Below are 42,531 nucleotides of genomic sequence, written 5' to 3'. Positions count from 1 at the left end.
CCTGAAAACAGGCGGGCAATGGCCCACAGACCTGTTCTGGTATGCAGGCGGGGTGCCGGCGCTGATGCGGGAATTGAGGGATATGCTGTATCTTGACGCGATGACGGTTACCGGCAAGACGGTGGGTGAAAACCTGGACGAGCTGGAAGCGACAGGCTGGTTTGCTGAAGTGAACAGCTACCTGAGCAACTATAAGCTGCAGGCGGGCGATATTGTTAAAACCCGGAAAAGTCCGGTGAAGCCCCAGGGAAATATCAAAATTCTCAAAGGCAATCTGGCACCGGAAGGAGCTGTCATTAAGTTATCCGGTGTGGATGAAGCTATCCATAATTTTACCGGAACCGCGCGGGTATTTGATTCAGAGGAAGAAGCGGTGGAGCAGCTTCTGGCAGGAAAGATCGGGCCCAATACCGCTATCTTTATCCGCTTTGAAGGTCCGAAAGGCTCAGGCATGCCTGAAATGCTGCGAACGACAGAAGCCCTCTGGAATATGCCGGAGCTGTCAAGCAGTGTGGCTCTGTTTACCGACGGGCGCTTCTCCGGTGCGACCCGGGGACCGGCTGTCGGCCACATAGCCCCGGAAGCTGTGGAAGGCGGGCCGATTGCTTACCTCGAGGACGGCGACATAATTCATATGGATGTTGCTGCCCGCACCCTGGATATTGTCGGAATTAACGGCAGGGAAGCCGTACCGCAGGAAGTGGCGGCCGTGCTGGCGGAACGCAAAAAGACTAAGGTATTTCCGGTAAAAGATACGACACCGCTGCTACGAATGTACAAAAAACTGGCCCGTACCTGTACCGAGGGCGCAGGCCTGGATATCTAAGCAGCCATTTACTTACGCAGGCGGAGGGTGCCTTGACAATGCTCCATAGTTAGCACCCTAGTCAGATAAAAAAAGAGGAAAGCAGGCGATAGCATGGCAAAGAAAACAATTAATGATTTTGCGCAAATGGTGGAAAATGGAGAAAAGATTGTATATTTGACGGCATATGATTATCTTACGGCTAAAATGCAGGAAAAAGCCGGAGTTGATATGATCCTGGTGGGTGATTCGCTGGGGATGGTGTGCCTGGGTTATGATACCACCTTCCCGGTAACAATGGATGATATGGTCCGTCATTGTCAGGCAGTACGCCGTGGCGCCCCCAATACCTTTATTGTCGGCGATATGCCGTATATGTCCTACCAGAAATCCGACGAAGACGCTGTAGCCAATGCCGGTCGTTTGGTGAAAGAAGCGCTGGTGGATTGCATCAAATTAGAGGGCGGCGGCCCGCTCATTGCCAGCCGGATTAGAGCTATCCAGCAAGCCGGTATCCTGGTTATGGGTCATATTGGCCTGACCCCGCAGCTCATGGGCCAAATCGGTGGTTACAAAGCCCAGGGCCGCAGTGCGTCGGCTGCGATGAAAATTGTAAATGAGGCCAAAGCCGTTGAAGCAGCCGGTGCCTTCAGCATCCTGGTGGAAGGTGTGCCGACGGCGGTAGGCAAAGCCATTGCCGACAGGGCCGGTATTCCGATTCTGGGTATTGGCGCCGGTTCCGGCACCCATGGTCAGCTGCTGATCTATGCCGACATGGTTGGCATGTATGATAACTTTACGCCGAAATTTGTGAAGAAATACGCCAATGTTGGCGAACATCTGACCAATGCCTTTAAAGCATATACCGAGGAAGTCCGGCAGGGGCAATTCCCGGATGATGCGGAGCATACTTACAAAATGAGCGCCGCCGAAGAAGCAGAATTCTTAGCAGCGTTGGAAAAGTAAGCTGCCGGCAGGGGAGTCCATCACCGGTCAAGGTGATGGACTGGCCCTCATAAATTTGTAGCTTAGCTAGAGTAACATACAGTATCATGGCTGGCTAAATTTTAAAAAATGCAATAAGGGAGGCTGATATATACAAGCTAAATACCGCTTTAAAAGACAGAATGTTCAAAAACGTACAAAGTGGTACTGGTCACACGAAAAAATTATGCAATTATATTTGGAGGTGTGTTGATTGGCAAATGTAGTCTTTACCGAAGAACGCGAAAACCAGCTTATGAGTAAAATACGCTGGAAGATTGTGCCGTATGTTATGCTGTTGTATATTGTGGCTATGCTGGACCGGGTAAATATCGGTTTTGCTGCGCTGCAGATGAACAAGGATTTGGGAATCAGTGCCAGCATGTTTGGCATGCTGGCCGGTGTCTTCTTCATAACTTATTTCTTTTTTGAGGTTCCCAGTAATGTTATCATGCATAAAGTGGGCGCCCGCAAGTGGATTGCCAGGATTCTTGTCAGTTGGGGCTTGGTAACGGTTTTCCTGGCTTTTGCCCAAAATGTTACCCATGTTGCCATCCTGCGGGGTCTGCTTGGTGCCGCGGAAGCCGGTTTTTATCCCTGCATCGTTTTGTACTTTACTTTCTGGTTTCCGACAAAGCACTTTGCGAAAACCATGTCACTGTTTATGTGCGGCATGGCGCTGGCTAATATTATCGTCGGCCCGATATCGTCCTGGATCATGGAGAACGTGACCTGGATGGGACTGGCCGGCTGGCGCTGGATGTTCATTTTGGAAGGACTGCCTGCTGTCATCCTGGGTTTTGTTACTTTGTTTGTTCTGGTTGACAGACCTGACCAGGCTAAGTTTCTTACCGCTGAGGAGAAGCAATGGCTGCTCGCCGAATTAGAGCGCGAGCATGTGGCCAAACAATTAAAGGTTAAGGTTGCCAATAAATGGGAAGTATTTAAAAACTCCCGCGTGTGGCATCTGGCGTTTTGCTACCTTTGCTATGTTCTTGCTCTCTATGGCCTTGGCATGTGGATGCCGCAGATATTGAAAAATCTGGCAAAGGCTATGAGCTTGTCCAATATCGGCCTGATCTCCACAATTCCTTATATGTGCGCTATCATTGCCATGGTTTATGTTGCCAGACGTTCTGACGCTCTGCAGGAACGCCGGTATCACACCGCCTTGCCGATCGGGATAGCCTTCTTTGGCTTGATTGGTCTAACCATGACCGATAATCTCATAACTTCCATGCTGCTGCTCTGTGTAAGCCAGGCTGCCATCTACTCGTTTGTCGGCACCTTCTGGTCCCTGCCAAATCTATACCTGTCGGAAGCCACCGCTGCCGTCGGCATTGCCATCATTAACTCGGTTGGCAACCTGGGCGGCTTCTTCGGACCTTATATGGTCGGCTTCCTGAAAGATGCGACAGGCTCAACCAACGCAGGTATGTATTTCTTGGCGACCTTCGCTATCCTCGGTACAATTTCAGTGCTTGCCATCCCCAAAAAGGAAGCGGCTGCTGAATCATTAAGGCAACCCGGAATAAAGGCATAACTGGCAGAAGGCTGTGAGAAAAATATCTCATAGCCTTCTGTTGTCCTAACGGCAAGCATAAGTTTGCATGCCACAACAAGACCCTGGTGCGGGCGGACGTCATCCAACGCTGCGCCGCTGGCGCTTAGGCATAGTGGCCACCCACACCCCGGTGGTTTTTCTTATTCTAAGGAGGTATTGAGCATGGATGTAAACTTAGCGGGAAAAGTAGCGGTTATTACCGGCGGTACGGCAGGCATCGGTGAAGCCTGCGTACAGGCTTTTCTTCAGGAAGGCTGCAAGGTGGCGGTATGCGGCCGCAGCCAGGACAAGCTTGAACGGCTTAAAGCTGCGATGAAAGCGCAGGGCTGGGAAATTCTAACCTGCCAGGCTGACGCTGCCAACCAGCAGGAAATCAGTGCATTTGCCCGAACGGTTTTTGACAGCTATGGAAAACTGGACATATGGGTAAATAACGCGGGAATTTCTCTTAAGGCAAAGTTAATGGATATGACTGAAGCCGATTGGGATACTATCCTGGCTGTTAATCTCAAGTCGGTGTTCCTGGGGGCGCAGGCAGCAGCCCGGTATATGCGGCAAGGCAAGGGTGGCGTTATTTTAAATGCCTCTTCGTATGCTGCCGTTATTCCCTCGGCAGGCGGCGGGGCTTATGCTGCCTCCAAGGCGGCTATTTCCAGTTTGACGCGGACGCTGGCTGCCGAACTGGCTCCTTATAACATTCGCGTAAACGGCTATATCCCCGGTGTTATTGATACTCAGATGAATAGCCGGCGCCTTGCTGAACAGCCGGCAGAAACACTGGGACAGATTGCGCTCAACCGGGCCGGTGCCGCTAATGAAGTGGCGGCAGGAATTGTCTTTCTTGCCTCCGATGCCGCCAGTTATATTACCGGCACCGATTTAGAAATAAGCGGCGGTAAGTTCGCCGTGCAAATCCCCGGGGACCCTTGGCAGTGGTGAGGGGCTGAGACAAGTTGACGATATCATCGGATAAAATCTCCATTACCAGCCAAAATTTGCAAATTAGCTGTCGATTGTATATAATATAAGCACTAGTTAGTGATCGGCGTTAATTTTAATCATATTGTGCGGATGATAATGTAACGTTGAGTAAAAACTAGGACCTGCCGGGGGTCCTAGTTTCTCATTTTATCCTAACAGAAAAAATACTTTCTTAAACACAGGATAAGGACAACACCGGTTTCCACCGTCGCCGCCAAAGGCTGGCGCAAGCCGTGTTTTCTTTCCTAGAATAAAAAATTACAGGAGGTTCTCTTGAACAAGAACGAAAAACTTTTAATTATTCCGCTCGGGGGTCTTGGCGAAATTGGCAAGAATATGACAGTATTCCGCTACGGTGATGATATTATTATTGTTGACTCAGGTTTGGCATTCCCCGAAGAAGACATGCTGGGCATTGATTTGGTGATACCGGATATGAGTTATCTTTTTGATAACAAGGATAAGATTAAGGCAGTCGTCTTAACCCACGGGCATGAAGACCATATTGGCTCCCTGTTTTATCTGCTGCGTCAGGTCGATGTGCCTGTATATGGCTCCAGGCTTACCTTAGGCTTAGTGGAAGGCCGGCTAAAGGAGTATGCTGTATCTGACCGTAATCTGATTCCGGTGGGCCCTGGCGATGCTATTACTCTTGGCCAATTCGAGGTTGGCTTTATCCGGGTCAATCATTCCATTGCCGATGCACTGGCGGTTTACATAAAGACTCCGCTGGGAACGGTTGTTCATACCGGGGACTTTAAGCTTGATCAGACTCCGGTTGACGGCCAGATTATCGACATTCACAAATTTGCCGAACTGGGCAATCAGGGAGTACTGGTGCTGCTGTCTGACAGCACCAATGCCGAGCGCGAAGGCTACACCAAATCAGAGCGCACTGTCAGTGAAGCGCTTGATGAACATTTCAGTTCAGCCAAGGGACGCATTATTCTGACTACCTTTGCTTCCAATGTATCCCGGCTGCAGCAAGCCATTAATTCGGCGTGTGAGTATGGACGCAAAGTAGCCCTGCTGGGCCGGAGCATGGTAACTGTCATAACCAAGGCTACTGAGCTGGGGTATATGACCATACCGGAAGGGGTGCTGATTGGTGTCGATGAAATCGGCCGCTATCCGGAAAACCAAATTTTGATTTTAACTACCGGCAGCCAGGGAGAACCTATGGCGGCACTTAGCCGTTTGGCTTCCAGGAGCCATCGCAGCTTGGAATTGGCGCCAGGCGATACGGTGCTGATTGCTGCTAATCCCATACCCGGCAATGAGCGGTCTGTGGGCAGGACTATTGATGCGCTGTTGCGCCTGGGTATTCATGTGGTGTATGAAAGATCGTCAGGTATTCATGTTTCCGGTCATGGCAGCCAGGAGGAGCTCAAGCTTATCCTGAATTTGGTGCGGCCGAAGTTCCTCATTCCTGTTCACGGTGAACACCGGATGCTCAAACAACATGGAAAACTGGCAACTGAAATAGGAATACCCAAGGAAAATGTATTTATTGGCGAGAACGGCCATGTTTTTGAGTTTACTGCCGAGACAGGACGCTTTGCCGGTAAAGTGACAGCCGGGAAAATTTTCGTAGACGGGTTAGGTGTTGGTGATGTCGGCAATATTGTCATCCGGGACCGGCGGCAATTATCCAAAGACGGCGTATTGATTGTCGTTGTTACCCTGGACAAAGCCAGAGGTTGTATTTTAGACGGTCCGGATATTGTTTCCCGCGGCTTTGTCTATGTTCGTGATTCCGATGCTTTGATTGACGAATCGCGCAAAATCGTGAAAAGTGTTTTAGAACGTTTTGAAAACCAGCCGATAACCGAATGGGCGCCTCTTAAGGCCGGTATTCGGGAAGCTTTGGGCAAATATTTGTTTGCAAAAACAGGACGCAGGCCCATGATACTACCGATTATCATGGATTTGTAGGCTGTTGCGGCATTAACGGCCGGAAATAAGTTAAAGGGAGCACTTGCTTAGCGGCAGGTGCTCCCTTGGTTTTACCTGACAGCATACATAAGTTTTGCGCGCCGGCCCAGGGCCCGGCGCGGAATAGTCAGCTTGAGCTTCCAGCTTTTTCAAACAAAAAAATACAGGCAATTAGGCGTACAGGTTATTTTTCAAAAAGAATACAAAAAAATTTACGCTATACTACAAACATCGAAGTAAACCGTTGGGGGTGGGGAAGATGGAAAAAATGCTAAAACGCTTACTCAGCAATGCGCTGAGTCTGGTTTCCACCTGTTTAATCATGGCTATGCCGGTAGCCGCCATGATTTATGCATCAGAGCCTGCGGCAGCTATAGAAGAGGTCTTCAGCATCCAGGAAACAACTTCGCCAGCCGTTGCAGCCAAACCACAAGCCGAGGCGGAGCCGCCTGTTATTTTGCTGGAACCGTGGCCGCTTGACAGTACCGGAGAGCTTTCCGACTTGACAGGGAAAGAATAATGCCCTACGCTTTCAGTAGGTGCAGACTAATACCTTGCGCCACTTAAAATTTGAGATTAGACAGCAAGGATTTTTTCTCCCTGTTAAGTGGAGGAGCTGCGCATCCCGGACATATGTAAGGAGACGGCAATGATGCAGGACGGAAAAAGACTGCTATATAATTCAAATAGTTAGGTGACGTAAGGTACTACATACATACAGTAAAGTTTTTTGCTTTACGCCGGCATATTGGGAAATACTACAGGCAGGAGTGGTTTGATGAGAATTTTGGTTGTCGAAGATGATCATGCCTTACGGGAAGCGATAATTTCTCTTCTGGCCGAGGAAAATTACGTTACCGATGAGGCGGCTGCCGGGGATGAGGGGTTATATTTAGCCCAGCAGGCAATTTATGATTTATTAATACTGGATATTATGCTGCCTGAGATTAGCGGTCTGGAAATTGTTAAGGCGGTTCGGGCTGTTGACAATACAGTCCCTATTTTGCTGCTGACAGCACGCGACAGTGTGGCAGACAAGGTGTATGGCCTGGAAGCCGGGGCCGATGATTATTTGGTTAAGCCTTTTGCTATTCAGGAGCTGCTGGCCAGAATAAAAGCCTTGCTCAGGCGCGGGGGTGCGCTGGCCAGTGATGGAACTATCAGCTATGGCGGAGTTACGATCGACAGTAAGATGCGTGACGGGTTTATCGAGGGGCAGGCCTTGGGGTTAACTACCAAAGAGTATGATTTGCTGGAATTTCTGGTATTAAATAAAGAACAGATTTTAACCAGAGAGCAAATATTTGACCGTGTCTGGGGCTTTGAGTCGGAAACTACCATTAGTGTTGTCGACTTATATATTCACTATCTTCGTAAAAAGCTGGCTCAATCCGGACATGATAACCTGCTGCGTACCGTACGCGGCGCCGGTTTTATGTTTAAGGAGAAGTAGTCATGTTTAATCGCACGCTGCGCCGGCTATCGGCCATGAATTCTATAGTGTTTTTGCTGATTTTCGTGATTTTCGGGACAGTCATTTATGGCTATGTTTCCTATCGTCTGTTTGACAAAGTGGATGAAGCCATGCGGTTCAGGGCCTATAATTTTAAAATAGCCGGCGGCAGACTGGCGCCTCCCGTCCGGAATCGCGCTTTATTTGATCCGCGTATCTTTACCCTGCTGCAGGATGACCAGGGAAGGCTGGTCAGAGTATTCCGCAACGAGGAGGTAGATGTCGAGCACCTGGCAGATCTGGTCTCCCATTTACCGCCAGGGCAAATTCAGACCCGGGAACTGGAAAACCATGCTTACCGGGTGATTAGTATTCCGTACCGGTATGATGAGACTGTCCTTGAGACCGAGCAAGGTTCCATTGATGTACGGAATGTCATTGCCGTAAGCGTCGTGGATTCCGAATATGATTCTCTGCGGAACTTGCTTATTATTATTGTCGGCGGACTGGTAATCGGGATGCTGAGTATCATTCTTGCCGGATATTCGCTGGCAAGGCGGGCTATGGTTCCCATCCAGGAGTCCTGGGAAAGGCAGCAGCAGTTTGTTGCCGACGCTTCACACGAATTGCGTACACCGCTGGCTGTAATTAATAGCAATGCCGAGCTTATGCTGCGCCATCCAAGCCATACGGTGGAAGAAGAAAGTATCCGGGTAACCAACATTGTCCGGGAAGTCAGACGTATGACCAAATTGGTTGCCGATTTGTTAACCCTGGCAAGATCGGATGCCAATCAGTCTGAAATCAAATTAGGCCTGGTAAATTTGAATGAATTAATTGAGATGATTGCCGGACAGTTTATGCCGTTGGCAGAGATGGAGGGACTTACCCTGCGGGCAGCAACCGGTGACCGGCTGGAGTTGACGGCAGACCGGGAGCGATTGCACCAATTGCTGGTCATCCTGCTGGATAATGCGATAAAGTATACGCCGCCGCCTGGCGAGATTGTAATTACCGGCAATAAACAGGGGAATAGTCTGATCGTGACTGTGGAAGATTCCGGACAGGGAATAGCGGCCGAGGATTTACCCCGCGTATTTGACCGGTTTTACCGGGGAGATAAAGTTCGTTCACGGGAAAAAGGCGGCAGCGGTCTGGGGCTTTCGATTGCCAAATGGATTGTAGAGCAGCATGACGGAAAAATCGGAGTAGAGAGCAGGCCTGGTGGTGGTACCAAGTTTAGTATTGTCCTGCCGGTTAAAAAGCTGTCTTAAGGCTGTAACCGTTTCAGTGGACCCATATTTGCATCGCGCTGACTGCCGCTTCGGGAAGGGGGAGTCAGTGCGATTTATTTTTATGAAGAGAAGTCAGTCCCCTTAGATTTGAATGAAATTTTTTCAAAAGACGCTTTTTGCAAGGAATTGTCGAAAAAACAGAGAAAGGTACATATAATTTAATTGATACGAAAATATAGTAGTCCGCTAAGCCCAAATCCATAGTGTGCTTTCATCCTCTGGCTTTAGACTTGGCGGACTGCTGGTACGGAAGAGTGATTCTGTATGTTTTTCTCAATTCGCTGGCAATTGACATTAATTATATGTTCGTTGATTTTGTTAGCCATGGTTTCCACTCTGGCAATTAGTTACTCTTTAGTCTCAGAAGATTATGAAAGGAAAATGCATCATAATAACTCGGTTATGGCGGAAAGCCTGGCAGCCAACATTGCTCAGTTTATGCAAAATGCTTACAATGTGAATCAGATGCTGGCTGAATATTCCGGGTTAGAAAAATTAGATATTGCCAAACAACGGGAATTATTAGTGGATATTACCTGGGAGCAGCCATTTTTTCAAGTTTTGGCTGTGACGCAACTGAATGGAGATCAGTTAGCCCGCTCAAAGGGGCCGCCAACCAACCGGTTTGAACGCTGGTGGTTTAAAAAATTTATGGCCGAGAGAAAGCCATACATCTCCCAAACTTATTATTCCATATCCTCCGAGTCTCCTATCACCACCATTGTGCATGGCATATATAATGAAGGCAAATTAACCGGCCTGCTTATGGCCGATATTGAAGTCAGGAAAATCCAGCAGATGGTTGAGAACTACAATTCAGGGGAAGGCAGCTACGCCTATCTGTTAGATGGCGACGGGGCGGTGATTGCCCATCCTGACCGGAGACAGGTTGCTGAACTGTATAATTACAGAACCATGAAGAAAAAGGTATTATTGCGGGATGCCGACGGTAAAGTGCTAAGAGATGACAAGAATAATGAAATCACCGAAGAGATTAGTTTTGAAGGCACAGCTTCTTTGCAGGCGATTGTTGCCGAAGTTATGGCAGGTAAGGTGGGAGTGGGGGAATACACTGCGCTTGACGGTAAAGAGTATATATGTGCTTACAGAACCATTTCCCTGCCGGGAGCATCTGACCCCTGGAGTCTGATTGTTGTACAAAAGAAAAGCGCCGTTATGGCTTTTATGAGTTATGTGACCGTAAAGACTACCCTTGTCGGCATCCTGGTCATTGCTCTTTCAGCATTGTTGACCATCTGGTTTTCGCGGAAAATAACCGATCCCTTGCTGGATATTGTAAATGCCACTAACCGAATCAAGGAGGGTGATCTGGCAGTACGGCTTACAACCAATTCGTCCAATGAAATTGCTATATTGGCGGCAAACTTTAATCAGATGGTAGCTGAACTGCGTCAGCATCGTGAGCGTTTGGAAGAATTGGTTGAGGCGCGAACGGCACAGCTGGGGGCTGCTAACCAGGAAATGACAGCCATGAATGAGGAATTGACAGCTGTGAATGAAACGCTCGAAGATACCAATTACCGCTTACTTGATGAAAACGAAGCCAGGCGTAAGACCGAAAACAAGCTGTTATTGCGGGAACGGCAATACCAGGCGATCACTGGTCTCTTAACACAGCCTGTTGAGGAAGATGAAACAGAAGATATTCTTCGGGTTATTTTACATAATGCCGTTCAGTTGCTTGGCGGGATGGTCGGTTATATCGGTTTGTTCGATGCTGAGGGCAAGCATTTTTATATTCATCATATCATTGGGATTGATACCCCCCTTATCCGTGAGCCCAAGCCGGCGCAAACCGGAATGAAAGGGCATGTTTACAATACCGGTGAAATTTTCTATATTGAGGATTACCGTAAATATCCTGAACGGGTTGAACACTGCTGCTTGAGTGATTTGATAAGCAGTGTGATTATGGTTCCCCTGAAGCAGGCCGGTAAAGTGAAAGGCGTCCTGACAATAAGCTGGCAGCAGGTAATACAGCCTATCAGTGAGGAGGATTTAGCAGGGCTGCGTCAGTTTGGCGACCTGGCCTCGATAGCACTGGAACGATACCTTGTCCAGAAGGATATCAGGCAGCTTGCCTATCACGATATATTGACAGGGCTGCCGAACCGTGCCAGTTTAACCCATTACCTTGAAGCAGAGCTGGAGAAGGCTCGTGCCGGTGAATCGGCCGGTGTCATTTTGTTTATTGATATTGATGATCTTAAATCAGTCAATGATAATTTTGGCCATTCCTTTGGTGATACTGTCATTGTTTCCGCCAGCCGGCATATTGTTGCCGCTGTTGGCGAAAAGGCTTTTGTATCCCGCATTAGCGGTGACGAGTTTTTTGTTGTTGTACCGGGAATAAACAGCCGGGACAGAGCGGCGCAAATTGCCGACAAGACGGTTGGCGAACTTTGCAAGGAGTACGAGGTAGCGCTTGAGAAGCTGCACCTGTCGGCAAGTGTGGGGCTGGTTGTATATCCGGAGGATGGTGTTATGGCCGAGGAACTGATGAAAAAGGCCGACAGTGCCATGTATGCCGCCAAGCAGGCAGGAAGGAACTGCTGGCGTTTTTATAAGTCCAGTATGCTGAAAGCGGCCTATGAAAAAATGATGTTAACCAATAGACTCCGCCGGGGCTTGGAGCGGGGGGAGTTTTATCTGTATTATCAGCCGCAGTTTGCGGCAGCAGACCGGCGTATTGTCGGCTTTGAGGCCCTGCTGCGGTGGAATAGTTCTGACTACGGTTTCGTTTCGCCGGCCCGCTTTATTCCCCTTGCTGAGCAAAGCGGACTGATTCTGCCTATCGGTCAATGGGTATTGCAGGAAGCCTGCCGCTTTGCCCGGCGACTGGCCGACAGCGGCCAGGAGCATATTCAGGTGGCGATGAACATATCACCACGGCAGCTTATGTCTGAGGACTTTGTTGCTTGTGTCCGCACCAGTATTGAGGCTGCCGGCATCAAGCCGGGACAAATCGAAATTGAGATTACGGAAAGTGTTTTCATTGAATCCATGGAAGACAGTGTTCACAAGCTTTGTCAATTGCGGGATATTGGCGTGAACCTGGCGCTGGATGATTTTGGCATAGGATACTCTTCGTTAACCTATTTAAGAAGTTTGCCTGTAGGGATATTAAAGATAGATAAATCCTTTATTGACAAGATTAGCAGTGATGAAGTACAGTTGCAGGTAGTAGGTTCAATTATTGATTTAGGGCATACTTTGGGGATGAGTGTAGTGGCTGAAGGCGTGGAAACAGAAGAACAGCTGGCAATACTGACAAAGGCCGGCTGTGACCATATTCAAGGTTATGTTTTCAGTAAACCGCTTGCAGAAGAAGCGGCCATGTCTTTGCTTAAACAGTAAAATATGTGCGAAACAGGCTCAAGCGGCAAGCGAATGATTGCTGCTTGAGCCTGTTCGCATAAATCTAAGGAAATTCAAAGAAAGCTTTACTACAATAACACTACTGAGTAAGATAGAATTTTAAGGTAGGAGGCTGCTAGCCCATGTTTAAATTAAAGAATAAGGCTGCGTACATTACTGCGGGTCTGATTTTTTTACAACATACGCTGTCCTTTGCCGCACCTGTTGAACTGTCGCTGCAAGACAGTATTACTTATGCGCTGAAGAATAACCCGTCTATTCATATTGCCGGTGAGGATAAAAAGAGATCAGAGTTTAGTGTCGATGAAACCAAAGCCGGCAAAAAGCCGACTGTTTCTCTTGGCAGCAGTTATGATTACCAGGGCAGTTCGGACAAGGATAAAGACAGTTTTAATAACAGTTTGCGAATGAACTGGCAACTGTACAGCGGTGGAAAAACCGAAGCCAGGATTGAACAGGCTCAAATCGGTGTGCGCAGTGCCGATTTGCAGGTGGAGAAAACCAGGCAGCAGCTCATTTTAGACGCTACGACAAATTACTATAGCGTGCTTGAGGCTAAAAATATGCAGGCAGTGAATGAGGAGAGTGTCGCCAATCTTAAGGCCCATCTGGACATAGTGCAGGCAAAATACCAGGAAGGTGTCGCCGCTAAAGCCGAGGTTCTGCGTTCTGAGGTAGAAGTCGCCAATGCGGAGCAGAACCTGATTAAGGCGCAAAACCAGTATGAACTGGCGGTAGCTGACCTGCTTACTACCATGAACATGGACGCAGGCACTGAGGTTCAATTACAGGGTGAACTTAACTATCAGGCCGATACCCGCAGTCTGCAGGAAGCCATGGCCTTTGCCCGGCAAAACCGTCCGGAAGCCGTTCAGGCCCAGTTAAGCATTGATAGTGCCGAGAAAGATATCAAGATTGCGGAAAGCAATAAACGTCCGTCGGTGTCGCTGTCGGCTTCCACCGGCTGGGATGACCGGCTGCTGCCTGACAATGACGCCAACTGGTCGGTGGGCGCTTCGGCAAGCTGGAATATTTTCGATGCCGGTGTAACCAAGTCCCAAATCAATCAGGCCGAGTCTTCGTTCAACAAAGCCCGGCTGGAGGCTGAGCAGACGGCCAATACCATTGAGCAGGAAGTACGCCAAAGCTACCTTAACATGAAAGAAGCGGAAAAACGTCTGCAAACCACCGAAGTGACGGTAAACAAAGCCAACGAAGACCTGTATATTGCGCAGGAAACCTATAAAGCCGGTGCTGCAACCAATCTTGACGTTTTTGACGCGCAGCTGGCGCTGACGCAGGCCAAGACCAACCATGTGCAGGCGCTTTATGATTATAATGTCAATAAAGCCAAACTGGATAAAGCGATGGGCGCGGGAGCGGGTACTCTATGATGGCGGAGGTAACAACAATGTGGCAAAAAATCGCAAACCATAAAAAAACAATCAGCATGGTGGTCATTGCTGTGGCTGCTATGGCCGGCGGCGGGTACTATTATCAAAGCAAGAGCCAGCCTGTCGCCGCACCGCAGCAGACTATACAGGTCGAGCGCCGGGACCTTACCTCAGAGGTGGAAGCAACAGGCACCATCAAGGCGGTTGACAGTGTTGACATCAGTTCCAAGATAACGGCACATATCAAAGAGGTTAAGGTCAAAGAGAATGAAGTGGTAGAGGCCGGGCAGGTGCTTGTTATTCTGGAAGATACCCAAATGCAGGCCCAGGTAACCCAGGCCAAAGAACGGCTGGACAACGCTGCGCTGAAATATCAGCGGACCTCCAGGCTGACCCGCATTGGCGGTGCTTCGCAAGAGACGCTGGATAATGCCAGCATGGAATATAATATTGCCCAGGCCAACTATGACGAGGTTATGTCTAAGCTTGATGATACCGTGATTGTCTCACCCATGACAGGCAGCGTCATCGGCAAACCGTTGTCGGCCGGCGAACTGGTAGCCCAGGGGGTTAACAATCCCACTGTCATCCTGACAGTGGCCGATATGTCAAAAATGCAGATTGAAGCCAACGTAGACCAGACCGATATTGGCAAAATCGAGCTGGGGCAAAAAGTCAGCTTTACGGTGGATGCTTATCCTGACAAAGAATTTAAAGGTATAGTCACTACTATTTCCCGTAAAGCCACGGTTTCCCAGAATGTTACTTATTATCCGGTAACCATTGATGTAGCCGACGCCGAAAATCTCTTAAATCCCGGCATGGTTGCCAGAGTGTCGGTTACTGTCAGTGAAAATAAAGGCGTGCTGACTCTGCCGCTGGCGGCAATACGCTCAGATAAAACAGGAAAATACGTTATTGTTGCCGGACCGGACGGCAAGACGCAGAATGTTCCGGTCAAGACCGGCAATACCGGGGATGACCGGGTGGAAATTATCAGCGGCGTAAATGAAGGCGATAAAGTGGTTTTATCGCAAGTCAGCACAAAGGCACAGACCGCTGGTCAGCAGGGAGGACGCGGCGGACGCCCGATGTTCTAGTACCGGGCCACTGTGTATAAGGGGGTCATAGCATGACAATTGCATTAACCGAGATTATCAAAACCTATCAAATGGGCGACACCGTGGTGGCGGCCCTGGCCGGTGTCAGCCTGGATATCCGTGCAGGCGAATTTACCGCCATCATGGGACCGTCAGGCTCCGGCAAATCCACTTTGATGAATATACTGGGCTGCCTGGACCGCCCGACCAGCGGGTCATATTTGCTGGACGGGCAGGAAGTATCATCACTCAATGACGACCAGCTGGCGTTGACCCGGAATAAAAAAATCGGTTTTGTTTTCCAAAACTTTAATTTACTGCCCCGGATTTCGGCGCTGGATAATGTTGCTTTACCGCTGGTGTATGCCGGGGTGAATGCCAAAGCACGGAAGGAACGGGCAGCCGCTGCTCTGGCGTCTGTCGGCTTGGAAAACAGGATGGATCATCTGCCTAACGAACTGTCAGGCGGTCAGCGCCAGCGGGTGGCCATTGCCCGGGCGCTGGTCAATGAACCCTCCATCCTGATGGCCGACGAACCTACCGGCGCGCTGGATACTAAATCCGGTGATGAGGTTATGGGTATTTTTAAGAGCCTTCATGCCGCCGGCCGTACCATTATCCTGGTAACCCATGAGCCTGATATTGCCGCCCATGCCAAACGGGTAATTCATGTCCGGGACGGGCTTATTGTCCGGGATACAGAAAGGGAGGAGTAATGTGTTTTGGGAAAGTGTAAAAATAGCCTTGGATGCACTGGTCTCCAATAAGCTGCGCTCCATCCTTACCATGCTTGGCATTATCATTGGAGTTGGCGCGGTTATTGCCATGGTGTCCATTGGCATGGGAGTAAGAGATAAAATTTCAACTTCGATTGCCAGCTTAGGCAGCAATCTCATCATCGTTATGCCTGGCGCTTCTTCTTCCTCCGGCGTACGGGGGGCAGCCGGCACCAAGACAACCCTGACACTCAAGGACGCGCAGGCAATAGCCCGTGATGTAGACGGCATTGCCGCCATTGCCCCCGCTGTCAGCAGCCAGTATCAAATGGTTGCCGGTAATATGAACTGGACAACCAGCGTCCAGGGGACTACGCCGGAATATATGGAAGTGCGCAATGTAAGTGTTGAAGCCGGCAGTTTTATTACCAACGACGATTTAAATGCCCGCAACCGGGTGGCGGTAATTGGTGCTACTGTTGCCGCCAACCTGTTTGAAAATGTAAATCCGGTAGGGAAAAGCATCCGGATTAATAATGCGCCGTTTACGATTATTGGTGTACTGGCAAGCAAAGGCCAGTCAGCCGGGGGGCAGGATCAGGACGATACGGTTATTATTCCGCTGACTACCGCCCAGGAGCGGATGATGGGCATTACCCATGTTCAGTCCATTAGTGTGCAGGCCGCCGACTCTGAGGCTGTAGATCAGGTGCAGGAGGGTATTACCAGCCTGCTGCGAGCCCGGCACGGTATTATCGGTGACCAGGAGAACGACTTTACCGTACGTAATCTGGCCAGTGTCATGGAAACAGCCCAGGAAACCACAGCCACCATTACTATGCTGCTGGGCAGCATTGCCGGGATTTCCCTGCTGGTAGGCGGCATCGGCATTATGAACATTATGCTGGTATCTGTTACCGAACGGACAAGGGAAATTGGTATTCGCAAAGCCCTGGGAGCCAGATATTCCAATATCCTCATGCAGTTTCTGATTGAGGCTGTGGTAATCGGCGTTGTTGGCGGCGCTATCGGTATCGCCGTCGGTATCGGCGCTTCCTATGGCATTTCCTCTGTCGCCGGCTGGAATACTGTTATCACCCCACTGCCGATTATCATTTCCTTTGCTTTCTCTGTAGGCATCGGGCTCTTCTTCGGCCTGTACCCTGCGCGGAAAGCAGCTCTCCTAAACCCCATTGACGCCTTACGCTACGAATAGTCAAAAGCCGTCCAGTTACTGGACGGCTTTGTCATATTGGCTGCAAAGGTTTAATTTTTCATCTGGAAGGTACGACAGTTGGTTTGCTCACTTTGCCGAGCGCTTGAACCGCCGCCGTCCACATTGACTTCAATAGCGGACGCATCACAGTGTTCACCGGATTTCCAGTATTTGCAGCTGGAGACTTTGCATTTTACACCTGGTAAGGTCATATAGATTCACCTCCGTTTCTTTTGGCAGTGCAAAATTAGTATGGCACTAATAAAAAAATATATGTGCAATACTTGTCCGGCTTAACCTTGGATAATCTTTATTTTCGCTTCATCCGGCGTATCAGATCCTTGGTTTCCTGGTTTACACGATAGGATTCCAGAATTTTCTGCAGGGCTTTATTGTAAGTAAAATTGTCCAGCGTACTTTGCTGTAAATAGGCCATGGTTTTCTCCTGATATTTGACAAAACAAACAGACAGGGCCCAGGCTACTGCCATTTTGACGTAATACCCCTCATGCCTGGCATTGTCTAAATGGGCTATAACCTGATCGATGTATTTGTCTTCAATATAATAATTCAGCAGCATTACAACGCCAAACCGTAATTCAAACTCTTTGGGGGACACCAGATAGGGTTGTAGAAATTCCCAGACCTGTTCCTGATACTTTTTTGTGATTTTCAAGCTGCTGCAAAAGCTGTCACACACTGCCCAATTGTTGATTTTGGGAACAAAGGCTGCGATATAGTGCAGTGTTGCCGCAATATCTGTTTTGATGTGACCGATTACCAGTGCCTGGAGCATGGTTTCTTCGTAATAGTCATCTTTTGCTGTCAATAAATAGTCCTGCCAATCGCCTTTGGCCTGTTCTTTGGCCAGTTCGCGCAAGCGCGGCAGACGCACACCCAGCACATTATCCGTACCGGGAATCAATTTGCTGTGAAACTGCCGGTATTCCTCATCGGCCAACTCAGTGAGGCGTTCTTTTATCGTTTTTTTCATTACATGCTCCTTATAGTTTGATTAAGCCTGCTTTGCTTTATTATGGCTGGTAAGTTAATAGTATTTCTGGCATGACCAGGTGAAATACTGAAAGACATGGGCGAAAAGCTCTGTTACAATAGAAATAATAAGCTATCCACCTTGAACAAATACACAAACTAAAGATGAATGGTGATGAGAATTGATTATAAGTGCCAGCAGGCGCACAGATATTCCGGCCTTTTATGCCGATTGGTTCATTAACCGGCTGCACCAGGGGTTCGTTTATGTTAAAAATCCGAGAAATCCCAGGCGCATCGCCAAGGTTGTCCTGAACCCGGAGGTTGTTGACTGCATTGTGTTCTGGACAAAAAATCCCCGGCCAATGCTGGACCGGCTGAATATCATTGATGCGCTGGGCTACCGGTATTATTTTCAGTTTACCCTGACGCCCTATGACCGGCAGGTAGAAACAGGGCTGCCGGCAAAAGCGGAAATCATGGAAACCTTCCGGCACGTAAGCGATAAGATTGGTAGCCACCGCGTAGTCTGGCGCTATGATCCGGTAATAATCAGCAGCGATTTTTCCGTGCAGTATCATTTGGCGGAATTTGACCGGCTGTGTGGTAAGCTGGCTGCTTATACCCAAAAATGCGTTTTCAGCTTTATCGACCTGTACGCGAAAATCCGGGAGCGGCTGAAGCCGTTTGCCGTCTGCGAGATAAACACCCTGCACATGAACCAGCTGGCGCAGGGCTTCGCCCAAATTGCCAAACGGCACAAGCTGACGCTGGCGACCTGTTCTGAGACCATCGACTTTGCCTCCTATGGCATTGCTCATGCTGCCTGTATTGACCAGGGCTTGCTTGAGCATATTCTCGGCTGCTCCTTATGCGCGAAAAAAGACCCCAACCAGCGTCCGGCTTGTCAATGTATTGAAAGCATTGATATTGGCGCTTATAACTGCTGCTCTCACGGCTGCGTTTATTGCTATGCTACGACAAGTGAAAACATGGTCTGTCAGGCTATGCGGGGGCATGATCCTCACTCGCCGCTGCTGGGCCAGCTTCGCGGAGACGAAATTATAACAGACAGAAGGGCCAACTCGCTTAAAGTCCCGCACATTTCATTGTTTTAGCAGCAACGGCCAGCGTAAATGACAACAATAACAGGGCTGGGTAGAAACGGGATGTTTCTGCTCAGCCCTGCTATTTGTCCTAACAGAAAGTATAACTTTCTTAAAGCAGGATAAGGGCAACAGCGGCAGTACTAGCTTGACGGGCCATATACTTTTTTTAATAATGTCGGTTTGCGCAAATCGGCGCAACCGCAGGTTTGCTTATCGTCCAGCCGGCTGATGACATCCAATAAAATTTGTCCGATCTTATCGGCATCATCATAAAAGATTTGGCTTAATTCACTATGGTCCCAATCTTTTACCACACCTTCGCCGTAATTGACAACAGTATACAACCCGGCATAACAAGCGCCGATTTCCCGGGCCAGGTACACTTCCGGGCAGAGACTTTGACCGATAATATCGGCGTGTCCTTTTAACATAGCCACTTCGGCAGGGCTTTCAAAATGCCGCCCGTCGGTTACGGCATACACTCCCCGGCGAAAAACCCGGTGCAGGGGCCTGGCTTCGGCGGCTGTAATTAATTCCTGCCGCAGCTGCGGGCAAAGGGCCTGCCGCATAATGAGCAGATAATGTCCCTCCAGACCTACATCCTTGCGCATGGATTGATCAATATAATCGGAGGCAATCACCATATCCCGGGGGTCAAGCAAATGATTGACTGTGCCCACGCCGCCTTCTGCCAGTATCTTTTTCACGCCGGCTTCACGAAACAGCCAAAAAATCTGCCGGGAGGCGTCAGCCCGGTTAATTCCCGAGCGCCAGCCGTGCATCCGGCAGGTCAGCACCTGTTTATCACCCTGGCGAAATAAGAGCAAGGGCGGTGTTGCCCCATAGGGGGTGTCAAAAACCATTTCCCGTCCCAGTATTTCTACCTCCGGGCGGTTTAGCGCTGCCGGGAAATCCATGGATAAGGTGCCGGAACCGCCGATAATGGCAATACTTGCCCGGGGAATCCTATTTCTGGTATCTTCTCGCAATCCTCTGTCCTCACTTTAAAAAGTTTTCAAAATTTCATATTCCGTATTCCGCTGGGCTGGAATTTTGCCGGTGGCGCGGATGAGCGCCACCATTTTGTCCACCGACATTTGATAGGCGGTGCCGGCTGCCCGGACGACATTCTCTTCCAGCATGATACTGCCTAAGTCGTCGGCGCCAAAGGCCAGGGTTAACTGGCCGACAGATTGTCCCTGGGTTACCCAGGAACCCTGTAAATGGGGGATATTGTCAAGGTATAACCGGGCCACCGCTAATGTCCGCAGGTAGTCCCAGGCACTGGCCTTGGTGCCGCCCAGCTCGGTATTTCCTGGTTGAAAGGTCCACATGATAAAGGCCCGGAAACCGCCGGTACGGTCTTGCAGCTCACGAATGACCCGGAAGTGATTGATGCGCTGCCGGTAAGTTTCCTGCATACCGATCACCATGGTGGCTGTTGTGCCCATTCCCAGCTGTTGGGCTGTTTCCATGACTGCCAGCCATTGCTTGACGGAAATTTTTAAGGGGCTGACCCGCTGCCGTACGGTGTCATCCAATATCTCGGCGCCGCCGCCAGGCAGGGAGTCCAGGCCGGCGGCGCGCAGGCGGCTCAGTGTCTCCCGGATGGTGATGCCGGCTTGACCGGCCAGATGAACAATTTCCGCCGGGGAAAAGGAATGAATGGTAATGGAAAACTTTTCCTTAATACCGCGCAGCATATTCTCAAAATAGTCAAGCCGCAGTTCCGGGTGCAATCCGCCTTGCAGCATGATCTGAGTGCCGCCGGCAGCAATAGTGTCGGCAATTTTTTGATGAAGTTCTGCTGTGTCCAATACATACGCGTCGGCAGCGCCGGCAAGCCGGTAGAAGGCGCAGAACTTGCATTGGCTTTTGCAAACATTGGTATAATTAATATTCCGGTCCACAATAAACGTGGTATAGGGCTGGGGATGCTTTCGCTGTCTGATGGTATTGGCGGCCTGTCCCAAGGCCGGCAAATCACCCCGGGTTAACAGTTCCAAGGCTTCTTCATCCTGTAACCGGCGGCCTTGCAGTGTCTGTTCGATAATTGTCTGCCAGCTGTTCACCACAACTATACCTCCAGAAACGTCAGCTGCGGCATTTCGGCAATATGGCCTAATGCTTGCGCCCGACGGTAATATTCCAGCAGTCCCTGCTGATGGTCTGTATCGAAGGAGAATTGCAGTGTGGTGAAATAGGATTGCAGAAAAGCGGCATCAAAGGCTTCCCAGCGGGCGGCATCTCTGGCCACTTGCTCAACATGGGTCAGGCTGTAGGACATGGAATGGGCAAAAGAGCGCTGTACTTCCCGGACAAGCTCCGGATTTTCCTCAGCAAAACTCCGGCGGGCTGCCCAGACGGCGAACACCATCCGGCAACCGGTCAGTTCCTTCCACTCGCTGCCTAAATCATAGGCATATAACCCCTGCGGCACCTGATAGTGAATTTGGAGTGCTTCATCGCCGATTAACAGGGCGGCATCGGCTTCCAGCAGCATGGAACCCAAATTAGGCGGACACTCAAAATAAGCAGGTTTCACCCGGTATTTATCTTCAAGAATAATTTTTAACAGTACCTGTGATGTGCGGGACGTATTAGTCAGCGCGATTTTCCGGTTATGCAGTTCCTGGATGGGAAGCTTGCTGACTAAATATATGCTTGTTACCGGACCGTCGCAGCTTACCGACAGGTTCGGCAATAAAGTAAGCTCACGCCAGTTCCGGGAATATTCAATGGAGGGAACTGGGGAAATATCCAGCCTGCCTTCCAGCAAATGGCGGCTTAGCTCTCGGGCGGTGTCTTTGGTTAATTCCACATCCCACAGCACGCCGTTTTTTACTAACCCGTAATACAGCGGTAAACAATTAATAAACTGAATGTGTCCAACCCGGGGGCGCATTAGGCTTCGCTCCCCTCATATACCCGCACTTCGCGATATAGAGTATCCCGTTCAACGGGAATATTGCCTGTTTCGCGAATAAAAGCAATAATCTCCTGCTTGCTGATGCCTATCGCCGTTTTGGCGCCTGCTGCATGCAGAATTTTTTCCTCCACTACCGTTCCGTCTAAATCATCAATGCCAAAGCCCATGGAAATCTGGGCAATGGGGACTGTCAGCATAATCCAAAAGGCTTTAACATGATCAAAATTGTCCAGCATCAGGCGGCTGACAGCCAGCATCTTCAAATCTTCCCAGGCTGTTGTCCGCTTAAGGTCACTAAGCCCGGTGTTTTCCGGATGGAAGGGGAAGGGAATAAAAGCCTGGAAGCCGCCGGTTTCATCCTGCAACTGACGCAAGGTGAGTAAATGGTCAATTCGTTCTTCCGGGGTTTCCACATGCCCGTATAACATGGTAGCATTGCTGCGGATACCCAGCTGATGCGCCGTACGTGCCACTTCCAGCCATTCGGCGGCAGTAGCCTTATCCGGGCAGAGGATGTGCCGCACCCGGTCATTTAATATTTCCGCACCGCCCCCCGGCATGGAGTTTAAGCCGGCTTCCTTGAGAACGGTAAGCACTTCCCGGACAGACAGTTTGGCAATTTTGGCAAAATGGGCAATTTCCACCGCGGTAAAGGCTTTTATATGCAAAGCGGGAAACTCCCGGTGAATAACGCGGATAATATCGGCGTAATAGGCAAACGGCTTGTCCGGATGCAACCCGCTGACAATATGCAGTTCGGTCATTTCCGGAGCATCGGCGACTGCCTGGCGGGCAATGGCCAGAGCCTGTTCCGGCTCCATTACATAGGCCTGTGACGCATCGGCATCACAGCCAAAGGCGCATAGCTTGCAGCGGGCCTTGCAGACATTGGTGAGATTAATGTGCCTGTTGACATTAAAATATACCTTATTGCCGGATTTGCGCTGTTTTACCAAACGAGCCAGCGCGCCGATCCGCAGTAACTCATTGCTGTTTAACAGCAATAAGCCGTCGTCGCGCGTCAGCCGTTCTCCACCGGCCAGCTTCTGTTCAATGGATAGCAATTGATCTTCCAAGTAGCTCATCTCCTGATTCTGCTTCAGGTACAATATCCTGACAAATTTCCGAATTTTGAAAAATACCTATACCTCTTCTGTGATGGAGTGGCGGATTCCTGCCATTACAGAATTTTTTCTAAGTTGCAGCAAACTGCAGGTGCCGGCTGGCAAGGCGGCGCTTACTTATTTTTCTGCTGGCGGCAAAATCCCACAGTTCCCGACTGTTGGGATTTTGTCGTTATTTGGGGCAACTAATATTTTCTTAATAGATTATCAAACAAATAGTAAACACGCGAATGCGAAACTATTCATGGAGTATATCTCTCTACAATAAGGAGGAATAGCAACATGAGTATTAATTCTGTTTCCGGTTCAACAGCCTATTGGGCAGCCCCTACCTCAACTTCCACCAGCTCAACCGATAATTCCACCTTTGGCGATTTCCAGTCATTCCTGCAGCTGCTGGCAACCGAATTGCAGTACCAGGACCCGGAAGACCCTGTTGACAGCACGGAATATGTGTCACAAATGGCTCAGTTTACTTCATTAAATCAATTGCAGACCATTGCTAACAGTGTGGACGCCGCTCAGGCATATGATCTGATTGGCAAAACCGTCACTTATACGGCGCTCAATGCTTCCGGCAATACTGTCAGCACTACCGGCAAGGTGGACTCGGTAACTATCAGCGGCGGGACGCCGTATTTGAATATCGGCGGCACGAAGGTTGCGATTAGCGCGGTTACCGAAGTCGCAGCCGGCGGCAGCACCGACAGCACGGCCGAGGTGTAAGACCTGTTTTCACAGGTATGAAAAAGTCAGCTGGACTCTGGGAAGAGGGGCTGGCGCCTATTTCTGAACGACTGAGGAAATAGCAATTTAGGAGGAAAACCTGCAATGATGACTTCTATTTATTCCGGTGTCTCCGGCCTTAAAGCCCAACAAACCAAGCTAAATGTAATCGGTAATAATATTGCCAATGTCAATACCGCCGGCTACAAAGCGCAAACCGTGAGTTTTGCCGATCTGTTAAGTCAGACACTCAGTGGCGCCACAGCGGCTAATACGACAACCGGCCAAGGCGGTACCAATGCCAAACAGGTTGGTACCGGGGTGGGTGTGGCGGCTACCACCACGATCACTACTGTCGGCAGCACCCAGTCCACAGGTAATGCCAATGATGTATCCATCAGTGGTAACGGTTACTTTATTGTGCAGGGGGGCGGCAGCAGCAACTATCAGTTTACCAGGGCGGGCAACTTTGGCGTGGATGCTGCCGGCAACTTAACGGTAAACGGTTATAATATCTGCGGTTGGTCGGATTTTACCATCGCGGCCGACGGCTCCTATGTGTTTAATACCGACAAAGCGGTATCACCTTTGAATCTATTTTCTAACGGCAAGCAGGTACTGGCCGCCTCGGCTACGACAAAATCGACCTTAACCGGTGCTATCGATGCCTCGGCCGAAGCCCAGGGAGTGACTCCTGCGACGGCGGCAACACTGGGCAGTGCGGACAATGCGACGGCTAACGCCACCGGTTTAACAGCGGCAAGTGATGATCTGACTTCCCTGGCAGGAGCGACAATTACGGTTAACGGTACTGCCATTACGATTCAGAGCGGTGATACCATTCAGACGGTTCTTGACAGCCTGAATGCCATTAGCGGTGTAACGGCAAGCTTTGCCGCCGGCGACGGCACAAACGGCTATATTCAGTTAAGCACAAGTGCTGCCGGCAGTACGGCTGCACTCACGGTGAGCGGTGATAATTCAGTATTAACAGGCCTGCTGGGCGCAACCACCGGCGCCGATACCACACTTACCGCCACCGGCACTGACGCCGTTAATCCTACCGGTTTGATTGACACCTCTAATCTGGAGGCAGACGGAACCACAACCCTGACGGTGTATGATTCGCTGGGCAACGCTTACAATGTTCAGGTAAGTTTATATAAAAGCTATGTTGACAGTTCTGATCCTGACAATCCGGTAACTTACTGGCAGTGGGAGGCTGATACCGCGGACAGCAATTTGTCTGTTAACGGCAGCGGTTTGCTGGCTTTTGATAAAAACGGCAAGATCATCACAACCAACGATACCTATGATGCTACGCCATCCATTACGCTGACCCCAACCAACTCCAATGCCAGTGCGGCTGCTTTTTCAGTTGCGCTGGATATGACGCAGGTGAGCACATCTGCCAATACTGCCAGCCTGACCAATACTTCGGACGGCTACCCGGCCGGGACGCTTGACGATTTCAGCATCGGCTCAGACGGGGTAATCACCGGAGTTTACAGTAACGGTTATACCCAGCCGCTGGGGATTATTGCTCTGGCCAACTTCACCAATCCGGCAGGTCTCTTAAAAATCGGCGATAACCTGTACACCACTACCGTAAACTCAGGCGCATTCACCGGCGGTGTTATCGCCGGCAGTGCGGGTACCGGCAGTTTGAGCGCCGGTACGCTGGAAATGTCCAATGTGGATTTGTCCGAACAATTTGCTGAAATGATGATTACCCAACGTGCCTATCAGGCCAACAGTAAGATTATTTCTGCGTCTGACGAATGCCTCCAGGCCGTCATTAATATGGTGCGATAATTTGCCTTAGTTAGGAGAGAATGCGATTATGGGCTCAACCTTCGGCGGCTACAGTATAGCGTATTCCGGGATGTATGCCAATCAAAGCGCCTTGACGGTGACAAGCCAGAATTTGTCCAATGTCAATACCAGCGGCTATTCCCGCCAGCAAATCAACAGTGCAGAAAAGATAGTTCCCATCTCCAGCCAGACATCAATAGGGGCGGGAGTTGCTGTTGTCGAAGTTTGCCGGGCGCGTAATCAATTGCTGGACAGCACCTATCATGACAAAAATGCCTCAGCCTCCTATTGGAGCACCAAAAGCGGCATGCTTACTTATGCGCAGGAAATTCTTGACGAGTTTTCGGCAACTGACGGTTCAGGCAGCGATGGTTTGCAGCAAACCATTCAGAACTTTTTCGACAGCTGGGAAGAATTAGCGGGAGATGCCGGCAATATCGCCAATCGTCAGGCGGTGGTCGAGTACGCCGCTACCTTGCTGGATACGCTGAGTTCCATTGATGAGCAACTGGCTGCGCTGCAACAGGATGCCTGCAATTCGGCTGCAGATATTGTGGACGATATCAATAGTATTGCCACCCAGGTGGCGGCACTCAACCTGCAAATTGTCAGGGCCGAAGCCGCCGATGCCGAGGCCAGTGATTTGCGGGACCAGCGGGATTATTTATTGGATCAATTATCCGATTATGTAAATTTTAGCACACAAGAACAGGCCAATGGCTCGGTTACTGTCTTTATTGGCGGCGTGGCTTTGGTAAGTCTTAATAAAAGCTATGAACTGAGTCTGGCGGGAGACGGATCGATGGCCGACCCGCTCGTAGTGCGCTGGGCAGACACGGGCACCAGAGCCAGTATTACCAACGGTACTTTAAAGGCTTGTCTGGAAGATGCCGATCAAACAGGGATTGGGGCGATTGACCCGGAGTTGATCCTGGATACGGATCAGGACGGCAAGGTTTATACTTATACGGCCAGCGCTACCAGTTCTCTTAGTAATCTGCGGCAGGGCTTGAATACTCTCATCACCACCCTGGCGGTTAAACTCAATTCCCTGCACAGTGCCGGCACAGGCTTAGATGGCAGTACCGGCACCGATTTCTTTGTCGCTATTGATTCGAGTCAGCCTTTAAGCAGCACCAACATCCAGGTAAATCCCGCTATTGTCAGCGATCTTAACAAGCTGGCGGCCGGCGCCAGCGGGGCTGCGGGAGATAACACGGTGGCGGCAGCCATCTGTGACTTAAGTAGTGCCAACATCTATACCTTTGGTGGTTTATCCCAGGATAGCACCGGTTTTTATCAATCCTTAATTTCCTGGTTGTCGACAGCAGGCAGTGATGCTGCGGATTACTACGATACCCAGTCAGCTTTGGCTACACAGGTTGATAATCAGCGGCAGTCCATTTCGACGGTATCCTTGGACGAAGAAATGTCAAATATGATTACCTTTCAAAATGCTTACGCCGCATCAGCCCGGGTTTTGAGTGTGATGGACGGGCTGCTGGCCGATCTGATTGCAGAGCTTGGTTAAATCTGAGCAGCTTATTTTTTAAAAAAGGGGGGGATTAGGTGAATTCAACATGGACCGGGCTTAGCATTTCTTCCCGCGGACTATCTGCCAGCAGCGCCGCCTTGCTGGTGACAAGCAATAACATCAGTAATGTGAATACCGCGGGGTATTCACGCCAGGAGGTAAAACAGGTAGCGGTTACACCTGCCGCTATTTATAACGGCAAGTATATTATCGGTGCCGGCGCGGAAGTGGAAGCCGTTATGCGTGTCCGGAGTTTCCGGCTTGATCAGAAATACTGGCAGAATAACAGCAGTCTGGGTGAGATCCAAGCCAAAGCCGACCGGTTGACAGAGGTGGAGACAGCTTTTGGCGAAACTGAGGATATCAGTGCCTTTACTACGGCCATTAACAGTTTTTCTTCTGCCTTGGAGGATCTATCCACCGATCCCAGCAGTTCTTCCGGCAGAGTAGCCTTGCAGCAAGCCGGTGTAGCGCTTTGTGAGTATCTCAATACTACATCTGCGAGTTTAACCCAGCTGCGGCAAGATAGCAATAATGAAGTGAAGATCACGGTTGAACAGATTAATTCCTATGCCAAGCAGATTGCCGCCCTGAATGAACAGATTCGGGTGTCTGCTGCCGGCGGCGCTTCTGCCAACGACCTGGAGGATCAGCGTACCCTGCTGATTGACAAGCTTTCCGGACTGATTGATGTGAATGTAACGCAAACGGCCGTGGGGAAGCTGGCTGACGGCAGTGACGATCTGGTGCTGTCCATCACTGTCAATGGCGAAACGCTGGTCAATAATGGTATGGCGCGAAATCTGGAATGCTATGAAATTACCGATGGCAGCAATCAGGACGGCATGTACGGCATCCGCTGGCAGGACACCGGCACTTCCTTTACCCCGGACAGCGGCGAGCTGAAGGCGTATCTTGACCTGCGGGACGGTACCGGCGAGGGTTCGGCCTATAAGGGTATCCCGTATTATATCAATCAACTGAATCAATTTGCTCAGACACTGGCTAAGGCCTTTAACGAAGGTATTTTTGCCGACGGCACTTCCTATTATTCCGGTCATGCCGGCGGGGTGGGGCTGGATGGCTCGACAGGTACCCGCTTCTTTTCCTATGATGGTCTGTCAACTGCCGACCTGTTGGCCGGCGGTACCGATACAACCGGCATTTATGCCAATATCACGGCCGCCAATATTTCGCTGTCGGCCGAGGTGCTGGCCGATGTCGATACCATTGCCGCCGCTTCTGCTGCCGGCGGTGCGGAAAATAGCGAAAACCTCAGGGATTTGATTGATTTGCTGGCAGACAGCAAAATGTTCAACACCGGCACACCGTTGGAATTTATGAACTCAATTATTGCCACCGTGGGTACCGGTAGTGAATATATGCAGACAATGGCCAGCAAGCAAAGCTCGCTTGTCAACACTATTGATACACGCCGCGCGTCAATATCCGGCGTTTCTACCAATGAAGAAACCGCTAATCTGACAAAATATCAGGAAGCCTATAATGCATCGGCGATCATGGTATCCACCTGGAGTGAAATCTATGCCACAACCATTAATATGGTCTCATCTGACTAGGCAGGAGGGATAGTATGCGTGTTACCAACAATATGATGGTGGCCAACACTGTCTGGAATATCAATAAGAACATGGAGCGGCTGAATAAAGCCTCGCAGGTATCGTCAACGCAATCTAAGATTCAACTGCCGTCCGATGATCCCATTATCGCTACGCGGGCTGTCAAATACCGCAGCTATGTTGCTAATGTTGAGCAATACCAGAAAAACGTCGAGAGTGCTGTATCCTGGCAGGAGGTGACTAACTCCGCGCTGGATGGTCTGACAGATGTGGTACAGCGGTTGCAGGAGTTGGTTACCCAGGCCTCCAGCGATGTATTAAACGACAGTAATTTGGCAGATATCAAGAGTGAAGTGCTGCAATTGCAGCAAACAGCCATAGACTATCTCAATACCTCGTACGCCGGGCGTTATGTATTTGCCGGTTATGACACCGATGAGCCCCCGTACTCGCTGGAAACGGTTACTATCGGCAGTACTGAGGTCAGTATGGTAAATTTCAAAGGAAATACGCTTACTGCCACGGTCGACGCTTCAGTGGATGATGCCGATATTACCGATTATTACACTAATAATGCAGCCTATACAGATACCGGCAGCGATCAGAAAATCTTTTATAATGTAGGGTTTGGTACAAGTCTGGCAGTGAATGTGGAGGGGCAGGATGTAACAGGCAGCGGTGCCGGCAATTTGTTTGACACCATCAGTAAAATTCTAATCGGTTTGGATGGCGGTGACAGCTATAAAACCGCTGCGACCGATCCGGCGACAGGTGCTGTTACCATCGCAACCACTGGATTTGCCATGGATGATTTTCTTACCGATTTATCAGGGAATTTGAATACCATCCTCACGGCACAAACTGATTTGGGAGCCAGGATGAAGTATGCCGAAATGGCACAGTCACGCCTTGCTTCCAATTTGGAAACCTACACTGCACTGATGAGCAACAACGAGGATGCCGATATCGCGCTGGCGTCAACCGATCTGACTACCGCCCAGTCGGTGTATAATGCGTCGCTGTCGGTCGGCTCCGTTGTCATGAGTAAATCACTGGTGGATTTTCTGAGATAATCTAAAGAAATAGAGGAGGTGGTATAGATGGCAAGTTCAAGCGGCAGCGTCACGGCTACCACTGTCAATGGCACGAGCCGGATTACCGGTTTGTCCTCAGGTATTGATGTTGACTCCATTGTGGAGCAGCTGATGGCAGCCAATAAAAGCAAATTGAACCGGCTGAAGCAAAAGGAGCAGCTGGCCACATGGCGGCAAGAGTCTTACCGGGAGATTATCAGCAATATTCAACAGTTTCAGAGTAAGTATTTTGATCTTACCTCTTCCAGCAGTATTATCAGCAAAAAAACTTTTCAGGCTTTTGCTGTTACCAGCAGCAGTGCGGCGGTTACTGCATCCTCTACCGGCAGCGCCGCTGCCGGCACACACAGCGTATCTGTCAGTCAACTGGCCACCGCGGCCAGTATGACAACAAGCGGCAGGTTCTCCGGCGATATTACGGGAACGTCGGCTGCCGATTATACGGCAGCCGCAGGCAAAAGCTTTGCGATTACTCTTGACGGTACCAAATATACTGTTACTTTGGACTCAGATAGTACTGATATTGCCGATGTGCAGGCGGCCGTTGATGCTGCCGTCGGGACAGGCAAGGTAACTGTTACGGAAGATGGCGGCTATCTGACAATGGCGGCAGTCGAGGGCAGCGGTGTGCAGAAGCTTACGCTCAGCGCGCCGGCGACCGGCGCAAGTGCTTTAGGCTCACTGGGACTTACGGCCGGGCAATCTAACCGGATCAGTACTGCTTTGACGCTGGCAGAATTGGCAGAAAGTATGGCCACGGCATTTACGTTTGATGATGATCAGGTAGAATTTTCCATCAATGGTGTCAGCTTTTCTTTTGACAAAGATACCACGCTTTCCAATATGATCAGCACCATCAATCAAAGTGATGCCGGTGTTACCATGGCCTATGATGAGCTTACCGATCAATTGACCCTGACAGCCAACTCGACAGGTGCAGGCAATATGCTAAACGTGTCTGAGAACGGCAGCACCTTCCTGGCGGCGGCACTGGGCACAACGACGGCAGGGACTGACGCCAGGCTGACCATTGACGGTGTCAGTCTGACCCGCAGTTCCAATACCGTGACGGTTGAGGGTGTTACCTATACGCTAAATCAGGTTACCAGTGGTTCCGATACTGCCACAGTCACCTTAACGCAGGATGTTGACGCAATTTACAACAATATTTCCAGCTTTGTTACCGCCTATAATGAGTTAATTGCCACAATTAATACTGCGCTGTCTGAGAAATATGATTCCGATTATCCGCCGCTGACAGAAGACCAGGAAGCCGAAATGTCGGAAAGCGAAATTGAGAAATGGAATACCAAGGCTAAAACCGGGCTGCTGGCCAGTGATTCCACCTTAAAATCCATGCTGACAAGCATCCGTTCGGCACTCATGAGTTCGGTAGCTGATTTGAATCTAAGCCGCATTGGCATTACTACCGGCACTTATGACGAACAGGGAAAGCTGTATATTAACGAAGATACGCTGAAAGAGGCCATCCAAAGCGAGCCGGAGGCTATTGCCAATCTGTTTGCCCAGTCATCCACCACACATTCCGGCACAAGTACCGTCCGCTCGCTCAATGCCGGTCAGCGGTCGGTGCGGTATAGTGAAGAGGGGCTTGGCTACCGGATTTATGATATCTTGTCAGACTATGTTTCCACCCTGCGGGATAGCTCCGGTAACAAAGGCAAGCTGCTGGAAAAGGCCGGGATTGAAAATGATACCACCGAGAGTGACAACAGCCTGAGCGATCAGCTGACAGAACTGAAAAAACGAATTGAAAAAGAAGAGGATCGCCTCGAAGCGTTGTCAGAACGTCTTTATTCTCAATACACAAGCCTGGAGACCTATATTAGCACCATGAATTCCCAGTTGTCGGCACTGGCATCCTATGTGTCGGATTCCTAAGGAGTTGGACAAAGTGAAGTCATTACACGCTGAACGGCATTTGGCCCGGAAGTTGGAACTTCTGGGCCAAATGACTGCCAATACAGAAAAGCTGCAGCGTTTTATCCCCAAACGCAATATGCTGGGACTGAAGCGGGTGCTGCAGGAAATGGACAGGCTGATTGAGGAACTGTCGGCCATCAATATCCTGCTGGCAAGCCAGGTCAATGGCTGGCAGCAGCCTGCCGGATTCCAGGCTGTTGCCAAAGACCTGGCGTTACAGCAAACCGCCCTGGTAACTGCCTATCGGCAGACCTTGCAGGCTGCGGCCGCCGAACAGCAGCAGATTGCCGGTGAATTGCGCGAACTCCGGGCAGCGCAGCGCCTGCAAACCGGCTATGCCGGCTCCTGGGCGCCGCATCCGGGGGGACGGCTAAGCGTCAAGGGCTGAAGCAATAATAACCCCCTCCCGGTGAAGGAGGGGGTTATTATTGCTTATTAGCCTTGCAGCAGCGTCAGTACCTGCTGGGGCTGGGCATTGGCTTTGGCCAGCATGGCGGTTGCCGCCTGGTTGAGAACACTTAATTTAGTGTAATTGGCCATTTCTGAGGCCATATCAACATCACGGATGCGGGATTCGGCTGCAGTCAGGTTTTCGCTGGAAGTAGTCAGGTTATTAATAGTATGCTCCAGACGGTTCTGAATGGCGCCAAGCTTGGAGCGCATGGAGGAAACCGTTCCCGTGGCGGTGTCAATAACACTGATGGCAATATCGGCCGCCTTCTGTGAGCTTACATCAAGGCCGTTCACACCGAGGGATTGCGCGTTCATGTTGTCAATGGAGATGTTGATGCTTTGGCCGGTATTGGCCCCGATAAGGACCGTGGCGGTGCCTTCAACACTGTCGTCTTTGGCTGACTGTGTCTGGGTAAAAGCTGACAGGGCGTTGGTGGCTTTGGTATTGACGGTGACATTGCCCTCCGTATCGGTAGAACTGACGGTAATGGTGAGGCCGTAAACGGCAGCTGCCGTGCCGTCGGCTGAGGCTGTTGCCAGCAGATTTCCGTCCGTATCGACAGATAAGCCAAAATCAGCGCCGGCAAGAGCGGCCAGGTCGGTGGTGGCTGTTACCGTAACGTCGGTTGATACCAATTCACCATTTTTCATATAACTGACAGTAACGGTATCGTCCTCTTTGATTCCAAGCGAGTTGCCTGCCGTATCGGTCAGGTCGGTGAGCACCGACGATGTGGCGCTAAGGGCGCTGCCGCCATCGGTGATGGCCGCATTCGACTGAATGTTGGCTCTGGCAGCAATTTTGGTGCTCATAGAACCGTCAAGCAGCTTTTTGGTGTTAAATTCGGTAGTGCTGGCAATCCGGTTGATTTCCGTTACCAGGGCATTCATCTCGTCCTGAATATTGGTGCGGTCATCATCGGTGTTGGTGTCGCTGGCCGACTGGACGGCAAGCTCCCGCATGCGCTGCAGAATATCGGTGGTTTCGTTAAGTGCGCCTTCGGCGGTTTGCACCATGGAGATGCTGTCCTGGGCATTGGCACTGGCCTGGTCAAGACCGCGGATCTGGCCGCGCATTTTTTCGGAGATGGCCAGGCCGGCCGCATCGTCGGCCGCGCTGTTAATCCGGTAACCGGAAGACAGCTTCTCCAGCGAATTATTCATCAGCGTGTTGTTGGTATTGAGTTTGTTAAAAGTATTCAAAGCTGACAGATTGTGATTAATAACCATTCCCATTTGTTATTCCTCCTTGATTTTGAAAAAGTAAGCTTCCGTGCCGACAGAGCACTATAATGGAACAAAAATCAGCTGTTGGTTTGGGCTACCCTCCTTTTGGATTTTCTACTATAAAATTCGGACGGCAATATTATGAATTTGTTCAGAAAACTATTAAGAAAATATTTTAGTATAAAAGATTTGTGCAACAGGAGAAAAAAATAGACCCACCGGCCTTGAAAGGCCAATGGGTCTACATGAATGTATTAATTTGAAGCATGTAATTTCTTGGGTGTTTGGTGCAAATAATAGCCTACGCCCCATACTGTCTTCAGGTTGGAAAGGTTCAGCTTTTTGCGCAGGTAGTGAATATAGAGGTTAACGGTGGTAAACTCGGCTTCGGAAAAATAGCCCCACACCTTTTGGATGATTTGCTCTTTGGTGACGACCTGGCCGTAGTTGCGGATAAGGAGCTCCAGCAGTTGTGACTCCTTCAGGGTCAGCTGAATGACTTCATTGCCTTTGGTTACCTGGCAGCGCAGCGGATTTAATACAAAATCGCCGGCGTCCAGGAGATCTTCTGACAGCTCTTTGGTGCGCCGGCGGGTTAAGGCTTTGAGCCTTGCCACCAATTCGACAGAGAAGAAGGGTTTGATGAGATAGTCGTCCGCACCGGCATCCAAACCCTCGGCCCGGTCCTCGGGAGAGTCCTTGGCCGTTAAAAACAGGACAGGGGTCTCATGGCCGAGACTGCGAAACTCCTTGAGTAAAGAAATACCGTCTTGGCAAGGCAGCATTCGGTCCAGCACAATAATATCATAGGTACCGGTGCAGGCCATTTCCATGCCTGTTTGGCCGTCAAGAGCGGCATCAACGACAAAACCATTTCGCCGCAGCAGATGGGAGAGGGAATCGGCCAGCTTGACTTCGTCTTCTACCAGTAATAATTTCATGGAACGACATCCTTTGGCGTCACAACCTTGTGGAAAATTTACCGTCCTTGGTTTTTGTTTGCTATAGATATTCTCGCAGAAAAATGTTAAAAATATATTTAGTTTATACAATTATTAGAAAAAAGTTAGCTGGATAAAATGCTGTACGGATTCTAGCGGTCAGGGTGAGCAGGCAGCCGGACAGTAAAGGTGGTTCCTTCTCCCGGTGTGCTGGTTACAGCAATCGTCCCGCCATGGTTTTCGATGATCCATTTGGCGATAGACAGCCCTAACCCGGAGCCGCCTTTATTGCGTGATTTATCTACCTGGTAGAACCGGTCGAAAATTTTCTCCCAATGCTCAGGCGCAATGCCTTCACCTGAATCGGTAATGGTGAGAACGGCTTTTCCTTCCGACTGAGACAAAGCTGCCAGGAGCTTACCGCCAGGGGGAGTGTGACGCAGGCCGTTGTCCAATAAGATGGCAATGACCTGTTTGATACGGGCTTCGTCACCCACAATCACAGGTGCGGCAAGGGAGCTTACATCAAGGAATAGTTTCTTTCGGATAGCAACTGCCTCAAACGGAGCGGCTGCCTGCAAGAGAGTCATACTGAGAGCTAAGGGTTCTTTATGCAAGGGTTGTTGTGCCGAATCGGCCCGGGCCAGGAACAACAACGAATTAATCAGGTTCATCATACAGATGGATTCTTCCTGGATGTTATCCAGCCATTTGCTTTGACTGGCCACCGTTTCATCAGGACTTTCCCGGACAATCTCCAGGTTGGTTTGAATGACAGTCAGGGGTGTCCGCAGTTCATGCGAGGCATCGGAGAGAAAATCATTCTGCTGCTGCCAGGCTTGTTTTATCGGTGTCATGGCCCGGTTGGCCATATAAAAGCTGGCGCCAAACGAAAGAATCGCGCAGACTGCGCCGACAGCCAGCAACGCGGTCAGGACCGTTCGCAGCATGCCGGTTTCCTGAGCCAGGTCATGAAACAGAATGATTTGTCCCGGCTGATGGAGCAGTGGTGCTTGCAGATAAAAATAATCGGTTTGTGCTATGGTAATAGTACCCTGGGGTGAGGCTGTCTGCAGAACCTGGTCGGTTAGCACCTTCAATTGTTCTGCATCATGAGGCTGGCCGGAAGACTGGAAAATAACCTCACCGGTTGCAGTGGTTTTCACAAAGAAGAAATTAGGCCCGGGAGGCATACCCGGCGGAGGGGCAGGCCGGCTGCCTGGCGGCGTACTTTGCGGCTCCCCGGCGGGGCTTCTGCCGGGTGAGATGCCTGGCGGCAGGCGACGCAGCGGCAGGTCGGTTATGATATCTGCCTGAATGTCTGCCATGATTTTATTTGCTATTGACTCAATACGATTACTGATGTTGATGTTCGCGAAGCCATAGGTGCTGACAATGAGCAGCAGGAACAGGACCAGGATGATGGAAACATTGATTAAGGTAAGTTTAAGGCGCAGTTTTTGAAACATGCTGGGTTCTCCTTAGATGAACTTCGGCTTTGAAAGTGGTGGCACTTGGTAGATTATACTACATTTTGAGAAGTTTTTCCTGCTTGGGATAGTGGCTGTGTTCTGTGCCCTGCTATCATAACGGGAAAGCGGAAGCCGCGCGTTCAGTTGGTTGTGGGAGGAATTTGCCGTCGATAAGCGTATTAGTTACATATACATAGTAAATAGCAATTAGGAGTGTAGGCAGATGATATTAGGTTATATCAAAAACGCGGATAAAGAAGCCGGGTTGAATATGCCCTTGCTGCAAAAGGGGCTGCAGTATTTAAGAGATACCGATTTTTCAACAATTGCTTTGGGGAAACATGTTATTGATGGCGATGCCCTGTACGCCATTGTTGCGGAGTATGTACCTGACGTAAAAGAGAATTGTAAAGCCGAAACCCATAGTAAATATATCGACATTCAATATATCGTTTCCGGCGAAGAAATCATGGGTTTTGGCGACATCGCCAGCGGAACAGCGGAACCGGAAGGGTATCTGGCGGAAAGAGACGCTACCTTTTATTCGGCGGTAAAAGACGAAATAGCGATAAAAGTTTCCAGCGGCATGTTTGCCGTATTCTTTCCATGGGATATCCATCGCCCTTCCTGTGTAAGCAAACCTGGCCTTACTGTCCGGAAAGTGGTAGTGAAAATTAAAGCAGATCAATATCTTAAATAAGCAAAAAAATATTGATAAGATTCAGCCACCGGCCAATTTTATAAGCATGGGCAGCAACTGCCGCTAATATGATAGTAATAACAAATGCCGAAGGGGGCAGTGCTGATGCCTTTTTTTTGTTGGAATGCCAAAAGGGCTAAAAACTGCTTTGGTATCATTATTGCAACCTTGTTTATCATGTTTGGCGGGATTTGGTTGTTCGAATATATGGATGCTGCCGCTCTGAATTACTCGGTCAGTACACCGGCCAAAGCACCGGAAGGTGAGATGCGCCTGGTAATACGGATCTATGACCGCGTGCTTGAACTGTATGATAATGATAAGCTGTTCAAACGCTACCGGGTTGCTGTCGGTAAACAAGCGACACCTACGCCGGTTGGAGAATGGAACATCGTGTACAAAGGCTGGAGCCCCAGTGAAATCATGGGGACCCGCTGGATGGGTTTGGATATTTCGTGGGGAAGCTACGGTATCCACGGCACAAGTGCGCCCTGGTCAATCGGCAGTTTTGCCAGCCATGGCTGCATTCGCATGCGCAATGCCGATTCGGAGGAATTGTACGGCTGGGTGCCTATCGGTACGCCGGTTGACATTATTGGCCCCAAGCCTAAAATCGCAAGGGTGCTGCGGCGGGGGACCGCCGGTCCGGATGTTGTTGTCTTACAGCTTAAGCTGGTGGCCCTGGGCTATTACCAGGAGCGGGCCAAAGGCGTATTCGGCAAAGATACCGAAGCTGCTCTCAGGGCCTTTCAGCGGGATAACCGGCTGCCGGAAAGCGGCATTACTGATGAAAAAACCATGAATTTGCTTAAACTATGAAGCAGAAACGCTCCTGCGGCATTTGCCGCCAGGAGCGTGCCTGGTAATGATTCGGGAACTGAAAAGTTGCAGAGAGCGGCTGTTTGCTTTACGATAAGCGCATAGCCTTTTCGATACGTTCCAAGCCTTCTGCGATCGTATCACAGGAGGTTGCATAAGAGAAGCGGAGATATTCCTGTGTTTCGCCGCTGTTTCGCTTGCCAAACGCCGAGCGTGGCAGTACCGCGACATTGGCGTTATAGAGCAGGTGCTGCTGCAGGGCTTTGCTGTCAGGCAGCCCCAATCGCCTGCATGCCTCTGTTACGTTAGGGAAGACATAGAAGGCGCCGTTGGGAATTTTACAGGAGAACCCGGGAATACTGTTCAGACCGGCGGCAATTAAATCGCGCCTGGCCTTGAACTCGTCAACCATGCCGTTAACAAAGTCCTGCGGACCGGTTAAAGCTTCAAGACCGCCCAGCTGCACGAAGGTATTAGTGCAGGATTCGCAGTTGGTAATCAAGCGGGCAATATGGACAGCCAGCTCTTTGTTCATGACGCCATAACCCAGCCGCCAACCGGTCATGGCGTAGGTTTTGGAAAAGCCGTCAAGAATGATGGTTCTTTCCTGCATGCCAGGCAGTGAACTTATGCTGCCAAAGGTTCCGCCATAGGTAATCCGGCTATAGATTTCATCAGACAATACCCATAAGTCATGGCGGCGAGCCAGGTCGGCAATATGCGCTAAATCCTTGGCCGTAAGCATGCCACCGGTAGGGTTATGCGGACTGTTTAAAATAATCAGCTTGGTCTTGGGGGTGATCAGCTTTTCTAATTCGGCAGTATCGATACTGAAATCCTTTTCCTCGAGAATGGGGACCGGAACAGGTATGCCGCCGGTAAACCGGATAACGGATTCGTAAATGGGAAAACCAGGGTTAGGATAGATAACCTCGTCACCCGGGTCCACCAGTGCATGCAGGACATAGTAGATAATCGGTTTGCCGCCGGGGGTTACCACCACTTCATCATGGCTTACACATAGGCTGCGGGTTTTGGCAATATAGCCGGCAATAGCTTCTCTAAGCGGTAAGATACCGGCTGAAGGACTGTAATGGGTAAAATTATCTTGAATGGCTGTAATGCCTGCTTGTTTGATATGTTCCGGAGTATCAAAGTCAGGTTCACCGATGGCGAAGCTGATAATATCACGGCCTGCCGTTTTTAAACGGTTAACTTCATTGAGTACTTCAAAAGCATTTTCGGTGCCAAGCTGAGTTAGACGATGCGCTAGTTTCATATTTGTAGTTACCCTTCTAAACTTGATGTAAATAATATTCGCGAGGTTATACTAAATTCCTCCAGGGCTAGTCTGTTTCTGATTTATTTTAGTTCGCAGGGAGGAAACTATTGCTTTACAGATATTGCGATTTTATTAAAAAACGATTCTGCTGCCGATACGAATGTTTCCGGGAGACAAAACCGGTACATTCCCGGGAAGCAGGAATTGCCGGAATATTTATTGAATAATACAATTATATGAATTTTTTTATTAAACTATATTTTGCGTTTGACGTAAGATATCAATAAGGAGTAGAGTCACATGTCAAGAGAAATTTTCATCACAGAGGCCGATAAACAGAAGCTGGATAAACTTATTAACACCGAAAGGGAATTTGGTATTGGCGGTAAGGAATATCTTATCCATCTGCAGCAGGAGCTTAACCGTGCCTGTGTAGTGCTGCCGCAAGAAATTCCCGGTAATGTAATTACTATGAATTCTAAGGTTTTACTGAAAAACTTGGATACCGAGGAAGAAATGACATATGTATTGGTTTATCCGGCCGATGCCGATCTGGAGGAGGACAAGATTTCTATTTTGGCTCCTATTGGTACCGCTATCTTAGGGTATCGCGAAAATGACATCCTGGATTGGCAGGTTCCTGGCGGAATAGTGCGGCTGAAAGTAGAAAAGCTTCTTTATCAACCTGAGGCTGCAGGAAATTTTGAATTATAGGCAACGCGGAGCACGAAATGGTAATTGACAACAGGGCGCAAGTACAATACAATAATAAATGGGAATGATTATCAATGACGCCAGCTTTATAGAACTGGCGTTTTTTAAAAGAACATAAATGATAATTATTCTCAATCATGACAAAGGTGATGGCAGTGAGAATTACGACAAAACTGCAAATTTTGATGATGCTAGGGGCAGTTCTGCCTGTTTCCGTCATTATAATGATCGATCAAGTGGCAATCGGGGCAGGTATCGCGCTATTGGTGGGACTGCTGGGGCCCTATGTGGCGGAAGAGTGGCTGGTAACCAGAGACCTGCAGGCCATCCGGCGTTTTTGCCAACATGTCAAAGACGGAAAATATTTGGTTCCTATCGCCTTGCCTAACGAATTGGCGGCAGGTGATGACGAGAACGAATTTGTCTCTGTAAGGCGTGATATGAACTGGATGGCCCGGGCGATTAATTTGCGGGAAAGTCAATTAAAGGCTGTCATCGACGAATTGGCTGCGGCCCGACAGGAATTGCTTGACCAAAAAGAAGAGATGGAAACGGTTAACAAGCGTCTTATCGAGATGGCTATGACTGACTCACTGACAGGCTTGTCGAACAGACGTCATTTCTTTGACCATCTGGAGCAGGAAGTATGCCGGGTAAATCGCAACAGGCAGAATATTTCCTTGTTTATGCTGGATGTAGATCATTTTAAAAAAGTTAATGATACCCATGGGCATCAGACTGGGGACACTGTTTTGCAAGCCATTGCCGCTATTTTGCGCAACCGTATCCGGCGTAGCGATATGGTTGCCCGGATTGGCGGTGAAGAATTCGCGGTGCTGCTTTCCGATACAGATAGTATTGAAGCTATGCATTTGGCCGAACAAATACGGATTAGTATCAAAAACTATTCCTTTCAAACCTGTGATGGCCAGAGTATGAAGCTTACCTGCTCTATTGGCGTCTGCGGCAGCGCCGGTTGTAATACCGAACAGCTGTATAAATATGCCGATTTGGCGTTGTATCATGCCAAGAATTCGGGTAGAGACAGGGTAGCCTATTATGACTGCGAGGCACGGGGACAGGCCGCCGGCGAAGAACAGGAGAACCAGAAAGGTGTGACTCATTAATGGATAAATTATTCCAGGAAGACGGCATACACGAGTTTGTGGAGGCCTTTACAGCGGCGCTTGACGCTAAAAATACATATACCAGAGGACATTCAGACCGGGTGGCCGAGCTTGCGGCCGCCATTGCCAGAGAATTGGGCATGACAAAAACCAGTCAGGATAACATTCATGTGGCTGCCCATCTTCATGATATCGGGAAAATCGGTATACCTGATCATATTCTGTTAAAACCCGGCCGGCTGTCCCCTGATGAGTTTAATGTCATTAAAAGTCACCCCCAGGTGGGTTTTGAAATTTTAAATAAAGTCACGCTGCTCCGGCCTACGGCCGAAATCGTTCGGTATCATCATGAACGCTGGGATGGTTTAGGCTACCCGGCAGGACTGAAGGGCGAGGATATTCCGCTGGGAGCGAGAATCATCGCCCTTGCCGATGCTTTTGATGCTATGACCAGTGCCCGTTCCTACCGCTTGCCGATGACACAGGCCGCAGCCGTGCAGGAGGTGCTGCGCTGTCGGGGAACGCAATTTGACCCGGATATTGTCGATGCTTTTGTTGCGTTTTGTCAGGCAGGACAGGAAAAGGGAGTCTGTTAATAACAGGCTCCCTTTTGAATGTATGTTAAAAATACCGCAACAATAAGTACACATGACACAGGATGATGGAAATGATCATCAGGGGGAAGGCGATTTTAAAATACGGAATAAATAAGAGGCGGACACCATTTTTTTCGGCAATACCGGCAACAATAACATTAGCTGAGGCGCCGATGAGTGTACCGTTGCCGCCAAGGCAGGCGCCCAGCGCCAGTGACCACCATAACGGTTCCAGCCTCATGCCGGATAATTGCCCCATTTCCTGGAGCATGGGAATCATGGTGGCGACAAAAGGAATATTATCAATAAAGGCAGACGCAATAGCTGATATCCAGAGCACCAGGAGCGAGGTTTGCACTATATCGCCATGGGTCACACTAAGTGTCCAATGGGCTAGTTCGCCAATTACGCCGGTAGCTTTTAAACCGCCTACCAGGACAAACAGTCCGACAAAGAAAAAGATAGTCGGCCATTCCACTTCTGCTAAGACGACTTCAGGTTCTACCCGGCTAACCAGCATGAGCAGGATAGCGCCTGCCAGGGCAATGGTAGCTGATTCCAAATGGAGGTATCCATGCAAAAAGAAAGCAACAATGGTGAGAGCAAGAACAGCCAGTGATTTTTTTAATAGCTGCCAGTCTTTAATCTCTTCTTTACAATTAAGCTGTAAAATGGCTTCCCGGTTTTTTTCATCTATATGTAAATCTTTGCGGTAGATGAGCAATAACAGGGCAATTGTTACTGCTAAAATGATAATACTAATGGGAGCCAGGTTAATTATAAACGAATTAAAATCAAGTCCTGTTGCACTGCCAATCATGATATTAGGCGGGTCGCCGATTAAAGTGGCTGTACCGCCAACATTGGAAGCAATTATTTCAGAAATTAAGAACGGCAGCGGATTGACTTGCAGCATCTTGGTCAGGGTCAGTGTTACCGGCACAATCAAAAGTACGGTGGTAACATTGTCCAGAAAGGCCGATACCGTGGCGGTAATGAACGACAACAGCGCCAGCAGCCTCAGTGGTTCACCGCGCGTTATACTGGCAGACCAAATGGCAAGAGCTTCAAATACGCCTGTACGGCGGATAACAGCCACTAAAATCATCATGCCGGTCAGCAGGCCAAGGGTGTTAAAATCAATATCATCTTTAAGGGCGGTTTCCTGGGTCAAGAAACCCAGCAGCAACATGATGATACCGCCGCCCATGGCGACTACCATTCTGGGGATTTTCTCCAAAATAATCAGAATATAGGTAATCAGAAAAACAATAACCGAACCCCAAAAAGCATAATCCTGCAAAATATATGCGCCTCCCCGAAAATGTAAGGAGAGTCTGTGTTTGAGACTCTTCTTGTAAAGAATTATAACATTTTTATGATACGCCAGTTTCTGCTTTAAGTCAATTTGATTTATGTAGTTCCCCATTAAAATAAGGAGCATTCCTGTAAGGAGTAAAAACGGTCTTTGAAAAATGAGACGCCCGGCAATACAATGGCAATGTGTGCT

At 49.5% G+C, this 42,531-nt stretch carries 38 protein-coding genes; 27 read left to right on the top strand and 11 right to left on the bottom strand.

What is annotated here, in order from left to right; genetic code table 11:
* The 13 genes from GT1_RS19385 to GT1_RS19325 form a co-directional block, all read left to right on the top strand.
* A partial coding sequence (locus GT1_RS19385; protein WP_188400091.1) for a dihydroxy-acid dehydratase occupies positions 1-826 on the top strand: 826 nt, incomplete at its 5' end.
* A 93-nt stretch (positions 827-919) separates the two neighbouring features.
* A complete protein-coding gene (gene panB, locus GT1_RS19380; protein WP_075753005.1) occupies positions 920-1,771 on the top strand; it encodes a 3-methyl-2-oxobutanoate hydroxymethyltransferase in 852 nt (283 codons plus the stop codon).
* Between the two features lie 232 nt (positions 1,772-2,003).
* Complete coding sequence (locus GT1_RS19375; RefSeq protein ID WP_223226383.1) at positions 2,004-3,332, top strand: MFS transporter; 1,329 nt, start codon at positions 2,004-2,006, stop codon at positions 3,330-3,332.
* 183 nt (positions 3,333-3,515) lie between these two features.
* Entirely contained in the window at positions 3,516-4,292 is a 777-nt protein-coding gene (locus GT1_RS19370; protein ID WP_188400090.1) for an SDR family NAD(P)-dependent oxidoreductase, read from the top strand.
* 315 nt (positions 4,293-4,607) lie between these two features.
* Positions 4,608-6,269, top strand: coding sequence for a ribonuclease J (locus GT1_RS19365; protein WP_188400089.1), 1,662 nt, complete (start codon positions 4,608-4,610; stop codon positions 6,267-6,269).
* A gap of 259 nt (positions 6,270-6,528) precedes the next feature.
* Complete coding sequence (locus GT1_RS19360; protein ID WP_188400088.1) at positions 6,529-6,789, top strand: hypothetical protein; 261 nt, start codon at positions 6,529-6,531, stop codon at positions 6,787-6,789.
* 258 nt (positions 6,790-7,047) lie between these two features.
* Positions 7,048-7,722 (top strand): response regulator transcription factor, encoded by a 675-nt coding sequence (locus tag GT1_RS19355; RefSeq protein ID WP_075753026.1) that lies wholly within the window; start codon positions 7,048-7,050, stop codon positions 7,720-7,722.
* A gap of 2 nt (positions 7,723-7,724) precedes the next feature.
* Positions 7,725-8,996, top strand: coding sequence for a cell wall metabolism sensor histidine kinase WalK (locus GT1_RS19350; protein WP_188400087.1), 1,272 nt, complete (start codon positions 7,725-7,727; stop codon positions 8,994-8,996).
* 285 nt (positions 8,997-9,281) lie between these two features.
* Positions 9,282-12,395 (top strand): EAL domain-containing protein, encoded by a 3,114-nt coding sequence (locus GT1_RS19345; protein WP_188400086.1) that lies wholly within the window; start codon positions 9,282-9,284, stop codon positions 12,393-12,395.
* 143 nt (positions 12,396-12,538) lie between these two features.
* Complete coding sequence (locus GT1_RS19340; RefSeq protein ID WP_188400085.1) at positions 12,539-13,810, top strand: TolC family protein; 1,272 nt, start codon at positions 12,539-12,541, stop codon at positions 13,808-13,810.
* Positions 13,811-13,827: 17 nt separating this feature from the next.
* The gene (locus GT1_RS19335) at positions 13,828-14,910 is read left to right on the top strand and encodes an efflux RND transporter periplasmic adaptor subunit (protein WP_223226382.1); all 1,083 of its coding nucleotides are present in this window, start codon (positions 13,828-13,830) and stop codon (positions 14,908-14,910) included.
* Positions 14,911-14,942: 32 nt separating this feature from the next.
* Entirely contained in the window at positions 14,943-15,626 is a 684-nt protein-coding gene (locus tag GT1_RS19330; RefSeq protein WP_075753034.1) for an ABC transporter ATP-binding protein, read from the top strand.
* A gap of 1 nt (position 15,627) precedes the next feature.
* Entirely contained in the window at positions 15,628-16,842 is a 1,215-nt protein-coding gene (locus GT1_RS19325) for an ABC transporter permease (RefSeq protein WP_188400084.1), read from the top strand.
* Between the two features lie 50 nt (positions 16,843-16,892).
* Here GT1_RS19325 and GT1_RS19320 read toward each other — a convergent pair whose 3' ends face one another.
* Positions 16,893-17,054: a DUF1540 domain-containing protein gene (locus GT1_RS19320; RefSeq protein WP_188400083.1), complete on the bottom strand. Its 162-nt coding sequence runs from the start codon at positions 17,052-17,054 to the stop codon at positions 16,893-16,895.
* Between the two features lie 98 nt (positions 17,055-17,152).
* Positions 17,153-17,836, bottom strand: a complete 684-nt coding sequence (locus tag GT1_RS19315; protein WP_188400082.1) for a DNA alkylation repair protein — start codon at positions 17,834-17,836, stop codon at positions 17,153-17,155.
* Between the two features lie 181 nt (positions 17,837-18,017).
* Here GT1_RS19315 and GT1_RS19310 point away from each other — a divergent pair, with 181 nt between their 5' ends.
* Positions 18,018-18,953: a DUF1848 domain-containing protein gene (locus tag GT1_RS19310; protein WP_188400081.1), complete on the top strand. Its 936-nt coding sequence runs from the start codon at positions 18,018-18,020 to the stop codon at positions 18,951-18,953.
* Between the two features lie 131 nt (positions 18,954-19,084).
* Here the strand turns inward: GT1_RS19310 and GT1_RS19305 are convergent, their stop codons facing one another.
* The 4 genes from GT1_RS19305 to mqnE are packed head-to-tail and all read right to left on the bottom strand — an operon-like array spanning position 19,085 to position 22,958.
* Positions 19,085-19,933: an MTAP family purine nucleoside phosphorylase gene (locus GT1_RS19305; RefSeq protein ID WP_223226381.1), complete on the bottom strand. Its 849-nt coding sequence runs from the start codon at positions 19,931-19,933 to the stop codon at positions 19,085-19,087.
* A gap of 15 nt (positions 19,934-19,948) precedes the next feature.
* Positions 19,949-21,019 carry a cyclic dehypoxanthinyl futalosine synthase gene (gene mqnC / locus GT1_RS19300; RefSeq protein WP_376742014.1) on the bottom strand — a complete coding sequence of 357 codons (1,071 nt, stop codon included), beginning with the start codon at positions 21,017-21,019 and terminating at the stop codon, positions 19,949-19,951.
* A gap of 2 nt (positions 21,020-21,021) precedes the next feature.
* The gene (locus GT1_RS19295) at positions 21,022-21,849 is read right to left on the bottom strand and encodes a menaquinone biosynthetic enzyme MqnA/MqnD family protein (RefSeq protein WP_188400080.1); all 828 of its coding nucleotides are present in this window, start codon (positions 21,847-21,849) and stop codon (positions 21,022-21,024) included.
* Complete coding sequence (gene mqnE, locus GT1_RS19290; protein ID WP_075753049.1) at positions 21,849-22,958, bottom strand: aminofutalosine synthase MqnE; 1,110 nt, start codon at positions 22,956-22,958, stop codon at positions 21,849-21,851. Before mqnE ends, GT1_RS19295 begins: the two co-directional genes overlap by 1 nt.
* Positions 22,959-23,004: 46 nt before the next feature.
* On the opposite strand from mqnE, the gene GT1_RS19285 reads away from it, so the two are divergent.
* The 8 genes from GT1_RS19285 (at position 23,005) to GT1_RS19245 (ending at position 32,078) form a co-directional block, all read left to right on the top strand.
* Complete coding sequence (locus GT1_RS19285) at positions 23,005-23,265, top strand: hypothetical protein (RefSeq protein WP_143558952.1); 261 nt, start codon at positions 23,005-23,007, stop codon at positions 23,263-23,265.
* A gap of 14 nt (positions 23,266-23,279) precedes the next feature.
* Entirely contained in the window at positions 23,280-23,723 is a 444-nt protein-coding gene (locus GT1_RS19280) for a flagellar hook capping FlgD N-terminal domain-containing protein (RefSeq protein ID WP_188400079.1), read from the top strand.
* Between the two features lie 105 nt (positions 23,724-23,828).
* A complete protein-coding gene (locus GT1_RS22400) occupies positions 23,829-25,538 on the top strand; it encodes a flagellar hook-basal body complex protein (protein WP_223226380.1) in 1,710 nt (569 codons plus the stop codon).
* A gap of 28 nt (positions 25,539-25,566) precedes the next feature.
* Positions 25,567-27,069 carry a flagellar hook-associated protein FlgK gene (flgK, locus tag GT1_RS19265; RefSeq protein ID WP_188400078.1) on the top strand — a complete coding sequence of 501 codons (1,503 nt, stop codon included), beginning with the start codon at positions 25,567-25,569 and terminating at the stop codon, positions 27,067-27,069.
* 38 nt (positions 27,070-27,107) lie between these two features.
* Positions 27,108-28,652 carry a flagellar hook-associated protein FlgK gene (gene flgK / locus GT1_RS19260; RefSeq protein WP_188400077.1) on the top strand — a complete coding sequence of 515 codons (1,545 nt, stop codon included), beginning with the start codon at positions 27,108-27,110 and terminating at the stop codon, positions 28,650-28,652.
* Positions 28,653-28,666: 14 nt separating this feature from the next.
* Complete coding sequence (flgL, locus tag GT1_RS19255) at positions 28,667-29,725, top strand: flagellar hook-associated protein FlgL (RefSeq protein WP_188400076.1); 1,059 nt, start codon at positions 28,667-28,669, stop codon at positions 29,723-29,725.
* Between the two features lie 27 nt (positions 29,726-29,752).
* Complete coding sequence (fliD, locus tag GT1_RS19250; RefSeq protein WP_188400075.1) at positions 29,753-31,648, top strand: flagellar filament capping protein FliD; 1,896 nt, start codon at positions 29,753-29,755, stop codon at positions 31,646-31,648.
* A gap of 13 nt (positions 31,649-31,661) precedes the next feature.
* Positions 31,662-32,078, top strand: a complete 417-nt coding sequence (locus GT1_RS19245) for a hypothetical protein (RefSeq protein WP_188400074.1) — start codon at positions 31,662-31,664, stop codon at positions 32,076-32,078.
* A 47-nt stretch (positions 32,079-32,125) separates the two neighbouring features.
* On the opposite strand, the gene GT1_RS22670 is transcribed toward GT1_RS19245, so the two are convergent.
* The 3 genes from GT1_RS22670 to GT1_RS19230 form a co-directional block, all read right to left on the bottom strand.
* On the bottom strand, positions 32,126-33,379 hold the full coding sequence (locus GT1_RS22670) for a flagellin (protein WP_269147919.1): 1,254 nt from the start codon (positions 33,377-33,379) through the stop codon (positions 32,126-32,128).
* A 245-nt stretch (positions 33,380-33,624) separates the two neighbouring features.
* The gene (locus tag GT1_RS19235) at positions 33,625-34,311 is read right to left on the bottom strand and encodes a response regulator transcription factor (protein WP_075753074.1); all 687 of its coding nucleotides are present in this window, start codon (positions 34,309-34,311) and stop codon (positions 33,625-33,627) included.
* Positions 34,312-34,463: 152 nt separating this feature from the next.
* Positions 34,464-35,780: a cell wall metabolism sensor histidine kinase WalK gene (locus tag GT1_RS19230; protein WP_188400073.1), complete on the bottom strand. Its 1,317-nt coding sequence runs from the start codon at positions 35,778-35,780 to the stop codon at positions 34,464-34,466.
* Positions 35,781-36,006: 226 nt separating this feature from the next.
* Here GT1_RS19230 and GT1_RS19225 point away from each other — a divergent pair, with 226 nt between their 5' ends.
* Both GT1_RS19225 and GT1_RS19220 read left to right on the top strand, forming a co-directional pair.
* Positions 36,007-36,483, top strand: a complete 477-nt coding sequence (locus GT1_RS19225) for a YhcH/YjgK/YiaL family protein (RefSeq protein ID WP_075753078.1) — start codon at positions 36,007-36,009, stop codon at positions 36,481-36,483.
* A 105-nt stretch (positions 36,484-36,588) separates the two neighbouring features.
* Positions 36,589-37,302: a L,D-transpeptidase family protein gene (locus GT1_RS19220; RefSeq protein WP_188400072.1), complete on the top strand. Its 714-nt coding sequence runs from the start codon at positions 36,589-36,591 to the stop codon at positions 37,300-37,302.
* Positions 37,303-37,390: 88 nt separating this feature from the next.
* On the opposite strand, the gene GT1_RS19215 is transcribed toward GT1_RS19220, so the two are convergent.
* Positions 37,391-38,581, bottom strand: a complete 1,191-nt coding sequence (locus GT1_RS19215; RefSeq protein WP_188400071.1) for a pyridoxal phosphate-dependent aminotransferase — start codon at positions 38,579-38,581, stop codon at positions 37,391-37,393.
* A gap of 303 nt (positions 38,582-38,884) precedes the next feature.
* On the opposite strand from GT1_RS19215, the gene rnk reads away from it, so the two are divergent.
* From rnk to GT1_RS19200, 3 genes are all read left to right on the top strand, one after another.
* Positions 38,885-39,298, top strand: coding sequence for a nucleoside diphosphate kinase regulator (gene rnk / locus GT1_RS19210; protein WP_188400070.1), 414 nt, complete (start codon positions 38,885-38,887; stop codon positions 39,296-39,298).
* A gap of 155 nt (positions 39,299-39,453) precedes the next feature.
* Entirely contained in the window at positions 39,454-40,425 is a 972-nt protein-coding gene (locus GT1_RS19205; protein ID WP_188400069.1) for a GGDEF domain-containing protein, read from the top strand.
* Positions 40,425-41,021, top strand: coding sequence for an HD-GYP domain-containing protein (locus tag GT1_RS19200; protein WP_075753088.1), 597 nt, complete (start codon positions 40,425-40,427; stop codon positions 41,019-41,021). Before GT1_RS19205 ends, GT1_RS19200 begins: the two co-directional genes overlap by 1 nt.
* Positions 41,022-41,046: 25 nt before the next feature.
* Here the strand turns inward: GT1_RS19200 and GT1_RS19195 are convergent, their stop codons facing one another.
* A complete protein-coding gene (locus GT1_RS19195; RefSeq protein WP_373325904.1) occupies positions 41,047-42,327 on the bottom strand; it encodes an SLC13 family permease in 1,281 nt (426 codons plus the stop codon).
* Between the last annotated feature and the right edge of the window lie 204 nt (positions 42,328-42,531).

The organism is Sporomusa sp. GT1 (genome assembly GCF_014634905.1).
In the GTDB taxonomy this organism is placed as follows: domain Bacteria; phylum Bacillota; class Negativicutes; order Sporomusales; family Sporomusaceae; genus Sporomusa; species Sporomusa sphaeroides.
The sequence above is the reverse complement of the archived record's forward strand: the minus strand, read 5'-3'. Positions and strand labels throughout refer to the sequence as shown.

Excerpts from the sequence above, each read along its gene's own strand:
- GT1_RS19350 (WP_188400087.1), top strand. The coding sequence starts at position 7,725 with ATGTTTAATCGCACGCTGCGCCGGCTATCGGCCATGAATTCTATAGTG.
- mqnE (WP_075753049.1), bottom strand. The coding sequence starts at position 22,958 with ATGAGCTACTTGGAAGATCAATTGCTATCCATTGAACAGAAGCTGGCC.
- GT1_RS19235 (WP_075753074.1), bottom strand. The coding sequence starts at position 34,311 with ATGAAATTATTACTGGTAGAAGACGAAGTCAAGCTGGCCGATTCCCTC.
- GT1_RS19355 (WP_075753026.1), top strand. The coding sequence starts at position 7,048 with ATGAGAATTTTGGTTGTCGAAGATGATCATGCCTTACGGGAAGCGATA.
- GT1_RS19295 (WP_188400080.1), bottom strand. The coding sequence starts at position 21,849 with ATGCGCCCCCGGGTTGGACACATTCAGTTTATTAATTGTTTACCGCTG.
- GT1_RS19320 (WP_188400083.1), bottom strand. The coding sequence starts at position 17,054 with ATGACCTTACCAGGTGTAAAATGCAAAGTCTCCAGCTGCAAATACTGG.
- GT1_RS19200 (WP_075753088.1), top strand. The coding sequence starts at position 40,425 with ATGGATAAATTATTCCAGGAAGACGGCATACACGAGTTTGTGGAGGCC.
- GT1_RS19370 (WP_188400090.1), top strand. The coding sequence starts at position 3,516 with ATGGATGTAAACTTAGCGGGAAAAGTAGCGGTTATTACCGGCGGTACG.
- GT1_RS22400 (WP_223226380.1), top strand. The coding sequence starts at position 23,829 with ATGATGACTTCTATTTATTCCGGTGTCTCCGGCCTTAAAGCCCAACAA.
- GT1_RS19315 (WP_188400082.1), bottom strand. The coding sequence starts at position 17,836 with ATGAAAAAAACGATAAAAGAACGCCTCACTGAGTTGGCCGATGAGGAA.
- GT1_RS19360 (WP_188400088.1), top strand. The coding sequence starts at position 6,529 with ATGGAAAAAATGCTAAAACGCTTACTCAGCAATGCGCTGAGTCTGGTT.
- panB (WP_075753005.1), top strand. The coding sequence starts at position 920 with ATGGCAAAGAAAACAATTAATGATTTTGCGCAAATGGTGGAAAATGGA.
- flgK (WP_188400078.1), top strand. The coding sequence starts at position 25,567 with ATGGGCTCAACCTTCGGCGGCTACAGTATAGCGTATTCCGGGATGTAT.
- GT1_RS19335 (WP_223226382.1), top strand. The coding sequence starts at position 13,828 with ATGTGGCAAAAAATCGCAAACCATAAAAAAACAATCAGCATGGTGGTC.
- GT1_RS19345 (WP_188400086.1), top strand. The coding sequence starts at position 9,282 with ATGTTTTTCTCAATTCGCTGGCAATTGACATTAATTATATGTTCGTTG.
- GT1_RS22670 (WP_269147919.1), bottom strand. The coding sequence starts at position 33,379 with ATGGGAATGGTTATTAATCACAATCTGTCAGCTTTGAATACTTTTAAC.
- GT1_RS19340 (WP_188400085.1), top strand. The coding sequence starts at position 12,539 with ATGTTTAAATTAAAGAATAAGGCTGCGTACATTACTGCGGGTCTGATT.
- GT1_RS19230 (WP_188400073.1), bottom strand. The coding sequence starts at position 35,780 with ATGTTTCAAAAACTGCGCCTTAAACTTACCTTAATCAATGTTTCCATC.
- flgL (WP_188400076.1), top strand. The coding sequence starts at position 28,667 with ATGCGTGTTACCAACAATATGATGGTGGCCAACACTGTCTGGAATATC.
- fliD (WP_188400075.1), top strand. The coding sequence starts at position 29,753 with ATGGCAAGTTCAAGCGGCAGCGTCACGGCTACCACTGTCAATGGCACG.
- GT1_RS19280 (WP_188400079.1), top strand. The coding sequence starts at position 23,280 with ATGAGTATTAATTCTGTTTCCGGTTCAACAGCCTATTGGGCAGCCCCT.
- GT1_RS19215 (WP_188400071.1), bottom strand. The coding sequence starts at position 38,581 with ATGAAACTAGCGCATCGTCTAACTCAGCTTGGCACCGAAAATGCTTTT.
- rnk (WP_188400070.1), top strand. The coding sequence starts at position 38,885 with ATGTCAAGAGAAATTTTCATCACAGAGGCCGATAAACAGAAGCTGGAT.
- GT1_RS19330 (WP_075753034.1), top strand. The coding sequence starts at position 14,943 with ATGACAATTGCATTAACCGAGATTATCAAAACCTATCAAATGGGCGAC.
- GT1_RS19220 (WP_188400072.1), top strand. The coding sequence starts at position 36,589 with ATGCCTTTTTTTTGTTGGAATGCCAAAAGGGCTAAAAACTGCTTTGGT.
- GT1_RS19225 (WP_075753078.1), top strand. The coding sequence starts at position 36,007 with ATGATATTAGGTTATATCAAAAACGCGGATAAAGAAGCCGGGTTGAAT.